The 53,292-nt window shown below is 72.3% G+C and carries 59 protein-coding genes (1 of these 59 only partly in view); 29 read left to right on the top strand and 30 right to left on the bottom strand.

Annotated elements, in window-relative coordinates:
- A protein-coding gene (locus ABZ714_RS01400) for an extracellular solute-binding protein (protein ID WP_358823235.1) crosses the window boundary here: on the bottom strand, positions 1 to 770 show its 5' portion. It extends 484 nt beyond the left edge of the window; 770 of the gene's 1,254 nt are visible here — the first part of the coding sequence; its start codon is at positions 768 to 770; the stop codon falls past the left edge of the window.
- Positions 771 to 1,201: 431 nt separating this feature from the next.
- On the opposite strand from ABZ714_RS01400, the gene ABZ714_RS01395 reads away from it, so the two are divergent.
- On the top strand, positions 1,202 to 2,134 hold the full coding sequence (locus ABZ714_RS01395; protein ID WP_358823054.1) for a sugar isomerase: 933 nt from the start codon (positions 1,202 to 1,204) through the stop codon (positions 2,132 to 2,134).
- Positions 2,135 to 2,586: 452 nt separating this feature from the next.
- On the opposite strand, the gene ABZ714_RS01390 is transcribed toward ABZ714_RS01395, so the two are convergent.
- Complete coding sequence (locus ABZ714_RS01390) at positions 2,587 to 2,853, bottom strand: hypothetical protein (RefSeq protein WP_358823053.1); 267 nt, start codon at positions 2,851 to 2,853, stop codon at positions 2,587 to 2,589.
- Entirely contained in the window at positions 2,850 to 3,071 is a 222-nt protein-coding gene (locus ABZ714_RS01385; RefSeq protein ID WP_358823052.1) for a hypothetical protein, read from the bottom strand. The genes ABZ714_RS01390 and ABZ714_RS01385 overlap by 4 nt, the downstream gene beginning before the upstream one ends.
- Positions 3,072 to 3,250: 179 nt before the next feature.
- Between ABZ714_RS01385 and ABZ714_RS01380 the strand changes: the two genes are divergently transcribed.
- The 4 genes from ABZ714_RS01380 to ABZ714_RS01365 all read left to right on the top strand — a co-directional run bounded on the left by ABZ714_RS01380 (position 3,251) and on the right by ABZ714_RS01365 (position 5,693).
- Positions 3,251 to 4,099, top strand: coding sequence for a helix-turn-helix transcriptional regulator (locus tag ABZ714_RS01380; RefSeq protein WP_358823051.1), 849 nt, complete (start codon positions 3,251 to 3,253; stop codon positions 4,097 to 4,099).
- A complete protein-coding gene (locus ABZ714_RS01375; protein WP_358823050.1) occupies positions 4,075 to 4,368 on the top strand; it encodes a DUF397 domain-containing protein in 294 nt (97 codons plus the stop codon). Before ABZ714_RS01380 ends, ABZ714_RS01375 begins: the two co-directional genes overlap by 25 nt.
- Positions 4,369 to 4,647: 279 nt before the next feature.
- Positions 4,648 to 5,496: a helix-turn-helix transcriptional regulator gene (locus tag ABZ714_RS01370; RefSeq protein WP_358823049.1), complete on the top strand. Its 849-nt coding sequence runs from the start codon at positions 4,648 to 4,650 to the stop codon at positions 5,494 to 5,496.
- The gene (locus ABZ714_RS01365) at positions 5,472 to 5,693 is read left to right on the top strand and encodes a DUF397 domain-containing protein (RefSeq protein WP_358823048.1); all 222 of its coding nucleotides are present in this window, start codon (positions 5,472 to 5,474) and stop codon (positions 5,691 to 5,693) included. The genes ABZ714_RS01370 and ABZ714_RS01365 overlap by 25 nt, the downstream gene beginning before the upstream one ends.
- Before the next feature lie 19 nt (positions 5,694 to 5,712).
- Here ABZ714_RS01365 and ABZ714_RS01360 read toward each other — a convergent pair whose 3' ends face one another.
- The 6 genes from ABZ714_RS01360 to ABZ714_RS01335 form a co-directional block, all read right to left on the bottom strand.
- Positions 5,713 to 6,501, bottom strand: a complete 789-nt coding sequence (locus ABZ714_RS01360) for an ABC transporter permease (RefSeq protein ID WP_358823047.1) — start codon at positions 6,499 to 6,501, stop codon at positions 5,713 to 5,715.
- Positions 6,498 to 7,478, bottom strand: a complete 981-nt coding sequence (locus ABZ714_RS01355; RefSeq protein ID WP_358823046.1) for an ATP-binding cassette domain-containing protein — start codon at positions 7,476 to 7,478, stop codon at positions 6,498 to 6,500. The genes ABZ714_RS01360 and ABZ714_RS01355 overlap by 4 nt, the downstream gene beginning before the upstream one ends.
- A 114-nt stretch (positions 7,479 to 7,592) precedes the next feature.
- Entirely contained in the window at positions 7,593 to 7,931 is a 339-nt protein-coding gene (locus ABZ714_RS01350; protein ID WP_358823045.1) for a DUF1048 domain-containing protein, read from the bottom strand.
- 1 nt (position 7,932) lies between these two features.
- Positions 7,933 to 8,289 carry a DUF1048 domain-containing protein gene (locus ABZ714_RS01345; protein WP_358823044.1) on the bottom strand — a complete coding sequence of 119 codons (357 nt, stop codon included), beginning with the start codon at positions 8,287 to 8,289 and terminating at the stop codon, positions 7,933 to 7,935.
- The gene (locus tag ABZ714_RS01340) at positions 8,286 to 8,612 is read right to left on the bottom strand and encodes a PadR family transcriptional regulator (RefSeq protein ID WP_358823043.1); all 327 of its coding nucleotides are present in this window, start codon (positions 8,610 to 8,612) and stop codon (positions 8,286 to 8,288) included. Before ABZ714_RS01340 ends, ABZ714_RS01345 begins: the two co-directional genes overlap by 4 nt.
- A gap of 131 nt (positions 8,613 to 8,743) precedes the next feature.
- Positions 8,744 to 9,703: a helix-turn-helix domain-containing protein gene (locus tag ABZ714_RS01335; RefSeq protein ID WP_358823042.1), complete on the bottom strand. Its 960-nt coding sequence runs from the start codon at positions 9,701 to 9,703 to the stop codon at positions 8,744 to 8,746.
- 71 nt (positions 9,704 to 9,774) lie between these two features.
- Between ABZ714_RS01335 and ABZ714_RS01330 the strand changes: the two genes are divergently transcribed.
- Complete coding sequence (locus ABZ714_RS01330) at positions 9,775 to 10,131, top strand: cupin domain-containing protein (protein WP_358823041.1); 357 nt, start codon at positions 9,775 to 9,777, stop codon at positions 10,129 to 10,131.
- A gap of 121 nt (positions 10,132 to 10,252) precedes the next feature.
- Here ABZ714_RS01330 and ABZ714_RS01325 read toward each other — a convergent pair whose 3' ends face one another.
- A complete protein-coding gene (locus ABZ714_RS01325) occupies positions 10,253 to 10,882 on the bottom strand; it encodes a DUF2867 domain-containing protein (RefSeq protein WP_358823234.1) in 630 nt (209 codons plus the stop codon).
- A 109-nt stretch (positions 10,883 to 10,991) separates the two neighbouring features.
- On the opposite strand from ABZ714_RS01325, the gene ABZ714_RS01320 reads away from it, so the two are divergent.
- Positions 10,992 to 11,555, top strand: coding sequence for a TetR/AcrR family transcriptional regulator (locus tag ABZ714_RS01320; RefSeq protein ID WP_358823040.1), 564 nt, complete (start codon positions 10,992 to 10,994; stop codon positions 11,553 to 11,555).
- Positions 11,556 to 11,865: 310 nt separating this feature from the next.
- Here the strand turns inward: ABZ714_RS01320 and murQ are convergent, their stop codons facing one another.
- Positions 11,866 to 12,801: an N-acetylmuramic acid 6-phosphate etherase gene (murQ, locus tag ABZ714_RS01315; protein WP_358823039.1), complete on the bottom strand. Its 936-nt coding sequence runs from the start codon at positions 12,799 to 12,801 to the stop codon at positions 11,866 to 11,868.
- An 11-nt stretch (positions 12,802 to 12,812) separates the two neighbouring features.
- Positions 12,813 to 13,754, bottom strand: coding sequence for a MurR/RpiR family transcriptional regulator (locus tag ABZ714_RS01310; RefSeq protein WP_358823038.1), 942 nt, complete (start codon positions 13,752 to 13,754; stop codon positions 12,813 to 12,815).
- A 156-nt stretch (positions 13,755 to 13,910) separates the two neighbouring features.
- On the opposite strand from ABZ714_RS01310, the gene ABZ714_RS01305 reads away from it, so the two are divergent.
- Together ABZ714_RS01305 and ABZ714_RS01300 are read left to right on the top strand one after the other, a co-directional pair.
- Positions 13,911 to 14,336, top strand: coding sequence for a hypothetical protein (locus tag ABZ714_RS01305; RefSeq protein WP_358823037.1), 426 nt, complete (start codon positions 13,911 to 13,913; stop codon positions 14,334 to 14,336).
- Positions 14,336 to 14,602, top strand: a complete 267-nt coding sequence (locus ABZ714_RS01300) for a DUF4031 domain-containing protein (RefSeq protein WP_358823036.1) — start codon at positions 14,336 to 14,338, stop codon at positions 14,600 to 14,602. Before ABZ714_RS01305 ends, ABZ714_RS01300 begins: the two co-directional genes overlap by 1 nt.
- A 32-nt stretch (positions 14,603 to 14,634) precedes the next feature.
- Here ABZ714_RS01300 and ABZ714_RS01295 read toward each other — a convergent pair whose 3' ends face one another.
- The 3 genes from ABZ714_RS01295 to ABZ714_RS01285 all read right to left on the bottom strand — a co-directional run bounded on the left by ABZ714_RS01295 (position 14,635) and on the right by ABZ714_RS01285 (position 17,495).
- Positions 14,635 to 15,237, bottom strand: a complete 603-nt coding sequence (locus ABZ714_RS01295; protein WP_358823035.1) for a Uma2 family endonuclease — start codon at positions 15,235 to 15,237, stop codon at positions 14,635 to 14,637.
- Between the two features lie 186 nt (positions 15,238 to 15,423).
- On the bottom strand, positions 15,424 to 16,632 hold the full coding sequence (locus ABZ714_RS01290) for a Cmx/CmrA family chloramphenicol efflux MFS transporter (protein WP_358823233.1): 1,209 nt from the start codon (positions 16,630 to 16,632) through the stop codon (positions 15,424 to 15,426).
- Between the two features lie 170 nt (positions 16,633 to 16,802).
- Entirely contained in the window at positions 16,803 to 17,495 is a 693-nt protein-coding gene (locus ABZ714_RS01285; protein ID WP_358823034.1) for a hypothetical protein, read from the bottom strand.
- Positions 17,496 to 17,562: 67 nt separating this feature from the next.
- Here ABZ714_RS01285 and ABZ714_RS01280 point away from each other — a divergent pair, with 67 nt between their 5' ends.
- The 3 genes from ABZ714_RS01280 to ABZ714_RS01270 all read left to right on the top strand — a co-directional run bounded on the left by ABZ714_RS01280 (position 17,563) and on the right by ABZ714_RS01270 (position 20,144).
- Positions 17,563 to 18,279, top strand: a complete 717-nt coding sequence (locus tag ABZ714_RS01280) for a maleylpyruvate isomerase family mycothiol-dependent enzyme (protein ID WP_358823033.1) — start codon at positions 17,563 to 17,565, stop codon at positions 18,277 to 18,279.
- 272 nt (positions 18,280 to 18,551) lie between these two features.
- Positions 18,552 to 19,691 carry a type III polyketide synthase gene (locus ABZ714_RS01275; protein WP_358823032.1) on the top strand — a complete coding sequence of 380 codons (1,140 nt, stop codon included), beginning with the start codon at positions 18,552 to 18,554 and terminating at the stop codon, positions 19,689 to 19,691.
- 135 nt (positions 19,692 to 19,826) lie between these two features.
- Positions 19,827 to 20,144 carry a DUF6479 family protein gene (locus ABZ714_RS01270; protein WP_358823031.1) on the top strand — a complete coding sequence of 106 codons (318 nt, stop codon included), beginning with the start codon at positions 19,827 to 19,829 and terminating at the stop codon, positions 20,142 to 20,144.
- 506 nt (positions 20,145 to 20,650) lie between these two features.
- Here ABZ714_RS01270 and ABZ714_RS01265 read toward each other — a convergent pair.
- Complete coding sequence (locus ABZ714_RS01265) at positions 20,651 to 22,924, bottom strand: heavy metal translocating P-type ATPase (RefSeq protein ID WP_358823030.1); 2,274 nt, start codon at positions 22,922 to 22,924, stop codon at positions 20,651 to 20,653.
- A 383-nt stretch (positions 22,925 to 23,307) separates the two neighbouring features.
- Between ABZ714_RS01265 and ABZ714_RS01260 the strand changes: the two genes are divergently transcribed.
- Complete coding sequence (locus tag ABZ714_RS01260; RefSeq protein ID WP_358823029.1) at positions 23,308 to 24,012, top strand: copper homeostasis protein CutC; 705 nt, start codon at positions 23,308 to 23,310, stop codon at positions 24,010 to 24,012.
- Between the two features lie 119 nt (positions 24,013 to 24,131).
- On the opposite strand, the gene ABZ714_RS01255 is transcribed toward ABZ714_RS01260, so the two are convergent.
- Both ABZ714_RS01255 and ABZ714_RS01250 read right to left on the bottom strand, forming a co-directional pair.
- A complete protein-coding gene (locus tag ABZ714_RS01255; RefSeq protein WP_358823028.1) occupies positions 24,132 to 24,977 on the bottom strand; it encodes a calcium-binding protein in 846 nt (281 codons plus the stop codon).
- A 273-nt stretch (positions 24,978 to 25,250) separates the two neighbouring features.
- On the bottom strand, positions 25,251 to 27,251 hold the full coding sequence (locus tag ABZ714_RS01250; RefSeq protein WP_358823232.1) for a UvrD-helicase domain-containing protein: 2,001 nt from the start codon (positions 27,249 to 27,251) through the stop codon (positions 25,251 to 25,253).
- A gap of 680 nt (positions 27,252 to 27,931) precedes the next feature.
- On the opposite strand from ABZ714_RS01250, the gene ABZ714_RS01245 reads away from it, so the two are divergent.
- Together ABZ714_RS01245 and ABZ714_RS01240 are read left to right on the top strand one after the other, a co-directional pair.
- Entirely contained in the window at positions 27,932 to 28,126 is a 195-nt protein-coding gene (locus ABZ714_RS01245; RefSeq protein WP_358823027.1) for a hypothetical protein, read from the top strand.
- 106 nt (positions 28,127 to 28,232) lie between these two features.
- A complete protein-coding gene (locus tag ABZ714_RS01240; RefSeq protein WP_358823026.1) occupies positions 28,233 to 28,652 on the top strand; it encodes a hypothetical protein in 420 nt (139 codons plus the stop codon).
- Between the two features lie 47 nt (positions 28,653 to 28,699).
- Here the strand turns inward: ABZ714_RS01240 and ABZ714_RS01235 are convergent, their stop codons facing one another.
- Both ABZ714_RS01235 and ABZ714_RS01230 read right to left on the bottom strand, forming a co-directional pair.
- Positions 28,700 to 30,364, bottom strand: a complete 1,665-nt coding sequence (locus ABZ714_RS01235; RefSeq protein ID WP_358823025.1) for a DNA repair helicase XPB — start codon at positions 30,362 to 30,364, stop codon at positions 28,700 to 28,702.
- 167 nt (positions 30,365 to 30,531) lie between these two features.
- Positions 30,532 to 33,300, bottom strand: a complete 2,769-nt coding sequence (locus tag ABZ714_RS01230) for a helicase C-terminal domain-containing protein (protein ID WP_358823024.1) — start codon at positions 33,298 to 33,300, stop codon at positions 30,532 to 30,534.
- A gap of 113 nt (positions 33,301 to 33,413) precedes the next feature.
- On the opposite strand from ABZ714_RS01230, the gene ABZ714_RS01225 reads away from it, so the two are divergent.
- Both ABZ714_RS01225 and ABZ714_RS01220 read left to right on the top strand, forming a co-directional pair.
- The gene (locus tag ABZ714_RS01225) at positions 33,414 to 34,526 is read left to right on the top strand and encodes a hypothetical protein (protein WP_358823023.1); all 1,113 of its coding nucleotides are present in this window, start codon (positions 33,414 to 33,416) and stop codon (positions 34,524 to 34,526) included.
- Positions 34,527 to 34,620: 94 nt separating this feature from the next.
- Positions 34,621 to 35,250 (top strand): LysE family translocator, encoded by a 630-nt coding sequence (locus ABZ714_RS01220; RefSeq protein WP_358823022.1) that lies wholly within the window; start codon positions 34,621 to 34,623, stop codon positions 35,248 to 35,250.
- Between the two features lie 21 nt (positions 35,251 to 35,271).
- Here ABZ714_RS01220 and ABZ714_RS01215 read toward each other — a convergent pair whose 3' ends face one another.
- Positions 35,272 to 35,952: a pyridoxal 5'-phosphate synthase gene (locus ABZ714_RS01215; protein WP_358823021.1), complete on the bottom strand. Its 681-nt coding sequence runs from the start codon at positions 35,950 to 35,952 to the stop codon at positions 35,272 to 35,274.
- A gap of 346 nt (positions 35,953 to 36,298) precedes the next feature.
- On the opposite strand from ABZ714_RS01215, the gene ABZ714_RS01210 reads away from it, so the two are divergent.
- From ABZ714_RS01210 to ABZ714_RS01200, 3 genes are read left to right on the top strand one after another with little or no spacing between them, the layout of a single operon-like run.
- The gene (locus ABZ714_RS01210) at positions 36,299 to 36,991 is read left to right on the top strand and encodes an ATP-binding cassette domain-containing protein (protein ID WP_358823020.1); all 693 of its coding nucleotides are present in this window, start codon (positions 36,299 to 36,301) and stop codon (positions 36,989 to 36,991) included.
- Positions 36,988 to 38,256, top strand: coding sequence for a hypothetical protein (locus ABZ714_RS01205; RefSeq protein WP_358823019.1), 1,269 nt, complete (start codon positions 36,988 to 36,990; stop codon positions 38,254 to 38,256). The genes ABZ714_RS01210 and ABZ714_RS01205 overlap by 4 nt, the downstream gene beginning before the upstream one ends.
- A complete protein-coding gene (locus ABZ714_RS01200) occupies positions 38,253 to 38,825 on the top strand; it encodes a hypothetical protein (RefSeq protein ID WP_358823018.1) in 573 nt (190 codons plus the stop codon). The genes ABZ714_RS01205 and ABZ714_RS01200 overlap by 4 nt, the downstream gene beginning before the upstream one ends.
- On the opposite strand, the gene ABZ714_RS01195 is transcribed toward ABZ714_RS01200, so the two are convergent.
- Positions 38,809 to 40,161 carry a tetratricopeptide repeat protein gene (locus ABZ714_RS01195; RefSeq protein WP_358823017.1) on the bottom strand — a complete coding sequence of 451 codons (1,353 nt, stop codon included), beginning with the start codon at positions 40,159 to 40,161 and terminating at the stop codon, positions 38,809 to 38,811. The two genes, ABZ714_RS01200 and ABZ714_RS01195, sit on opposite strands and share 17 nt — an antisense overlap.
- Positions 40,162 to 40,195: 34 nt before the next feature.
- Positions 40,196 to 40,459 carry a hypothetical protein gene (locus ABZ714_RS01190; RefSeq protein WP_358823016.1) on the bottom strand — a complete coding sequence of 88 codons (264 nt, stop codon included), beginning with the start codon at positions 40,457 to 40,459 and terminating at the stop codon, positions 40,196 to 40,198.
- Positions 40,460 to 40,595: 136 nt separating this feature from the next.
- Here ABZ714_RS01190 and ABZ714_RS01185 point away from each other — a divergent pair, with 136 nt between their 5' ends.
- From ABZ714_RS01185 to ABZ714_RS01170, 4 genes are all read left to right on the top strand, one after another.
- Positions 40,596 to 41,018 (top strand): hypothetical protein, encoded by a 423-nt coding sequence (locus ABZ714_RS01185; RefSeq protein ID WP_358823015.1) that lies wholly within the window; start codon positions 40,596 to 40,598, stop codon positions 41,016 to 41,018.
- Between the two features lie 81 nt (positions 41,019 to 41,099).
- Complete coding sequence (locus ABZ714_RS01180) at positions 41,100 to 41,354, top strand: hypothetical protein (RefSeq protein WP_358823014.1); 255 nt, start codon at positions 41,100 to 41,102, stop codon at positions 41,352 to 41,354.
- Positions 41,351 to 41,563 carry a hypothetical protein gene (locus tag ABZ714_RS01175; protein WP_358823013.1) on the top strand — a complete coding sequence of 71 codons (213 nt, stop codon included), beginning with the start codon at positions 41,351 to 41,353 and terminating at the stop codon, positions 41,561 to 41,563. The genes ABZ714_RS01180 and ABZ714_RS01175 overlap by 4 nt, the downstream gene beginning before the upstream one ends.
- Positions 41,564 to 41,613: 50 nt before the next feature.
- On the top strand, positions 41,614 to 42,510 hold the full coding sequence (locus tag ABZ714_RS01170; protein WP_358823012.1) for a hypothetical protein: 897 nt from the start codon (positions 41,614 to 41,616) through the stop codon (positions 42,508 to 42,510).
- Between the two features lie 16 nt (positions 42,511 to 42,526).
- Here the strand turns inward: ABZ714_RS01170 and ABZ714_RS01165 are convergent, their stop codons facing one another.
- Positions 42,527 to 43,069, bottom strand: a complete 543-nt coding sequence (locus ABZ714_RS01165) for a hypothetical protein (protein ID WP_358823011.1) — start codon at positions 43,067 to 43,069, stop codon at positions 42,527 to 42,529.
- On the opposite strand from ABZ714_RS01165, the gene ABZ714_RS01160 reads away from it, so the two are divergent.
- Positions 43,032 to 43,898, top strand: coding sequence for an MFS transporter (locus tag ABZ714_RS01160; protein ID WP_358823010.1), 867 nt, complete (start codon positions 43,032 to 43,034; stop codon positions 43,896 to 43,898). The genes ABZ714_RS01165 and ABZ714_RS01160 overlap by 38 nt on opposite strands.
- A gap of 104 nt (positions 43,899 to 44,002) precedes the next feature.
- On the opposite strand, the gene ABZ714_RS01155 is transcribed toward ABZ714_RS01160, so the two are convergent.
- Entirely contained in the window at positions 44,003 to 44,368 is a 366-nt protein-coding gene (locus ABZ714_RS01155) for a helix-turn-helix domain-containing protein (RefSeq protein ID WP_358823009.1), read from the bottom strand.
- A 79-nt stretch (positions 44,369 to 44,447) separates the two neighbouring features.
- Between ABZ714_RS01155 and ABZ714_RS01150 the strand changes: the two genes are divergently transcribed.
- Together ABZ714_RS01150 and ABZ714_RS01145 are read left to right on the top strand one after the other, a co-directional pair.
- The gene (locus ABZ714_RS01150; RefSeq protein WP_358823008.1) at positions 44,448 to 45,347 is read left to right on the top strand and encodes an NAD(P)-binding domain-containing protein; all 900 of its coding nucleotides are present in this window, start codon (positions 44,448 to 44,450) and stop codon (positions 45,345 to 45,347) included.
- A 111-nt stretch (positions 45,348 to 45,458) separates the two neighbouring features.
- The gene (locus tag ABZ714_RS01145) at positions 45,459 to 46,139 is read left to right on the top strand and encodes an HAD family hydrolase (RefSeq protein WP_358823007.1); all 681 of its coding nucleotides are present in this window, start codon (positions 45,459 to 45,461) and stop codon (positions 46,137 to 46,139) included.
- Positions 46,140 to 46,287: 148 nt separating this feature from the next.
- Here ABZ714_RS01145 and ABZ714_RS01140 read toward each other — a convergent pair whose 3' ends face one another.
- On the bottom strand, positions 46,288 to 46,527 hold the full coding sequence (locus ABZ714_RS01140) for a hypothetical protein (protein WP_358823006.1): 240 nt from the start codon (positions 46,525 to 46,527) through the stop codon (positions 46,288 to 46,290).
- 269 nt (positions 46,528 to 46,796) lie between these two features.
- On the opposite strand from ABZ714_RS01140, the gene ABZ714_RS01135 reads away from it, so the two are divergent.
- A complete protein-coding gene (locus ABZ714_RS01135) occupies positions 46,797 to 47,180 on the top strand; it encodes a cold-shock protein (protein WP_358823005.1) in 384 nt (127 codons plus the stop codon).
- Between the two features lie 181 nt (positions 47,181 to 47,361).
- Here the strand turns inward: ABZ714_RS01135 and ABZ714_RS01130 are convergent, their stop codons facing one another.
- The 4 genes from ABZ714_RS01130 to ABZ714_RS01115 all read right to left on the bottom strand — a co-directional run bounded on the left by ABZ714_RS01130 (position 47,362) and on the right by ABZ714_RS01115 (position 51,261).
- Positions 47,362 to 48,222, bottom strand: a complete 861-nt coding sequence (locus tag ABZ714_RS01130; RefSeq protein WP_358823004.1) for a 1,4-dihydroxy-6-naphthoate synthase — start codon at positions 48,220 to 48,222, stop codon at positions 47,362 to 47,364.
- A gap of 8 nt (positions 48,223 to 48,230) precedes the next feature.
- A complete protein-coding gene (locus ABZ714_RS01125) occupies positions 48,231 to 48,932 on the bottom strand; it encodes a futalosine hydrolase (RefSeq protein WP_358823003.1) in 702 nt (233 codons plus the stop codon).
- 36 nt (positions 48,933 to 48,968) lie between these two features.
- On the bottom strand, positions 48,969 to 49,439 hold the full coding sequence (locus ABZ714_RS01120) for a DUF2771 domain-containing protein (RefSeq protein ID WP_358823002.1): 471 nt from the start codon (positions 49,437 to 49,439) through the stop codon (positions 48,969 to 48,971).
- 925 nt (positions 49,440 to 50,364) lie between these two features.
- Entirely contained in the window at positions 50,365 to 51,261 is an 897-nt protein-coding gene (locus ABZ714_RS01115) for a DUF3027 domain-containing protein (RefSeq protein WP_358823001.1), read from the bottom strand.
- Between the two features lie 307 nt (positions 51,262 to 51,568).
- Here ABZ714_RS01115 and ABZ714_RS01110 point away from each other — a divergent pair, with 307 nt between their 5' ends.
- Positions 51,569 to 52,948: an MFS transporter gene (locus ABZ714_RS01110; RefSeq protein WP_358823000.1), complete on the top strand. Its 1,380-nt coding sequence runs from the start codon at positions 51,569 to 51,571 to the stop codon at positions 52,946 to 52,948.
- Positions 52,949 to 53,292: the final 344 nt, after the last annotated feature.

Genomic DNA, 53,292 nt, shown 5'->3' with positions numbered 1-53,292 from the left:
GCGAAGGCCGCGAAGGCTTCCTTCCGGTTGAGCTGGCCGGGGGTGACGGGCCCGGTCAGCTCCTTGTCGACCAGGTTCTCCTTCACCCACGTCACGGTGGAGATGTTCCGCTCGGAGTTGATGGTGTAGCCGGATCCGGCCACGGTGTACGAGTCACCGGCGCTGATCATCCAGTTCAGCGTCTCGGCCTGGGCCTCCTCGGGCCCCAGCGGCAGCGCGTACGGATAGACCGCCTTGGTGCCGTCCTTGAGCTGTTCGGCCGCGTCCCGCAGCTCGTTCCAGGTCTTCGGCGGCTCCTCGATCCCGGCCTCGTCGAAGAGCTTCTTGTTGTAGAAGAGCAGCCGGGTGGAGGCGACGAACGGCATCCCGTACTGGGTGCGCCGGTGCTCACCTGCGACGGCGAGCGGCCGCAGGAAGTTGGTCATCGTGCCGAGGGAGAGCAACTGGTCGACGTCGTAGAGCTTGTCGTCGGCCGCGTAGTCCGCGTAAGCGCCGATCTGGGCGATATCGGGTGCCCGGCCCGCGTCGACCATCTCCTGGACCGTACGGTCGACATTGGTCCACGGCTCGATCCGTACGTCGACCTTGATGCCCTTGTGCTTCTTCTCGAACTCCGCGACCAGACCGTCCCAGTACGCCCGGCTGCTCTGGCCGCCGTCGACGTCGTAGTCGGCCGCGACGAGACTGAGGGTGACCTCGTCCTCCCCGTCGGAACCGCAGCCGGTGAGCGTCGCGGCGGTGAGCCCGAACGCGGCGGCGGCGGCCCCGATACGCCCGTATCCGGGAGCGGCGGAACGGGGCGATCTGCGTCGGAAGAGGTGGTGTCGCACGGAGGGTGTCCCAATCTGCGTTTGCGGTTGGTCGCCGGAGCCCGCCGGATGCCGGTGCGGCGGGACTTCCGTACGCGCGGCTCGCGCGCCTGTCCCGGCGTTCCCCTGTGTCCCCGCGGGGACAGCACGAGCCCTGCGGCTACGCCCGGAATTCGAGCGATTGTTCACCAACTCCGCACAGAGGTCTATGCCACGGGGTCTCCTTTCGGCAACGGCTCGATCACTGCTTCCTCCTGCCGGTCCAGACCAATTTCGGCCGGTGGGACGTGGTACGGAGGCCCCGTTGCCGACCGGGGTGACCTGCTGCTAGGCAGGGGTGCGCGGATCTGGCCGGATCAGCCGACAGCACTCAAGCTCAAGGAGCCCGACGCATGTCCCGTACGCCCACGCCGTCCGCCACCCCCTCCCGGACCGCCGCCGAGACCGCGACCCAGCCCGCGTCCTGGCGCCGGGCCGCCGAGGCCGCCGCCGGCTTCGGCGGCTTCCCGGCGCCGGGGGAGCGGGTCGCCGTCACCGGCTGCGGCACGTCGTGGTTCATGGCGATCGCCTACGCCGCCCTGCGCGAGGCGGCCGGCCTCGGCGAGACCGACGCCTTCGCCTCCTCCGAGTTCCCGGCGGGCCGTTCGTACGACCGGATCGTGGCGATCACCCGCTCCGGTACGACGACGGAGGTCCTGGACCTCCTGGGCGAGGTGAAGGGCCGGACCCCGACGCTGGCGCTCACCGCCGACCCGGACACCCCGGTGATGGCGGCGGCCGACACCGTCGCCGTACTGGACTGGGCGGACGAGGAGTCCGTGGTGCAGACCCGGTTCGCCACCACGGCCCTGGCGTTCCTCCGGGCCGGGCTCGGCGGACTCCCCGCCGCCCTCGGCGTCAAGTCCGTCGCCGAAGCGGCGGTGGACGCCGAACTCGCCCTCACCGAACCCCTGCCGGAGGCGGTCGTCGCCGCCGAGCAGTGGACCTTCCTCGGCCGGGGCTGGACCTACGGCCTGGCCCAGGAGGCGGCGCTGAAGATGCGCGAGGCGGCGGGCGCCTGGACGGAGGCGTACCCCGCGATGGAGTACCGCCACGGCCCCATCGCCATCACCGCCCCCGGCCGGGTGACCTGGGCCTTCGGACCGCTCCCCGACGGTCTGGCGGCCGATGTCGCCGAAGTCGGCGGCACGCTGGTCGCCAACGCGCCCTGCGATCCGCTGGCCGACCTGATCCGCGTCCAGCGCCTCGCGGTCATCCTCGCGGAGTCCAAGGGGTACGACCCGGACCGCCCCCGGAACCTGTCGCGGAGCGTGATCCTGGGCTGACCGGCACGGCCCGATCCGGGTCGGGAGGCCCGGGGCGGCGGCCCCTCACCGGGGCTCCGGAAACTCGTCGGGGACCGGTCCCGGCGCCAGTATCGGGGCGCAGACGGGACAGGCGTACACCGTGGTGCCCTGCGCCACGCCCCGCCCGTCGCCGCACGGCCCCACGTACCGTACGGCGACGGGCGCGTACGTCGGCCGGCCGCACTGGCAGCAGATCGCGGTCCGCGCGGGCGGCGGCGGCTGGGTCAGCCCCTCCCCGGTCACCGCGCGGATCCCGGTCGGTTACCGGCCACCGGCCGGGGTCCGGCCGTAATCCGGAAAACGTACGGACGCGCGAGCGCGTCCCCGCTAAGGTCCCTCACGTTCGTCAGCTCCTTGTTCGAGAGTCGGCTGATGGGCCGTGCCCCCGGACGTTGCAGCGTCGCGGGGGTCCACCCGGGTCGTTCGTGCGTTCAGACGCCCGCGTACGCGGCGTCACGGGCGAGGGCCTGGTGGCGGACGCGTAAGGCGATCTCGGCGAGGCAGCCCCCGCAGGCGTACAGCTCGCCGATCGCGCCGGGGGTGTGTACGGACCCCACCCACAGCACCGGCACTTCCCGCCGCCCGCAGTAGAGCCAGCAGCCGCCGGTCAGCCAGCCGTTCCCGTCGCCGGACACGGCGGTCCCGGGCCACGAGTCCCGCCAGGGGAAGCGGGCGGCGGAGGCGCGTGGCGCCGTCACCGGCCCCCGCCCTGATGGACGCCCCGGTCCACGGCGGCGGCCAGCGCCAGCGCCACATCGGGCCGCACCCGCCCCAGCTCGATCAGCGGAATCGGATCGACGGCGGCGTACGCACAGGGGTCCACCCCCAGCGACGGCAGCCGTACCCCGGCCCGTGCCAGCGCCTCCCCGAGTGCGTCGCACGCCTCTTCGGCCTGCCTGATCGTCTCCGTCGCCATCGGTGGTCGCTCCAATCCTGATATTTCCCCCGTTTGCCTGTAAGTCATACGGGAGTTGGGCTACTGTGCGTGCTCCGAACGTCACCGAGCTTGGGCGCGGACCTTGCGGGCGACAACGGGAACGGCTGCTACTTCCACACCGTCCGGGAGTAACTTCCACAACGTTCGAAGGGGGCGCCGTGCCACCCAGGAAAGCGACGACGGGCCGCAGCCAGTCACCACGCCTGCGGTTCGCCGAGGAGCTGAAGTCGCTACGCGCCGAGTCCGGCGAGAGTCTGCGCAGACTGGCCGACCGGATGGGCTGGGACTGGTCGCTGTTCGGGAAGATGGAGAACGGCGAGACGATCGGCGGCCCGGAGGTCGCGATCGCGCTGGACCAGCACTACGGGATGCGGGGCGGACTGCTGGCGCTGTGGGAACTGGCGTTGGGGGACACGTCGCAGTTCAAGGAGCAGTACCGGCGGTATATGAAGCTTGAGGCGGAGGCGTCGGGCCTCAATCACTTCTCCGTGAGCACGATTCACGGCTTGCTCCAGACCGACGGCTACGCCACCGCCGTACTGTCGGCGGGCGGGGCGAGTGGTGTTGCACTGACTCAGCAGGTCGAGGCGCGGGCAAGCCGACGGGCGCTGCTGGTGGGGGCGGATATACCGCGCTTCCGCGCGATCCTGTCGGAGGCGGTACTGCGTAAGCCGCTGGCGCATCCCCCGGATTGGCGCGTGCAGTTGAAGCACCTGCTCGCGATGATGGAACACCCGAGGATCACACTTCAGGTGCTGCTCCAGAGCGCAGGCATACACGGTCTCGTCAGTACGGATGTCATGTTCCTGCGTCTTCCGGGAGGCCGGTCCGTGGCCTACACGGAGAACGCCCACCGGGGCGAACTCATCGAGGAAAGCGCATCCGTTGAGCGACTCCAGGTCGCATACGATGCCGTACGCGACCTGGCGCTGTCCCCTGCCGAGTCGCGGACATTCATCCTGCGGATGTTGGAGGAAGTGCCATGCGACGACCCGCGTATGACCTGAGTGCCGTCACCTGGCGTAAGAGCAGTCACAGCAACTCGGACGGCGGCGCCTGCCTGGAGGTCTCCGACGATCTCCTCACCTCCGCCGACTGGTTCAAGAGCAGTTACAGCAACCCTGACGGCGGCGCTTGCGTCGAGATCGCGGCCAATGTCCCCGCCGTGGTCCCCGTCCGTGACAGCAAGGTGCTCGACGGTCCGGTCCTGATCTTCCCGGCCGCCGACTGGTCCTCGTTCGTCACCGCCGTGAAGAGGGGCACGCTCCCCGCCTGACCGAACACGTCTCCGTCGTACCCGCGAGCCGATGGCAGCCCCTGCCGTCGGCTCGCGGTCGTCTGTTCGGCGGTCATATGTGCTCGGCGCACATTTGTCGCGCTCCGCAACGCCGAGATCACCATTTTCCCCCATTTGGTGGTTCGGCAAACGGGTGTCGCGTGACGTTGTGTGCGCCTGGCGGCATGAGAATGGGAGGCTAACGGGGGGCGGACGCCATGGACCCCCCTCGGCGCCAGGCCGATCCGGCGCACCCCCACTCTCCCCGAAGGGAGCGTCATGCCGTCGAGGAAAGCGACCTCGGGACGCAGTCAGTCCCCCCGCCAACGATTCGCGGAGGAACTCCGCATCCTCCGCGCCGAGAGAGGCGAAACGCTGCGCCAGCTGGGCGACGCGCTGGGCTGGGACTGGGCCCTGTTCGGAAGGCTGGAGAAAGGGGAGAGCCTGGGCGGCGCGGACGTCGCGGAAGCGCTCGACCAGCACTACGGGACGAAGGGCGGGCTGACGGCCCTCTGGGAACTGGCGCTCGCCGACCCGGGCCAGTTCAAACCGCAGTACCGCAGGTACATGTTGCTGGAGGCACTCGCCGTGAACATGTGGCACTTCGCCGTGGGCCTGTTGCCGGGGGTGCTCCAGACGAAGGAGTACGCCACCGAGGTGCTGACCGCCGGCGGTCTCACCGGCCAGGACCTCGATCAGCAGGTGGAGGCCCGGGTCAGCCGGGCGGAGCTGCTGACACTGGACGGGGAGACGCACTTTCGGACGATTATCTCCGAGGCGGTCCTGACGACCCCGCTGGCGGACCAGGGCGCGTGGCGGCGGCAGTTGGAGCATCTGCTGGCGATGAGCGAGCTGCCGAACGTCAGTGTCCAGGTACTACGGCAGGCGTCGGGCATCCACGGCCTCACCAACACGGACACGATGTTCCTGCGCTCCCCGGAGGACACCACCGTGGCATGGGTGGAGACCGGCTACGCGGGCTACCTGGTGGAGGACAGGCCCGCCGTCAACCGCCTCTGGTTCGCCTACGATTCGGTACGCGACCTCGCCCTGTCGCCCGGCGAGTCGCGGACGTTCATCCTGCGGAAGCTGGAGGAGATGTCATGCGACACCACGTCCTCGACGTGAACGCGCTCACCTGGCGCAAGAGCAGCCACAGCAACCCGGACGGCGGCCAGTGCCTGGAGGTCTCCGACGACCTCCTGACCACAGCGGTGGTCCCGGTCCGCGACAGCAAGTCGCCCCAGGGCCCCGTTCTGATGCTCCCCGCCACCGGCTGGTCCGCCTTCGTCACGGCGGTCAGGACGCGCGACCTCACCGGATAGAACCTCCGGCCTCCGGCGGCTACTTCGGGTCGCGGTGGAAGAGGGATGTCGACCAGAGGTAGCCGAGGACCGTCAGGGCCGCGCACCAGGCGAGGGCGAGCCAGCCGTGGTGGCCGATCTCCGTGCCCAGGAGCAGGCCGCGCAGGGTTTCGATGGCCGGGGTGAAGGGCTGGTACTCGGCGACCGGACGGAGCCAGCCCGGCATGGTCTCGGCGGGGATGAACGCGCTGGAGATCAGCGGCAGCAGGATCAGCGGCATCGCGGAGTTGCCGGCCGCCTCGGGGTTCGGGCTGGACAGGCCCATGCCGACCGCGATCCAGGTGAGGGCCAGGGAGAAGAGGGCGATCAGGCCGAAGGCGGCCAGCCACTCCAGGGCGTTGGCTTCGGTGGAGCGGAAGCCGATGGCTACGCCGACGGCTCCGACGACGAGCACGCTCAGGACCGATTGCAGCACGCTGCCGACGACATGTCCGATGAGGACCGAGCCGCGGTGGATCGCCATGGTGCGGAACCGGGCGATGATGCCCTCGGTCATATCCATCGCCATGTAGACCGCGGCGCCGATGGTCGTACTGCCGACGGTCATCAGCAGGATGCCCGGCACGATGTAGGCGATGTAGTCGGAGCGGTCCGCGCCCCCGCCGAGTCCCGCGCTCATGGCGTCGCCGAAGACATAGACGAAGAGCAGCAGCATCATCACCGGCGTCAGCAGCAGGTTGAGCGTGGCGGACGGATAGCGCCGGGCGTGCAGCAGATTGCGGCGCAGCATGGTGGTGGAGTCGCGCAGGGTGAGGGAGAGGGTGTTCATCGGGCGGTCTCCTCGGTCCGGGCGGGGGTGGCGTCGCCGGTCAGGGCGAAGAAGACGTCGTCCAGGTCGGGGGTGTGCACGGTCAGCTCGTCCGCCTCGATTCCGGCGGAGTCCAGCCAGTCGAGGACGGCCCGCAGCTCGCGCTGGCTGCCGTCGCTGGGGAGCCGGAGGGTGAGGGCCTCGTCGTCGCGGGTGGTCTCCCGCAGGGCGGCGGCGGCGTTCCGATAGGCCGCCGGGTCGGTGAAGCGGAGCCGGACGTGGCCGCCGGGGACCGTCCGCTTCAACTCCTCGGGGCTGCCCTCGGCGGCGATCCGGCCGTGGTGGAGTACGGCGACCCGGTCGGCGAGTTCATCGGCCTCTTCGAGGTACTGGGTGGTGAGGAGGACGGTGACGCCTTCGGCGACCAGCGCGCGGACGATGGACCAGACGTTGTGGCGCGATCGCGGGTCGAGCCCGGTGGTGGGCTCGTCGAGGAAGATGATCCGCGGGCCGCCCATCAGCGTCATGGCGATGTCCAGGCGCCGTTTCATGCCGCCGGAGTAGCTCTGGACCTGTTTGTCCGCGGCGTCGGTGAGGTCGAAGCGGTCCAGCAGTTCGGCGGCGAGGCGCCTGCCCTCGCGGCCGGGCAGATGGTTGAGGTCCGCCATCAGCCGCATGTTCTCGGCGCCGGTGATCAGCCCGTCGACGGCGGAGAACTGGCCGGTGACACCGATCGCGGCCCGGACCCGGTCGGGGGCGCCCGCGATGTCGTGTCCGGCGACCCGCGCCTGTCCGCCGTCGGCGGTGACGAGGGTGGAGAGGATCTTCACGGCAGTGGTCTTGCCCGCGCCGTTGGGGCCGAGCAGGGCGAAGACGGACCCTTCCGGGATGTGCAGGTCGATGCCGTCGAGGACGGTCTGTTCGCCGTACGCCTTGCGCAGGCCGGTGGCGGAGACGGCGGCGGGTCGTACGCCGTCCGACTGTCGTGATGTGGGCATGACAGATAGCCCCATGGTGCTCTCCTCTTTCGAAGAATCCGGTGATGGGGATGGAGGGGGATGGCGGGGGGTGGGGGCGCCGGGGCTTCGAGTCCGCCCCGGCGCGCGGTGCCGCTACTTCCCGGTCGCGTTCCCGGCCGTGCCGGGCTCCGCGCCGACGGATCGCTGGTAGGCGTCCGCGTAGGTGGGCGAGTCCTTGATCAGCCCGTCGCAGAACGCGGCGACGTCCGGGCCGGTGACCTCCAGGACGCCCTTGCCCGCGGCGGCGCCCTCCTCGAAGAAGTCCACGATCCCGGTGAGCAGGGGCCCATCGGCCAGCTCGACCGGCCCGACCTTGAAGAGGTAGCGCCGCATCTCCTCGTAGACGATCCGATAGTCCGGCGGGAGCGCCTTGACCCGGGCCGTGTGCGCCCGCCACTGCTTCTTGCCCTCGATGATGTCCCGGATGCTCATCTCAGCCCTCCAGCCGCTTCAGTTTCCGTGCGACATTCCTGTTCAACTGCTCGCGCCAGCGGTCCCGGTAGGTCCGGGCGCCCTCGCCGCCGACCAGGGCCGCGCAGAAGCCCCCGATGTCGTCGCCGAGCACCTCGTCGACGCTCAGGCCGTCCGCCGCAGTCTCTTCGAGGAGCCCGAGGGCGGAGTCGTGGATCGGCATCAGATTGCGGCCGGTGAAGTCCCCGTGCGGGAAGAGGTGGCCCTTGATCTCCTCCCAGGCCGCCCGGTGCGCCTCGGGCAGGACCGCCGCCCGGGCTTCGAACGCCTTCCACTCCCTGGTGAGGTCACTGCCGGTGACGGTCTCCCAGAAGTTCATTTCCCGCCCTCCTTGAGCCTGTCGATACGAGATGAGACGTACTGCCATTTCGCCCAGAACTTGGCGAGTTCCTCGCGTCCGGCGTCGTTGAGCGTGAAGAACTTGCGCGGCGGTCCGGCCTCGGACCGGCGCTTCGTCACCTGGACGAGTCCGTTCCGCTCCAGCCGCAGCAGGATGGTGTAGACCGTGCCCTCCACGACGTCGGGGAAGCCGAGTCCATGGAGTCGGCGGGTGATGGCGTAGCCGTACGTCTCCTCCTTGTCGATGATCTGGAGCACGCATCCTTCGAGCGTGCCCTTCAGCATCTCCGTCAGGTCGTCCATGCCGGACCCACCTCGGTTTCTCTCGGTACTACGTGGTGCCGAGTACCACTATACGGTGTCACCGAGTAGTGGGGATTGTGGCCTGCGTCACAGTGGGATCGGGTGCCCTTGTCGCGGGCTGGCACGGGCTTTTATCGCGGGGTCGCCGCGCGGAACGCCCGCCGGTACGCCCCCGGGGTCGTGCCGAGCGCGGAGACGAAGCGGCGGCGGAGGTTGGTCGCCGAGGAGAGCCCGGCCCGGCGGGCCACCGTCTCCAGCGGGAGGTCCGTGGCCTCCAGGAGCTCCCGGGCCGCGGCGATCCGCTGGGCGAGCAGCCAGCGGCCGGGGCTCGTACCGAGCTGTTCGGTGAAGCGGCGGGCCAGGGTGCGGACCGAGACGCCCGCGTGGTCCGCCAGGTCCGCGAGGTCCACCGGGTCCGGGTCCCCGATCCGGGTCACCGCCCACTCCAGGAGCGGGGCCAGCGTGCCGTCGAAGTCGGCCGGGCGGGGCGGGGCCGCGTACTGGAGCTGGCCGCCCTCGCGGTGCGGGGGCATCACCATGCTGCGGGCGATCCGGGCCGCGTGGCGGGCGCCGTGGTCGTGGCGGACCAGATGGAGGCAGAGGTCGATCCCGGCGCCCGAGCCCGCACTGGTGGCGACGTCGCCGTGGTCGACGTAGAGGACGTCCGGATCGAGCCGTACGGCGGGGAAGCGCGCGGCGAACTCCTCCGCCTGCCCCCAGTGCGTCGTGGCGCGGCGGCCGTCGAGCAGACCGGCGTACGCGAGGACGAACGCGCCGGAGCAGATGCTGACTATCCGGGCGCCCCGGGTATGGGCCCGTCGCAGGGCCCGTACGACCTGCGGGGACGGCGGCTGTCCGATCGGCAGCCAGCCGGGGATCACCACGGTGTCCGCCCGGTCCAGCGCGTCCAGGCCGTCCGGGACGAGCATGTCGTAACCGGCGAGGGTCGCGACCGGGCCCGGGCGCTCCGCGCAGACCGTGAACTCGTAGCGGGCCGGGATGCCGGGGTGTGCGACTCCGAACACCTCGGCGGCGCAGGAGAGTTCGAAGGTCGACTGCGGCGGATGGGCGAGGGCCGCGACACGATGCATGGCAGGAAAGTACCGCAGCATGTCATTCGAGACACTCGGCCGGACGGCGGACGGCGGCGAGGCTGGACCGTATGACCACAGAACAGCAGGAACAGCAGGAGCACGCGTACGCCGGGCCGGGCTATGTCTGGTCGGCGCTGGCCGACGCGCCCGTCAACGAACTCTTCCCCGGGATCCGTCAGCGCCCCCTGTGGCGCGGCGACGGCGGGGCGAGCGCACAGGTACTGGAGATGGATCCCGGCTCCCGGTGGGAGGGGATCGACGTCCACGCCCCGGGCCCCGAGGAGGTCTATGTGATCTCCGGGGTCTTCAACGACGGTGAACGGGACTATCCGGCGGGGAGCTTCATCCATGCCCCGGCGGGGTCCTCGCACATCCCGCAGACCGAGACGGGGTGCGAGATCTTCGTGTTCTATCCGGCGGGCTGACGGGCTGGCGGGCTGACGGGTCGAACGGCCGGCAGCGGCCCGGCGCGGGGAAGCGGCCCCTGGAGCACCCCCGTGACTCCAGGGACCGCGGCTCGTGGTTCTCGGCCGGCCGGTCGGCCGCTCAGCCGGTCGCGCGCAGGGCCGCCGTCTCCTGCCAGCGGCGGCCCGCCGCCTCGAACATCGCGGGATAGACGCCGAACCGGCGAAGGGGCTTGATGCCCGCCAGATAGGCCCGGCCGAACCGGCCGTTGGGCTTCACCAGGACCGCCATCTGGGCGTGGTAGCCGCCGGAGCCGTCGGGGACCCAGCCCAGGTGGAGCGCCGCGTGGACCGTCCGGTTGGCGATCTCGGCGAGCCATTCGTCCCGGGTCGTGTAGACCGAGCGGAACGGGATCGGCCGGGAGTCCGGGCCCCGGGGCCCGTCGCGCAGATCGTCCGGCAGGCGCTCGCGGAGCGACGGGACGCGGGCCCCGATCCCCGTACCGGGCCCGTCCCAGCCCAGCAGCGCGCCCAGCTTCCAGCGGAGCCCGAGCAGGGTGGCCGCCACCGGGTGCGCGAACGGCGAGGACGACCGCTCCGGTACCGCCCCTCCCGCGTGAGGGGCGGTACCGGAGAACTGGCGTACGAGATGGATCAGATCGTCCGGGCCGCCGGGCGTCGGCAGCCGCCAGACGTCCGCGAGGGCGAAGTCCCCGGCGATGGCGTGGACCCGCCACGGGCGGGCGGTGTGCGCGCTCGCGGGCAGCCGCATGTTCTCCCCCAAGATCTATACGGTGGCGTATGTGACGAGGCTAGACGGATCTATACGGTGCCGTCTATACGTTGCCGTATATATCTCGGGCGGATGAGGAGTCGGAAACGTGGGCGTGACCAGAACACCCCGGAGCACCTGGATCGAGGAGGGTCTGCGGGCCCTTGCCGCGGGCGGACCCGAAGCGGTCCGGATCGAAACCCTGGCCCATGCCCTCGGTGTCAGCAAGGGCGGCTTCTACGGGCACTTCGCCAACCGCGACGCCCTGCTCACCGAGATGCTCGACGTCTGGGAACGGGACGGCACCGAGGTCGTGATCGCCCGGGTCGAGAACCGGGGCGGGGACGCCAGGACGAAACTGGCCCGCCTCTTCGGGATCGTCGCCGTCAGGAGTGAGGAGACCCCGGCCACCAGCATCGCCGCCGATCTGGCGATCCGCGACTGGGCCCGCCGCGACGAAGGCGTCGCCCGCAGGCTGCGCCGGGTCGACAACAAGCGGATGGAGTATCTGCGCTCCCTCTACCGGGAGTTCTGCCCGGACGAGGCGGATGTCGAGGCCCGGAGCACGATCGCGTACGCCCTCCGGATCGCCTACCACTCCATGGCGGTCGACCACGGCGCGTACACCCGGGACGAGGTGATGGAGCTGATCAAGGTCCGACTCCACGCGTGACGCCTCCCGCGGGGTCGCCTCCCGCTGCGGGGTGCGCCGCGCCTGGGGTTTTTAGCGCCTCGGCCCTCCGGGGTGCCGTCCCGAAAGACCCGGGCCGCGCCCGGCGCCCTGATGTCGTCGGCGGTCTGCGGACCGTGGCCGGCTTGTCGCGCAGTTCCCCGCGCCCCTGGTTGCCCTCCTGGTCCCGTCTCGGAAGGAGACGGGACCGTCTTCCCGGGGTGGGTACCCCTTTTCAGGGGCGGTGCCGGGGAGAGAGCACTTAGGGGCGCTGGGGGTCCCCCCATTGCCGAAGGCATAGGGGGCGTAAAAGCTACTCCGCGCCCTTCAGCGCCTCCCGCAGATGGCCGTTCGACTCCTCCAGCAGACGCGCGGCCGACTTCGCGTCCGTACCGGCGAGGATCATCAGGATCGCGGGCTTCACCTCGCCGCCCGTCGCCTCCAGGGCCGATTCGATCTCGTCGGCGGCGGCGCCCGTCGCGAAGGAGACGATCCGGCGGGAGCGGGCCCGGAGTTTGTCGTTGGAGGCGCGCAGGTCGACCATGAGGTTTCCGTACGTCTTGCCCAGCCGGATCATCGTGATCGTGGAGATCATGTTGAGGACCAGCTTCTGGGCCGTACCGGCCTTCAGCCGGGTGGAGCCGCTGAGGAGTTCGGGGCCGACGACCACCTCCAGGCCGTGCTCGGCCGCCGCCGCGAGCGGGCTGTTCGCGTTGTTGGAGAGGCCGACGGTCAGCGCCCCGACGCCCCGGGCGTACCCGACCGCGCCGACCGCGTAGGGCGTACGGCCCGAGGCGGAGACCCCGACCACCGTGTCGTCCGGGCCCACGCCCAGCCGGGCCAGATCCTGCGCCGCCAGGTCCGGCCGGTCCTCCGCGCCCTCGACGGCCGTCACGAACGCCGCCGTACCGCCCGCGATCAGACCCACGACCCGCTCCGGGGCCGTATTGAAGGTCGGCGGGCACTCACTGGCGTCCAGCAGGCCCATCCGGCCCGCCGTGCCCGCGCCCGCGTAGATCAGCCGGCCGCCGCGGGCCATCCGCTCCGCCGCCGCGTCGATCGCCGCGGCGATGGCGGGGAGCTGGTCCGCGACCGCGCCCGGGACCGTCCGGTCCTCGGTGTTCATCAGCCGGGCGATGTCGAGCGTCGGCAGCCGGTCGATCTCGGCGAGGTCGGGCCGGAACGCCTCGGTGGTGAGGGCGGCCAGCTGGGCACCGAGTTCGCGGTACGCGGGGGAGGTGGGCGTCATGGGCGGCTTCCTCATCGATGGGTGGTGGTCCGGGGGGAGTGCCGGTGCGCGAGGGCCTCGTAGGAGGCGGCGAGGGCGGGCGCCGCGGTCTCGTAGGTCCGCTGTGCCACGCCTATGAAGAGACAGTCCACGACCAGCAGCTGGCCCGTACGGGACGACATGGCGGCGGGCCGCAGCTCGCTCTCCCGCGCGGTCGACGTGGTCAGGACGTGGTCGGCGTACTGGGCGACCGGGCTGTCGGGGCGGCCGGTGATCGCGACGGTCGTCGCACCGCGTTCGAAGGCGGTACGGAGCGGTTCGATGACGTCGCCCGTGGAGCCCGAGTGGGTGATGGCGATCGCCACATCGCCCGAGCGGAGCTGGACGGCGTTGGTGACCGCGAGATGCGGATCGGCGTGGGCATGGGCGATCAGCCCGATCCTGAGGAGCTTCTGCGCCAGGTCCATCCCGACCAGCGACGAGGCGCCGACGCCGTAGATATCGATCCTGCGGGCGGTCGCGGCGGCCACGACCGCGGCGGTGAGCTGGGTGATGTCGAGTCCGGCGGCGGTGTCGGCGAGGGTCTGCCGCTCGTCGTGGGCGAGCTTGGCGACGACGTCCCCGATCGGGTCGTCCACCGCGATGTCCGCGGTGACGCTGGGGGCGCGGCCGGACTGCTGGTGGGCGGCGAGCCCGGCGAGGGCCAGCCGCAGATCGCGGTAGCCGGGATAGCCGAGCAGCCGGGCGGTACGGACCACGGTGGCCTCACTCGTTCCGGTCCTGGTCGCGAGACCGGTGACCGTGAGGGCGGCGCAGCCGGCGGGATCGTCGGCCACGGCCTCGGCGACCCGCTGCATCGAGCGCGTCATGGACGGGCTGAGCGTACGGACCTTGGCGGCGAGGGCGGCGGGGGCGGGCGGTGTGTCGCTGGCGGCTGCCCCCTTGTTGAAAATTTCCTTCACTGGGTTACCCATGGTATGAAAGCTATTTTCACATCATGGGGCCGGTCAAGACCCCTGTCGGTATCCGCTTGGTAATAGGGCGGGCAACGAAGTGCCAGCTCGCGGGGGGTGAGGGCCGGTACGGACGGGGCGCGCGGGCCGTTCGGGCGGTGCGGGACAATGGGCATCATGGACGCCGCCGACGACGCTGCCGCCGCCGACCCGCTGGAGCGGGCGCTGCACACCGCCCGCGCCCTGATCCTCGGCGATCTCGCGGCCCGGGACGTCGCGGACCCCGATGTGGTCTCGCTGGTGGAGGACGCGGTCACCCACCGCCGCTGGTGGGTCGGGCAGTGGCCCGAAGGCGCCGACTACGTCACCGGACTCGTGGCCCAGGACGTCCAGGACGCCCTCCTGGAACGGCACGGCCGCTGGCCGCTCTGCCCGGTCTGCGACACGGGCGACCCGCACGCCCTCGGCGTCGAACCCGAACTCGGCGCCGACCCCCACTGGGTCTGCGAGGCGGCCGGGGTGGTCGTGGCCCGGGTCGGCTCGCTGGGCGGCGGTACGGGTGCCCCGGGCGGCATCGGCCCGGCGGGCGCGGACACCGCCTGATGGCCGTCTACATCGATCCGCCGACCTGGCCCGGCCACGGCACGACCTGGTCGCACCTGGTCAGCGATGTCTCCTACGACGAACTCCACACCTTCGCGGCGGCCATCGGCTGCCCGCGCCGCGCCTTCGAACGCGACCACTACGACGTCCCGGCCCACCGCTATGCCGCCGCCGTGGGGGCGGGCGCGATCGAGGTCCCCAGCCGCGAGATCGTCCGCCTGCTGCTGGCGGCGGGCCTGCGGCACCGCAAGACCGGACCGGCGTAGGGCGGACCGGCCAGGGGCGGGCTCAGTGGACCTCAGGCCGGGAAGGCCGAGGTGTCGATCTTCAGATCGAAGGGCTCGGGAAGGTGGAGCTGATCGCCGAACGGCACGCGCCGGGCGAGCTGGTAGGCCCCGTTCTTGGGCTCGGTGAAGACCGTCGAGGTCGGTCCGTGCCGGTCGAAGCGGTCGACGAGAAGATAGGTCGGGATTCCGGCCTGTGCGTAGGCGTCGCGCTTCTTGCCGCGATCGTCGGCCGCGTTGAAGGGTGATGTGACCTCGATGACCAGCAGTGCCTCACCGGCGTCCACGGGCATGTTCTTTTCCGCGGGTACGGCCGCCACCACCTCGTCCGGGATGACGACCAGATCCGGGATGTAGAGCTTTTCCGAGGTCACGATCTGGATGCCCAGGGTCTGGAAGATCTCCCAGTCGTCCGGAAGTACGGTGAGCAGCGCCCGTTGCAGCTTGGCCGTGATCCGGTTGTGCTGGGCGTGCGGCGGTGGAACCACGTGGATCTGTCCTTCGGCGATTTCCGCGTGCCAACCCTCGGGCACGTCCAGTTCCCGCCATGTCTCCAGGAGGGAGTCCCACGGTCGGTCATGCGACATCTGGACCCTTTCGGCCATCGCAGCTGTCATCGCGAATCCCTTCCCCATGGCCTGACGGGGCGAGCGTAGGCAGGTGGCGTCGCGGTCGTCGTCCTCTTGGGACAGCATTCCACGATCGGGTGAAGGAATGCGGAACATGGACGCCCGGGGCGTCCCGGGGCGTCCCCGGTCGGCCCCGGCCGGGCCCGTTCCGGACTTCGAGTTCCGGGTTCCGGCTCAGACCCGTTCCGTCACCGGCTCCGGCCGGACCGTGACGCCGGGGGAGCCCGCCACCACGCGGGACCGGCCGTGCAGCCGCCGCGCGATCATGACCAGGCCCAGGGCCACGATCAGCATCGCCGCGCCCGCCCAGGCCGGGGACTCGTAGCCGAGATCGGCGTCGATGACCGTACCGCCGAACCAGGGGCCCACCGTATTGCCCAGATTGAACGCCGCCGTGGTGGTCGCCGCCGCCAGGGTCGGGGCCGCGTTGGCCACGTTGAAGATCCGGGCGTTCAGCGCCGGGGCCGTGTAGAACGCCGAGACGCCCAGCAGGAACGCCAGGACGATCACCACCGCCGGTACGGTCGCGAAGAGGGCCAGCGCCGACAGCAGGACCATGGACGCCGCGATACCGCTGATCATCACGCCGAACAGATGCGCGTCGGCGAACCGGCCGCCCAGCGCCGTACCGACCAGCGCGCCGATCCCGAAGAGCGCGAGGACCGTCGACACCCAGCCCTCGCCGATGCCCGCGACATCGGTGAGCAGCGGGGCGAGATAGGAGAACGCGGCGAAGATCCCGCCGCCCGCGAGCGCCGTGATGACCACCGCGAGCCAGACCTGGCGGTCGCCGTAGATCGCCAGCTCCCGCTTCAGCCGGGGCTTCTCGGCCGGGACCGGGATATGCGGGATCCGGGTCACCACACCCACCAGCGCCACCGCCGACGCCACCGCGACCGCCCAGAACGCGGACCGCCAGCCGAGCTGGTCGCCGAGGAAGGCACCCAGGGGGACGCCCAGCACATTGGCGATCGACAGCCCGCCGATCATCACGGCCATCGCCCGGGCCCGCTGGTTCACCGGGACCATCGCCACCGCGACCGCCGCGCCCAGCGCCCAGAATCCGGCGCAGGCGAGCGCGCTGATCACCCGGGAGACGAAGAGGACCTCGTACGTCGGTGCCAGCGCGCCCGCGACCTGGCCCAGGCCGAAGACCGTGATCAGGGCGATCAGGGTGGCCTTGCGGGGCAGCTTGAGGGTGGCGACGGCGAGCAGCGGGGCGCCGACGACCATCCCGATCGCGAAGGCGGATATCAGCAGTCCGGCCTGCGGGATGGAGACGTCCATGTCGTCGGCGATCGGCGGCAGCAGCCCGGAGAGCATGAACTCGCTGGTGCCGAGCGCGAAGACGGAGAGGCCGAGGATGTAGACGGCGAACGACATCCGGGGCCGGTCGGTCGACGGGGGTGCGGTGGTCGTGGGGGCCGGGGACGGCGCGGGAGCGGATTCGGGCATGACAACTGGAACGGTCCGTGCCGCCATGGGCATTCCCGGCACTCGGTGATGTCATCTATCCGCAACAGAGGAGACGGGCGGGCCGCCCGGCGGCCGGATCAGCCGCCGTCCGCCAGCCGGGCCAGCTCCGCCGTCATGTTCGCGCGGGCCGCGGACTCCCATTCCCGGGCGCCGTACGGGGTGTGGAACAGCCGGGGCAGCTCCAGCAGTTGGCGCAGTACCTCCGACCGGCCCCGGCGGAACGCGGCGTCGGGGACGAAGGCGTACTCCTCCCGTACGGCGGCGGCGTACGCCCGGTACTCCGTCTCGGGCGCCGCCAGAATGCCCAGGTCGGCGTCGCAGAGCACCGCGCCGTTGGTGTCGCCGGGGCCGGGGGCGTGGGAGACCGTGAGGCGGACCAGCCGGGCGACCTCGGCCGTCGCCGTACGGTCCAGACCGGCGTCCGGGAGGGCGCGCTCCGCCAGCCGGGCCGACCGTTCCTCGTTCTCGGACCGGTCCGGGCGGTACACGGCGTCGTGGAACCAGGCCGCGAGCCGGACCAGATCGGGGTCGGCGGCGTACTCGGCGACCAGGTCGATCCGGTCGAGGACGGCGACCAGATGATCCGTACCGTGGTAGCGGCGCTGCGGCTCCGCCCAGCGGGCCAGCAGATCCTCGGCGTACGGCAGCGGATCGGGGACCGGGTCCGTGACGGCGGTCGTGGTCGTGGCCGTGGCGTTCCGTGCTCCGGTCAGCGCCCGCGTCCAGCGCGCGGCGAGCACGGTCGGGTCGTACGGAGAGTCGGCGGTCATGTACTGACTGTAGAACCGGGCGGTACGGGCCCTGGCCCCGGGTCCCCCGGTGCGCTTGGCTGGCCCGATGGAACCCACCACGGAACCCACCCGCCGCGCCGACCCCGCCACCCCCGCGGGCCTCGCCGGTCCCGGCCCGGTCCGCGATCCCGAGCTGCCCGGGCTCCTCCTCGCGACCGAACGGGACGCCCTGATCCCCCTGCTGCGGGCCCGCCCCGACGACGATTTCGAGCTGCGGACCTGCTGCCCGGGGTGGACCGTGCGGCATGTCGTCGCGCACTGCGCGGCCGCGCTCTCCCGGGTGGTCGAGAGCCGGTACGAGAAGGACGTCTTCTCGCCCGAGTCCAACGACCGCGATATCGCCGCCCTCGCCGACCGGTCGAACCGGGACCTCGTCGACGAGCTGGAGCGGCTGCTCACCGCCGCCGGACCGGTGATCGCCGCCGCCGGACACGGCAGGCTCGACGGCGTCGGGTTCGGCGAATGGGTGCACGCCGGCGATCTGCGGGAGGCGCTCGGCGAACCGGGGGCGTACGAGGGCGACGCCCAGGGCCCCGCCCTCGCGCTGCTCGCCGCGCTCAGCCGGGCCGGCCGGGCGCAGCCGCTGCTGGCCCGGCTCGACGGGCATGGATCGCCGCTGGTCCTGGGCGCGGACAGTCCGGAGCCCGCCGTCTACACGGGCTCGGCCGCGACCCTGATCCGGCTGGTCACCGGACGTCCGCTGACCGGAACGCGCTACCGACTGGCCGGGGCGAGGGAAGCGGACCTGGCCTTCTTCGTCTGACGCCGCCACCGGGCCGGGCGGCCGGCCCCACGAGAACGGCCGGAACGGCGCGGACCGGCCGCGTCGAAACGGACTGATCGCACCGAAACGGACCGGCCGTACGGGTGCGGACCGGAGCGGACCGGCCGTTCTCGCGAAGTCCGGTGTCCGAAAGACGATCTTGCCGGGCGATATCCGGAGACGCATGCTTCCTAACGCGTGGCCCCCACACCCAACCCCTTCACCGGATCTGGGCGGTCTGCGCACTTCCCCCACGGACAGAGGAAGCATCGGTGACGATCACACCTGCCCCCGTACTCCCCCTACCCCCCACGCCACCCTTACCGCCCGCCGCTGTCGCCGTCCACCGGCCCTCGGTCGTTCTCCCCGAGCACCAGATCACCCAGGAGGAGATCATCAGCGCGCTCGGGGACCACTTCGCCCGAATACCCCATGTCGAACGGGGTCTGGATCTGATGCGGAGTACGACCGTACGGACCCGCAGCCTGGTGGCCGGCCTCCCGGCCATGCTGGCCCCCCGCTCCTTCGGCCACCGCAACGCCCACTACCGGACCGAGGCCGTCCGGCTCGGGTCGGCGGCGGCCGAACAGGCCCTGGCGCACGCCGGAGTCGGCCCCGCCGAGATCGACGCGTTCGTCTTCGTCTCCTGCACCGGATACGCGCTGCCGGGACCGGACGCGTACATCGCCCAGGAGATCGGCCTCCGCCCGACCGTCCGGCGTACCCCGATCCAGCAGTTGGGCTGTGCCGCCGGGGCCTCGGCGCTGGCCGAGGCGTACCACTATCTGCTGGGCAGGCCCGACGCCGCGGTCCTGGTCGTCGCGGCCGAACTCAGCTCCCTCTCCTTCCAGCCCGAACAGCACTCGCTCAGCGACTTCATCTCCAACGGCGTCTTCGGCGACGGCGCCGCCGCCGCCGTACTGCGCCGGGCCGACCCCGGCACCACGGGGTTCCGGATCCACGGCGTACGGCAGCATCTGCTCCCCGACTCCCAGTCGGTGATCACCGGCAGCACGACCGAGGACGGCTTCCACTTCCGGACCGATCCCCGGGTCCGCGCGACCGTGCCCAAGGTGATTCCGGAGATCGACGCCTTCCTGGCCGAACTGGGCTGGCACCCCGGCGACCTCGATTTCTGCGTCTCCCACACCGGCGGGCCGGTCATCATGGACGGCGTCGAAGAGGGCCTCGGGCTCCGCCCCGGCACCCTGCGGCACAGCCGGGAGAGCATGGCCCGGGTCGGGAACACCTCCAGCGTCTCCGTTTTCGACGTGCTTCGGCGGCACCACGAGGACGGCTCCCCCGAGCACGGCTCCCAAGGGCTGATCGTCGCCTTCGGGCCCGGATTCACCACGGAGATCCTCGCGGGCACCTGGCACGACGGCGCCGCTGCCGCTGCCGACGGCGACTGACCGTTTCGACGCCCGGGACGGGCACCGGCCGGTACAGGCGCGTACCGGCGGCAGCCCGCCCGTATGCCGGAATCGTCCGCCGGAGTGACACTGGAAGCGGGAAACACCCCGGTGCCACGTCATACGGAGGCGGACATGGCCGGAATGATCATTTTCGGGTTGCTGATCGCGGGCATGCTCTGCGCCGCGATGTGGTGGGACGGCCGACGGCGGGCGAATCTGGTGACCCCCCGCCCGGACGAGCAACCACAGCGGCCCGAGCGCCGCGAACACGTCGAAGAGCTGCGCGAGGCCGACGGCCCCGACGCCTTCCCCCAGGACGGCGGGCGGCTGCTCCCGTACAACATGCGTCCCGTCAGCAGCCACAGCACCGGCAAGGGCCGCGAGTCCCGGCCGAAGCACGGACCGAACGCGCACAGCGGGTCGTTCGGCAGCGGCGGCCTGGGCGGCTGATGCCGCCGGTTCGCGGGGGTGCCGCGTCGCGCCCGGCGGCCTGATCTTGTTCGCGGTCCGCGGACCGTGGGTGGCTGCTCGCGCCCCTGATTGCCATTCGGCAATGGGCCCCCAGCGCCTTGGCCCTCCTGGGCACCGCCCGGACTGCCCGGGTCGCGCCCGGTGACCTGACGTCGTTCGCGGTCCGCGGACCGTGGGTGGCTGGTCGCGCGGTTCCGCCCCCTATGCCTTCGGCGATGGGGGGACCCCCAGCGCCCCTGATTGCCTTCGGCAATAGGTGACCCCAGCGTTCCAGGTTGTCTCGGCAATGGGGCCCAGCCGGCACCCCTGAAGCCCTCCCCGCAAAGCCCCTTGGGAAGGCCCGGACCCCGGGTGGAGACAGAGTGCCCGCCGCCCGTCGGCGGGTGGCCGTATGCGGCATCCGTACGGGTCTCCGCCCGGCGAAACGGGAGGGGCCCCGGGCAGTAATGCGCCCGGGGCCCCTCCCGTGGAAATCCCGTCCCCTGCTACGACACGGCCTTGAAGCGTCGCAGCAGCAGGCTGTTGCCGACCACGAAGACCGAGGAGAAGGCCATCGCCGCTCCCGCGATCATCGGGCTGAGCATTCCCATCGCGGCCAGCGGCAGCGCCGCCACGTTGTAGACGAAGGCCCAGAACAGGTTGGACTGGATCGTGCCCAGCGTGCGGCGGGCCAGCCGGATCGCGTCGGCGGCCACCCGCAGATCGCCCCGGACCAGGGTCAGATCGCTGGCCTCGATCGCCGCGTCCGTACCCGTACCCATCGCCAGACCGAGGTCCGCCTGGGCGAGGGCCGCCGCGTCGTTGACGCCGTCGCCGACCATGGCCACGCTCCGGCCCTCGGCCTGGAGCCGCTTGACCACGTCGACCTTGTCCTCCGGCATGACCTCGGCGATCACCTCGTCGATGCCGACCTCGGCGGCCACGGCCCGCGCCACGGCCTCGTTGTCGCCGGTGAGCAGGATCGGCTTCAGACCCAGCTTCCGCAGCCGGACGATCGCCTCGGCGCTGGTCTCCTTGATCGCGTCGGCGACCTCCAGCACGGCCCGCGCCTCGCCGTCCCAGGCGACCGCGATCGCGGTCCGGCCCTGGGCCTCGGCTTCGGCCTTGGCCTTCCTCAGCCCCTCGGGGAGGTGGATCTCCCACTCGGCCAGCAGCTTCTCGCGGCCCACGAGCACGGCGTGCCCGTCGACGACGCCCTGGACACCGAGTCCGGGGATATTGGCGAAGTCCTCCAGCGCCGGGAGCTTGCCGACCTTCTCCACCGCCCCGGCCGCGACGGCCTGGGCGATCGGGTGCTCGGAGGCGTTCTCCAGGGCGCCCGCCAGCCGCAGTACCTCGTCCTCGTCGGTCGAGTCGGCGGTACGCACCCCGAGCAGCGCCATCTTGCCGGTGGTGACGGTGCCGGTCTTGTCGAGGACGACGGTGTCGACCTGGCGGGTGGACTCCAGGACCTCCGGGCCCTTGATCAGGATGCCGAGCTGGGCGCCCCGGCCCGTACCGACCATGAGGGCGGTCGGCGTGGCCAGACCCAGGGCGCAGGGGCAGGCGATGATCAGTACGGCGACCGCGGCGGTGAACGCCGCCGCCCAGCCCTCGCCCGTCGCGAGCCAGGTGAAGAGGGTGGCGATGGCCAGCAGGATGACGACCGGCACGAAGACGCCGGAGATCTTGTCGGCCAGCCGCTGGGCGGCGGCCTTGCCGGTCTGCGCGTCCTCGACCAGCTTCGCCATCCGGGCGAGCTGGGTGTCGGAGCCGATCCGGGTCGCCTCGACGACCAGCCGGCCGCCCGCGTTCAGGGTGGCGCCGGTGACCCCGTCGCCGGGGCCGACCTCGACCGGCACGGACTCGCCGGTCAGCATGGACGCGTCCACGGCGGACGAGCCCTCGATCACCAGACCGTCGGTGGCGACCTTCTCACCGGGGCGGACCAGGAAGCGGTCGCCGACCTTCAGCTCCGCCGTCGGTACCCGGACCTCCTCGCCGTCCCGCAGGACGGTGACCTCCTTGGCCCCCAGCTCCATCAGGGCGCGCAGGGCGGCCCCGGCCTTCCGCTTCGACCGGGCCTCGAAGTAGCGCCCGGCGAGGATGAAGGCGGTGACGCCCGCGGCGGCCTCCAGGTAGATGTTGGAGGAGCCGTCGCTGCGCTGGATGGTCAGCTCGAAGGGGTGGGTGACGCCGGGGATTCCGGCGTGGCCCCAGAAGAGCGCGTACAGGGACCAGGCGAAGGCGGCGATGGTGCCGACCGAGATCAGGGTGTCCATGGTCGCGGCGCCGTGCCGGGCGTTCTTCCACGCGGCCCGGTGGAAGGGCCAGCCCGCGTAGACCACGACCGGGGCGGCGAGCGTCAGCGACAGCCACTGCCAGTACTCGAACTGGAGCGGCGGGATCATCGCCATCGCGATCACCGGCACGGCGAGGACCACGGCGGTGATCAGCCGCTCGCGCAGCGTCCGCAGCTCCGGGTCGTCCTCCTCCCCGGCCTCGTCGGAGCCGGAGCCGCCGTCGGCGGAGACCGCCGTCTGCTGCTTCGGCCTGGGCGGGGCGGCGGTGTAGCCCGTCGCCTCGACCGTGCCGATCAGGTCCTTGACGCTGACCTCGTCGCTGAAGGTGACTCGGGCCTTCTCGGTGGCGTAGTTGACCGTGGCCTCGACGCCCTCCATGCGGTTGAGCTTCTTCTCGATCCGTGCGGCACAGGAGGCGCAGGTCATGCCGCCGATCGCGAGTTCCACCTCTTGGTGGTGGGTGGCCGTGTGCGCCATGCTTCCTCCCGGTCCGGCACCTTAATACCCCTACAGGGTATCCCGTCTGGATCTATATATACCCCCCCTGGGTATGCGAACGCAAGCCGTGACCGGGCTTTCCGGGCCGGATCCGGAAGATTTACCTCCGAGTCGCCGGGCGATAACACCGGGTGATGGAGGGGTGGTGGTGCCGGATGGTGCCGGGGTGGCGGTGTCGCGGCCGGGCGCCCGGCGCCGGACGGCGGGCTTCGGCCGGACAGGAGGGCGGGAACCGGTCAGTGCCGCCTATCTCTCATCCGCCCGCTGATGCGCCCCGCAAACCCGCGGACTAGGCTGAGCTATTGGACTAGACCTGTCATGGGTCCAGCCGTCACCGGCACCACCTGGAGGAATGGGGTCACATGAGCAACCGTGCGCTTCTGGAGGTGATCGCCCTGGACGCCGCCGACGCCGTCGCGGCCCAGTCCGGTGGAGCGGACCGGCTGGAGCTGGTCACGGACATGGCGGCGGACGGGCTGACTCCGCCCCGGGAGACCTTCGCGCGGATCCGTGCCGCCGTGGACATCCCGCTGCGGGTGATGCTGCGACTCGCCGACGGATTCTCGGCCGGTACGCCCGACGACGTGGAGGCGCTGGCGGCGGCGGCGGCCGGACTGCGCGAGGAAGGCGCCGACGAGTTCGTCCTCGGCTTCCTCGACGCCGAGGGCCATCCGGACCTGGTGACCGTGGAGCGGCTGCTGGCCGTGATCTCCGGCTGCTCCTGGACCTTCCACCGGGCGATCGACCGGGCCGCCGACCGGGACGCCCTGCGCAAGCAGCTCGCCGATCTGCCGGGTCTCGACACCTACCTCACCGCCGGTTCCGCCGCCGGAGTCGACGCCGGACTCGACACCCTGATCGCCGAGGCCGGCCGCCGGACCGAGCCCGGCTACGAGCAGCGGCTGCTGGTCGGCGGCGGCCTCCGCCTCGACCATGTCCCGGCCCTGCGCGCCGCCGGGATCGACGGCTTCCACATCGGCGGCGCCGCGCGCCCCGACGGCTGGACGGGGCCGGTCGGCGCCGACGCCGTACGGGAGTGGCGGACGGCGGTCGACGCGGAGCTCTGAGCGGATACGTCACCCGCCCTCGGGTGACGCGCGCGACATGCCGAAGGCCGCTTCCCGGCGTAACACCACCGGGAAGCGGCCTTCGGCATTCACTCTTCACTCACCGGGTACGGCTCCGGTCAGCGGACGTCGACGAAGTCCGAGGTGGAGGTCGTCGGAGCGACGGTCCCCGTACCGGCGTACCGCAGCCGCCAGTACCCGTCCACCGACGCCTTGGCCGTGGTCTTCACCTTGCCGTTCTTGTCGGTCTTCAGCGTCTTCACCGGCGTCCAGGTCTTCGTGTCCTTCTTCAGGAACTCCAGCTGCACGGTGTGGTCGACGTACCCCGTGTAGGTCCGGCGGTCCCAGTTCACGATCGTCAGCAGCCCGTCGACGGTGACGTTCTGCCCCTTCTTCACCGGCTCGGGGCCCGCGTTGGCCGTGAGCTTGGTGTGGCGCAGGAGGGTGAGCTTCCCGGCCTTGTCGTTGATGTACTCACCGCCCTGCTTGTCGAAGACCGCGAGCGCCAGATTCCAGCCGCCGCCCGACTTGTTGTTCAGATCGATGGCGGGCATCACCAGGAAATCGGCGGAACAGTTCGCGGCGGTCCCGGTGCAGGTCTTGAAACCGTCGACCGGAACCCACGGGTTGTTCTCGCCGTAGACGGAGCCACCCCACAGCTCGGCGTCCAGCCCGTCGATCCCGCCCGGCGCCTTCACGCTGAAGGTGGCCCGGACGGGCTTGTCGGCGAGCCCCACGACGAGCGGCTTGCCGCCGTTCACCACGACCTTGGCCACGGCCGGACTCGCCGCCGCCGGACCGGACTCGGCGGACGCCCCGGGCTTCGCCGCCCCGGACTCCGAGAAGACATCGGAACGCTCCCCGCGTTCCCCGCGGGGCGATTCCCCGGCGACGGCGTACGGGGCGAGCACCCCGGCCAGTGCCAGGGTGCCGGTGACGGCGGCGATGGATGCACGTATGCGCATATGTTCCCCAGTTTTCGGTTCTGCGGGGTACGGCTACGGGGCGGCGCGCCACACGTCCGCGCCGCCCCGCCGCACCCAGGGTCGGTGATCCGGGAGTTACGACTCCGGGACCGCGTGCATGGTCGCATCCCCGGGGCGGCTCCGGGAACGGGGTCGTGGGCCGGGTTTCCGGGGATCCCCGGATTCCCGTCCCCCACCTCCCGGACGCCGGGCCACCCCGGATCGTTCACCCTTCGCGAAGCCCGGCCGCTCCCGCCGCCGCCCCCGTCCGCCTCAGACCGCCCCGGCCGGGTCCGTCAACTGCTCCGGCAGGGGGCGGCGGTGGACCACCGTCAGGCCGGAGACCGCGCGGGTCAGGACCACGTACAGCCGTCGCAGTCCGGTCCGTTCGTCCGGTTCGCCGTCGACCACGGACGCCGGGTCGTCGAGGACCACGTAGTCGTACTCCAGACCCTTCGCCAGCGACGCGGGCACCAGGGTCAGCCGGGCGTCGGCGCTGGTCTCCTCGCCCGGGGCGAGGTGGGGGAGGCCGGCCGCCGCGAGGGCGGCGGTCAGGGCCGGGATCCGGGTGTCCGCCGCGATCAGGCCGATCGAGCCCTCGCGGGTCAGGGCCGTACGGCAGGCCGACACCACGGCCGCGTCCCACCGGCCGTCGTCGTCGCCTCCGCCGTCCGGTACCGGGTGGATCTCCAGCGATCCGGGGGCCGTACGGACCGACGAGACCTCCTTCAGGCCGGGGGACATGAACGGCAGCAGCCGGGAGGCGTACGCGATCACCTCGCGCGGTACCCGGAAACCGGCCGTCAGCTCCTCCACCACCGCGTCCGGCTTGCCCAGATGGGTCAGCGCCTCCGCCCAGCTCGCCGTCGCCCACGGAGTGGTCCCCTGGGCGAGATCGCCGAGTACGGTCGCCGAGCCCGTCGTACAGCGCCGCCCCACCGCCCGGTACTGCATCGGCGACAGGTCCTGCGCCTCGTCCAGGACGACATGGCCGAGCGACGGGGTACGGCGGACGAGGTCCGTCGCCTCGTCCACCAGGACCGCGTCCGCCGCCGACCACTGGGCGGACCGCACGCTCCGGGCCGGTTTCGCCCAGAGCACCGCCCGCTGCTCGCCGGGGTCGAGCAGGCCGTCGGCGTGCGCGGCGAGGAAGTCCGGTTCGGAGAGCAGCCGCAGTACCAGCTTCGCGGGGTCGACCTTCGGCCAGATCGCCTTCACGGCCGCCTTCACCGCGTGATGGCGGGCCACCGCGTCCTGGATCCGGTCGTCGGGCGCCTCGCCGGACTCCTCCATCCTGACCAGTACCGCGTGCGCGATCCGCTGCGGCAGGGCCTCGGCCGCCGCCGCGTAGCGGATCTCGCGGCCCAGCAACTCCGCCACCATCTCGGTCAGTTCGTAGGCCGGGATCCGCCAGCGCCGCGAACCGCGTTCGACCACCACGGGTTCGGTGGGCGGGGTGACGTACGACCGCAGGGCGCGGCGCAGCACCTCCGCCATCCGGGCGTCGCCCTTGACCACGGCGGCGGCCGGCGAGTCGGTGCCCTTGACCTCGACATGGGCGACGAGGTCGGTCACGGTCGCCTGGGCGACGTCGAGTTCGCCGAGGGCGGGCAGTACCTGCTCGATGTAGTGGAGGAAGGACCGGTTGGGGCCGATGACCAGGGTGCCGGTCCTGGCCAGCCGCTCCCGGTGGGCGTAGAGGAGATAGGCCACGCGGTGCAGTCCGACGGCGGTCTTCCCGGTGCCGGGGCCGCCCTGGACGCAGACCGTGCCGCCCAGCGACGAACGGACGATCTCGTCCTGCTCGGGCTGGATGGTGGCGACGATGTCCCGCATCGGGCCGACGCGGGGGCGCTCGATCTCGGCCTGGAGCAGTCGGCTCGCGAGGTGGTCGGGGCCCGGGTCCGGGGCGGTGTCGGTGAGGCGTTCGTCCTCGTACGCGGTCAGCTCGCCGCCCGTGTAGCCGAACCGGCGGCGCAGTCCGACGTCCATCGGGTCGGTCCTGGACGCCCGGTAGAAGGGCTGGGAGACGGGCGCCCGCCAGTCCAGCACCATCGGCTCGCCGGTGCCGTCGTGGACATGGCGGCGGCCGATGTAGAAGTGGTGGCCGCCGTGCTCGCCGCCCAGGTAGTCGAGCCGCCCGAAGAAGAGGGGGGTATGGGCGAGATCGGCCAGTTCCTTGATCCGCAGTTCGGTCCTGGCCTCCAGCGCCTGTTTGTTGACCCAGTTCGCGGCGACGTCCCGGATGTCGAGCGCCTCCACCTCCGCCCGCATCGTCCGCAGGGCCGAGCGGGAGGCCGCGAGATGGGCGCGCTCCCGGCCGAGGGCCTCGCCGGGCGCCGGGTCGGGGCCGGGGCCACTGGTCTCGGGGGCCGGTTCGTACGGGGTGGATTCGTACGGGGACGGGGGGACGGGCGCGGGCACGGTGAGCCTCCGGGCGGATGCGGCGGCGCGCGACAGGACGCCACCGCGTACGGACAGGGTCGGGTGAACGGCACGGGCACACGGCGACCGGCCACAGGCGCCACGGCGCGGGTCGGAGGCGGGTGTGCCGGGAGCCGACCGGTTTCCGTCCGGGCGGCGGCGCTCCTGGCGGAGGCGGGCAGACGGGGCAGTCTAGTCACGGCCGGGCCGGGCCGCGAACCCTTTCCCGGCCCGGGCGGGCGGGGGCGTCGGGTGTCTTCCGGGCGGGTCCCGGGCGGGTATCCGGGGCCTGGTTCGGGCCCGCTTCGGGGCCGGGAGGGCCGCCGCCCCGGAACGGTTCCTCTCAGGGTCGGAGACCGTCCTTGAGGAGGAGGGCCGTCGACTGAGGGATGACACGGCGCCCTCCGGCGTACTCCGGAAGTGCCGCCCCGGGCGGGGAACCCTTATGCCTTGGGTCGGACAAACCCGGGGTCGGGGTTCCGACGTGCGGCCGATGTGCCGACAGGGGTCCCGAGAGCACCATGGGACACATGACGACGACGACTCTCACCCCCTCGGTCCAGGTCCCCGGCCCCCGCCACGGCGCGACGGCCACCGACGCGGCGCACACCGGCAGCCGCGCGGGCGGCGCGCTGCGGGCGGTCAAGGTCTTCGCCTCGGCGATCTTCAGCGTCGCGGTCCTCGGCGACTACGACGCGGAGGCCGCGGGCGTCCGCCGCCACTGACCGCCGGCCCCGCCCCGGCTGAGTATCCGTACCCACGAACCACCGGCCACCGGTTGAGCGCCCCGGCGGAGGCGCGCGAACCCGCCCGGCGCCTTCAATGGACGCCATGCCGACCGAGCACGAGCCACCGCGCACCGCAGCCGCCGCGACCGCCGCGACCACGACCGCTGTGACCAGCACGACCGGCCCCGTCCCGGGCCGCGTACGCAAGACTTCTCACGACTCCGCCACGGCCTCCTCCAACGCGGGCGCCCTCCGGGTCCTCGCCGGTGTCGGCCTGGTACTCCTCATCGGCGCCGCAGTACTCGCCGCCCTGCTGGCCCTCCTCGACGCTTTCGACGGCGACGGCCGGGCCGGACCGCTGGTCGCCGCCGGGCTGTCGTCCCTGGTCCCGGCCGGGCTGCTCGGGATGATCGCGGCGGCCGTCCCGCGCGACGACATGCCGAACACCGTCCGGGGACGGCTGGTCCTACTCCAGTACGCCTGCACGATCCTGGCCCCGGCACTGGTGGCCGCCGACGCCTGAGCCCCGGGACGCGTTCGTACGCCCCGGGGCTCGTCCGACGCGCGGCCTCAGCCCTCCGGGGACTCCGCCGGTCCGCCGCTGAGCAGTTCGTCCGCGTCCATGATCCGGTACGCGTACCCCTGCTCGGCCAGGAACCGCTGCCGGTGCGCGGCGAAGTCCTGGTCGATGGTGTCGCGGGCGACGACCGAGTAGAACCGGGCCTCGTGCCCGTCCGCCTTCGGCCGCAGTACCCGGCCGAGCCGCTGGGCCTCCTCCTGCCGGGACCCGAAGGTGCCCGAGACCTGGATCGCGACCGTCGCCTCCGGCAGATCGATGGAGAAGTTGGCGACCTTCGACACCACCAGGACCGAGATCTCGCCCTGCCGGAAGGCGTCGAAGAGCTTCTCCCGCTGCGCGTTGGACGTCTCGCCCTTGATCACCGGCGCGTCCAGATGCTCGCCCAGCTCGTCGAGCTGGTCGATGTACTGCCCGATGACCAGCGTCTGCTCTCCCCGGTGCTTGGCGACCAGCGCCTCCGTCACCTTCCGCTTGGTCGCGGTGGTGGCACAGAACCGGTACTTCTCCTCGGTCTCGGCGGTGGCGTACGCCAGCCGCTCCGAGTCCGTCAGATTGACCCGGACCTCCACACAGTCCGCCGGGGCGATATAGCCCTGGGCCTCGATCTCCTTCCACGGCGCGTCGAACCGCTTCGGCCCGATCAGGGAGAAGACATCCGACTCCCGGCCGTCCTCCCGGACCAGGGTCGCGGTCAGCCCGAGCCGCCGCCGGGCCTGGAGATCGGCGGTGAACTTGAAGACGGGCGCGGGCAGCAGATGCACCTCGTCGTAGACGATCAGCCCCCAGTCCCGGGAGTCGAACAGCTCCAGATGGGGATAGATCCCCTTCCGCTTCGTGGTCAGCACCTGGTACGTGGCGATGGTGACCGGGCGGATCTCCTTGCGCGTACCGCTGTACTCGCCGATCTCGTCCTCGGTCAGCGACGTCCGCTTCACCAGCTCGTGCTTCCACTGCCGGGCGGAGACCGTATTGGTCACCAGGATCAGCGTCGTCGCCTTGGCCTGCGCCATCGCCCCGGCCCCGACCAGCGTCTTCCCGGCCCCGCAGGGCAGTACGACCACACCCGACCCGCCGTGCCAGAACCCCTCGACGGCCTGCCGCTGATACGGCCGCAGGGCCCAGCCCGACTCGTCCAGATCGATCCGGTGCGCCTCGCCGTCCACATATCCGGCCCGGTCCTCGGCGGGCCAGCCCAGTTTCAGCAGCGTCTGCTTGATCTGCCCCCGCTCCGACGGGTGCACCACCACGGAGTCCGCGTCGATCCGCGCCCCCACCAGCGGCTGGACCTTCTTCGACCGCAGAATCTCCTCCAGCACCGGCCGGTCGGTACTGGTCAGCACCAGCCCGTGCGCCGGATGCTTGGAGAGAGTCAGCCGCCCGTACCTGGCCATGGTCTCCGCCACGTCCACCAACAGCGCGTGCGGCACCGGATACCGGCTGTACGCCACGAGCGCGTCCACGACCTGCTCGGCATCGTGCCCGGCGGCCCTGGCGTTCCACAGCCCGAGCGGGGTGATCCGGTACGTATGGATGTGCTCGGGCGCCCGCTCCAGCTCGGCGAAGGGCGCGATGGCCCGGCGACAGGCGTCGGCCTGCTCGTGGTCGACTTCCAAGAGGAGCGTCTTGTCGCTCTGGACGATGAGTGGGCCGTTCACGATCCGCCCTTTCCGGACTTCCGGTCCTTCGGTCGGGCACCTCCGGCGGCGGAGCCGCAGAGGAAGCCAAACCTCCAGTGTGCCGTACCGGGGGAAGGGGCGGGGGCCCGTCGGCGAACGCGGGCGGTGGCCGGATCCGGTCCGCGGCGCGGGCGCGGCCCGGGGGATCAGTCGTCGGCGAGTTCCGCGACGCCCGTGATCCGGTGGAGCGGGTAGGTGCGGACCTCGTCGGCGGTGTGGTCGTAGCCGGTGACGAAGCCGCCCTCCACCCGGACCGGGGCGATGACGCGCTGGCTGGCGGTGCCCTCCGGGTTGACGTAGCCGATCCAGACGGCGGAGCCGGTCATCGCGGCGGCCTGGACGGTGGCCAGGGTCTCGGCGGCGGAGGTGCGCGGGAGGCCCGGGCCCGGTCCGGTGGCGGGGGCGGGACGCTCGGTGGCGGGGGTCGTCGGTTTGCGGCTGATGGTGGCCGCGAGGTCGCCCGCGCGGATCGCCCGTACCGCCGCGCCGAGCAGGGTCGCGTCCGGGACCGGCGGGCCCTCCGGCTGGGGTGCCGGGGGTGTTCGGGGCGGGGTGCGGCGGGCGTGGGCGCGGGCGATCAGGACGTCGCCCTCGGCGGATTCGGCGGCCGGGGCGTACCCCATCGAACGCAATCCGCCGAGCAGCGTCGACGGGTCGACGGCCGACGCCAGGACGGTGGGCGCGATCCGGCGCAGGCCCAGTCCGGCGGAGCGCTTGTCGGCGGTGATCTCGTCGAGGAGCGCGTCGTCGTCGCAGCGGACGTAGGAGGACGCGCCGCCGACCCGGAGATGGCCGTGGCGGCGGGCCACGTCGTCGATCAGATAGCCCAGCGGCTGCGGGACCGGGGTCCGGGAGTGGGTGTTGAGGAAGGCGTGCAGTTCGGACGCGGTGCGTCCGGCGTCGAGGGCCCGGCGTACGGAGCCGGGGGTGAAGCGGTAGACGGTCGCCCCGCCCTTGGACTCGACATCGGCGAGGACGGCCAGTGTCTCGGCGAGCGGGCGCTGGAGGGGGCCGGGGGCGACGGCGGTGAGATCGGCCTGGAGGAGTACGTGGTCGAGCGGCACGGGCAGCAGCGGCGCGAGCGTTCCGGCGGCGGCGCGGAGGCGGTCCTCCGGGACGGGGGCGGTGGGGGTGGCGGTGGGGGCGGGCTCGGAGCCGGAGTCGTCCGTGATCCCGAGCAGGGCGCGGGCGTGGCTCGACAGGGCGCCGCGGCCCGTCACACCGAGGTACTCCGCCTCGGCGAGGGTCCAGACCGCGATCCGGCTCCGCAGGTCCGTCGCGCCGCCGAGCCCGCCGCCGGGACCGGGCCCGACGGCCCCCGTGGTCGTACCGCCGTACGAGGCACCGTCCCCGCCCCGCAGGGGATGCTCCCAGCGCAGCCGGGCCAGCAGGCTCTCCGGGGTGGGCGCCGTCGCGGGCGGCAGCGCGCCGATGAGCGCCAGCACCCGGCGGCGTACCTCCGGTGCCGCGGCCCGGTCGAGACCGGGCCCGAGGACGGCGAGCGTACGGCCCTTCCCGTCGAGGGAGCCGACGAGCCCCGCCGTCCGGGTGGCCGTGAGCCAGGCGCCCGCCAGCCGGGCCCACCGGTCGGCGGCGGGCAGCTCCAGCCAGCCGTCGTACGCGGGCGTCGGCGCGTACGCCTCGTCGGCCTCGCCGTCCGACGCGACCAGACCCGCCGCGTACGCCAGCTCCAGCCAGAACGCGGCCACCGGCTCCGTCGCGTCCAGCGCGACCGCCGTCCGCTTCAGATCCCGGACCGAGAGGCCGCCCGCGCGCAGCACCTGCGGGCCGCCCTCGTGCCACTCCTGGAGCAGGTCCTCGACCGTCGAGAGCGCCGTCAGCGCCTGACCGGCCGCCGCGCCGTCCACAACCTGTGGACGGGCCGCCAGTACGGAGGCGGCGGGGACCAGCTCCGGCGGCCGGGGCTCCACGGTCCGGTGCGCCCGGCCCGCCCGCAGATGCAGCGCCGCCTCGCGCGGCAGGACGACCGTACGCGGGGACGCGGGCAGCAGCAGCCCCCGGTCCCGCAGCCAGCGCACCGGCGGCGTCGGGTCGGCGGTGACCTCCCCGTACGGCGGCCCCCACACCAGCCGGTCGAGTACCGCGGACGACTCCGGCGGTGCCGTGTCGAGCAGGGCGGACATCCGGGTACGGTCCGTGAAGAGCGCCGTCAGCGCCGTGACCGCCGACACCGGGTCGTGGGTCGTCGGCAGCCCGGCCGTGGTGACGATCTCCTGGAGCCGTCCCGGTGACATCCCGGACGTGGCCTCGGCGACCGTCGGGCCGAGTCCGGTGGGGGAGGGGCGGGCGGGCGACGGGGCGAGCAGTTCGCGGGCCGTACGGACCAGCCGCAGCCGGTCGTCACCGCCCCACACCAGGGCCCGGGTGCGCAGCGCCGCGACAGCGCCGGGCAGGGCGGCGGCGATCCGCTCCCGTTCCGCGGCCTCGTCGCCGATATAGCCGTCGGCGCCGTAGTTGCCGTTGCCGTTGCCGGTGTCGCCGTCGCCGCCGGTGTCGCCGGTGAGTAGTCCGAGGAGGGTGTCGTACGGCGCCGGGTCCGGCGCCACCGCCAGCGCCTCCGCCGTCTGGAGGGCGAACCGGTCGAGCCGTTCCAGCGCGCGGACCACGGACGCCCGGGTGCCCGCGCGGGTGGCGAGCTGTGTCAGATCGCCCGGGACGGGGTTCAGGAGATCGGGGCGGGCCCGCAGCAGGGCGGCCAGTTCGGTGTCCGCACCGGCGCGCAGCGCCTCGGCGAGCGTGCGGGGGCCGCCGCGCGCCTGTTCGTCCCGGGGTGCACCAGCGGCTTCCACGGCGGTGTCGGCGGTGGTGGTGGCGGCCTCACCGGCCGTGCCGGTCGGTTCGTCGTACGGATCGGCCTGGTGCGTGCCGTGCGGTTCCTCGGGCTTCGTCCCCATCCGCCCCACGGTAGTCGCTGTGGTCCCCGGGCCGCGCTACCGTCGTGCTGGGATCGTGACCGGTGTTGTCACCGGGCCGGTCCGGTCCGGGGAGCACGCGAGGGGAACCGTCCGTGGGGATCGAGAGCGAACAGCTCGTCTACGACTATCTGAGCCGGGTCGGCGACATCGCCCAGCAGCGCCAACTCTCCTCCGGGGCAAGGATGGAGCTGGTGGCGTCGCTCCGCGGCGAGATCGAACGGCAGCGCGCGCAGACGGCCGCCGAGACGCCCGCTTCGGTACGGCGGATCCTCGGCCGGCTCGGTACGCCCGCCGAAGTCGTGGACCAGGCGGCCGATACCCCGCCGCGCGCCGCGCCACCGGGTGCGACCGCCTTTCCCCGGGCGGCCGCGGAACCGGAGCGCCCGGCACCCGGTTCCATGCCCGGCTCCGGCTCCGCGTCCGAGTCCGTGTTCGGGAAGGCCCTCCTCCCGGCCCAGCGGGTACGGAAGTTGATCCCCCGCCCCCGCAAGGACCGCGCCGCCCCCGCCGTACCGCCGCCGCCGTCCCCGCCGGGCCTCCCGCCCCATCTCGCGGGCCTCGACGAACTCGGCCCCTCCACCGGCTCCGGCCCCGATCTCACCGGCGACGGCGAATGGTGGAGCGTCGAACCGCGCCCCTACGGCGCGGGCGAACGGGTCGGCGGCTTCACCGGCGGTGTCGAGATCCCCGAAATACTGCGCCCGCCGCGCGAGGACGACGAGTCGGAGGAGGACGCCGAAGCCGACGGCGACGGCGACGACGGGGACGGGGACGGCGAGGAAGCGGAGCCCCCGCGGCCCGGTCTGCTGCCCCGGCTGCTCTCCCGCCGCGCCAAGGACCCCGAGAAGGCGGCGGCCGTCGCCGTCGCGGCCGGGCTGGGCAGTCCGATACTGCTGGTCGCCGCGTTGCTGCTGCTCGGCGGTGCGATCTTCGGCTCCTGGATCGCGCTCGCCGCCGGCTGGCTGATCGCCTACGGCTCCCGCAGGCTCGGCCCCGTACAGACGAAGATCGCGGTCCTCGGCATCCCGGGCACGGCGGTCGCGGCGGGGATCCTCTGGCTCTGGGGCCGCGCCACGGGCCGTTGGGGCGATCCCCTGCCCGACGAGGCGATGCGCGACGCCTTCGTGGAGTCGGGCCCCTGGGTGCTTCGGGGGGCGGCGGTCGCCTCGGCGCTGTATCTGGTGTGGCGGGCGCGCCGGGTATGACGCGGGCCGGGGCGCTCGTGCGGCCTCGTCCGGAGGTCCGTCACCGGCCCGGGCGCGTAGCCCGCGTACGGCCCCGGTCCCTACGCTCGGCTCAATGGAATGGCATCAACTGCTCGGGTTCGTCGTCGCGATCGTCCCGGTGACCCTCACCCCCGGCACCAGTTTCACCCTCGTCACCCAGCAGGTCATCGCCGGAACGCGGGCCGACGGCGTCCGGGTCGCCTTCGGTACCGCGTGCGGCCTTCTGGTCCATGCGGCCTTCGCCGCCGTCGGGCTCTCCGCCCTGGTGATGTCGTCGGCCCGCGCGCTGACCGTGGTGAAGATCGTCGGCGGGCTCTATCTCGTCTGGCTCGGCGTCAGCACCTGGCGCTCGGCCCGCCGGTCCGCCGTCCCGCCGGAGGACCGGCCCCGGCCGAAGCTGCCGTGGAACCGCCTCGGCAGTTTCGGGCAGGGCCTGTTCGCCAATCTCCTCAACCCCCGGGCGGCCTGGGTGTATCTGACCCTGGTCCCGCAGTTCCTCACCGCGGGCCGCCCGCTGCCGCCCCAGATCGCGGCGCTGTCGGTGGCCCATGTGATCGTGGTCCTGGGCTGGCTGCTGTTCTGGGCGTCGGTCGTCGCCACCGCGCGCGGCAGGCTCGACACCCCGCGGATCCGGGTCCGGATCGCCCGCGTCGCCGGTACGGTCCTGGTGGCGCTGGGAGTCCGTACGGCGACGACCGCCTGAGCCCCTCGGGGCCGACCGTGTTCAGGGCCGGAGCCGGTGCCGCTCCCAGGGCGCGCCGGGGCCGGTGCGCTCGTACCGCAGCCGGGTGTGCAGCCGGTCCTTGTCCGCCTGCCAGAACTCCACGGCCGTCGCCCGCACGGTGTAGAGCGTCCACCCGGGGCTGACCAGCTCCGGCTCAGCCGCCAGCCGGGCCAGCGCCGAGGCGAACTCACGGTCCCGCTCGGCGGTGTCGGCCAGCCGGTCGCTCTGCCGTCCCATCAGCACCTCGGCCCGCGCGGACGCCGACCGGGCCAGCAGATCGGCGGCGCTCTCCCCGGCGGACGCGGCCTCCACCGGGCCCCGCACCCGCACCTGCCGCCCCAGCAGCGGCCAGTAGAAGGTGAGCGCGGCCCCGGGCAGCCCGGCGAGCTGCCGCCCCTTGGGGCTCCCGGCGGACCCGGCGAACTGCCACCCCCGGGCGTCCACGTTCTTCACGATCAGCACCCGCGCGTCGGGAACCCCGTCGTCCCCCACGGTGGAGAGCGTCATCGCATGGGGCTCGGGCACCCCGGCGTCGACGGCCTCCCGCAGCCACCCGAGGAACAACTCCACGGGATCCTCCGGCGCGTCCTCCGGCACGAACGCACCCAGCGGCCCCGCGAACACCTCAAGCCCCCGCAGCCACTCCCGTACGCCGCTGTCCGCTCCGCTTTCCGTACTCATCACCAGGACCTCCGGACCGTCGTCATCGCCGTACCGCTCGGATGCCGTACGAATCCATTGTCGGTGCGGTCTGAAACAACAGGGCGGCCAAAGGGAATATCACCGGCCACCGGATGGCCGGGCGACCCCCCTTCCACGGTGCTGATGTCATGGAATGGAATCGTCCGCGTCCGGATTCGGCGAGAAGAACGTTCGATACACCGCAGCCGCCGCTACATTCCCCGTCGGCCGCCCCGGAGCGACGCTTCCGCCGTGACGGCCGGAAACCTTCCCCGTCGAAGAGGATTCCCCCATGCCCCTGCGGTATCGGTCCTGCACCTTCCGATACTCCCGAAGGGACCGGCCGGTGCTCGACCGCCTCGATCTGGAGTTCTCGGCCGGGCACACCGTACTGCTCGGACCCAACGGCGCCGGAAAGAGCACCCTGCTCTCCCTCGGCGCCGGGGCCTTCGGACCGCAGCACGGCGAGATCCGGTACGGCGAATTCGACCTCGGAGTCCGCCGACAGGCCCGGGAGTTCCGGCGCAGGGCGTCCTGGCTGCCGCAACGGCCCGGGTTCCTGCCCGGGATGACCTGCCGGGAGCATGTCGCGTACATCGGCTGGCTGAAGGGGCTGCGGGAGCGCGACGCCTGGCGGGCCGCGCCCGGGGCACTCGAACGGGCCGGCCTCGCCGAACGCGCCGACCACCGGATCGACCGGCTCTCCGGCGGACAGCGCCAGCGCGTCGCCATCGCCCAGGCACTCGTCCACGACGCCGAACTGCTGCTCCTGGACGAACCCACCGCCGGGCTCGACCCGCAGCAGCGCCGCCGCTTCCTCGATCTGCTGATCTCCCTGCGCGGCACGGTCCACGTCATCGTCTCCACCCATGACATCGGCGACCTGGACGAGGCGTTCGACGAGGTCGTCGTCCTCGAATCCGGCCGCCCCCGATTCCGCGGCACGGTCCCGGACTTCGCCGCCCGGGCCGCCGCGGACACCGCCCCGGCCCGCAGGCTGGAGAGCGCCTACGCCTCGTTACTGGAGGCCGCCGAATGATCACCCGAGCGCAGCTCCGCTCCTCGGCCGCGCCCTGGGTGATCGCCCCGGCGCTGATCTACACCGTCCTGTACGTGAACGATTCCGTGTACGTGAAGTCGTCGTATTACGCGGTGCAGTCCGGCGAGGCCGCCGCGTACGGCATCGCGGCGATCGCCCCCGCCGTGGCCGCGACCGCCGCCTGGGAGGCGGGCCGCCAACGCCTGCTCGGAACGGTCCGCGACAGCGCCGCCCGAGGCCCGGTCCGCCGGTTCCTCCGGGCCGCCGCCCCCGTACTGGCCCTCCAGCTCGCCCTCTCCGTGGCGGCCCTCTTCCTGGCCCGCGTCACGGTCGGGGTCTGGCCCGGCGAAGCCACGGGCCTCCTCGCCCTGGCCCATCTGTTCCTGCTGCCCGCGGGCTGGCTGGTGATCGGCTGGGCCCTCGGAAACCTCATGCCGCGCGGCCTCGCCGCGCCCCTCGCCGCAGTCGGCTGCTGGGTCTGGCTGGCCGTTCCCCAGGCGACGGGGAATCCGTACATACGCCACCTCGGCGGCAGCGTCGATACCCGTTCGAGCGTCACCGATGTCCAGGAGCCCGCCGCCTACACCGTGCCCTGGCTCGTCGTCGCGGGGTTCGCGATCGCCGCCGTCGCGCTGGCCGGGGCCCGCCGACGCCCCTGGCTGGCCCCCGTCGCGCTCGCCGTGGCCGCCGCCGGCTTCCTCACCGGCCGCGCCTTGGTCCTGGACTGGGGATACCAGGTGCCGACGAAGCCCCGCGACATCACCCTCCACTGCGTCGGCGCCGAGCCCCGGGTCTGCGTCCCGCCGGAGTACGCGTACCGCGCGGTGTCCCTCCGCATAGAGCTGCTCACCCCCCTCGACGAGCTGACGGCCGCCGGTGTCCCCGCGCCCCGGGAAATCCGCCTCGACTCCTCCGAACGCCCCCTCGAACCGGGCGTCTGGCCCCTGTACTGGGCCCCGCCCCCGGACGCCCCCAAGGGCATGTACGACACCGACCGGCACATCGGAGACCTGGCCGATTCCGCCGCCGTCGGTACGGCCGTCCCGCGCGCCGGAGCCGAGAACTGCCGGATCCCCGGAGCACAGGCCAGAGCCTGGGCCGCACTGGTGATCGGCCTGCCCGAAACCGAGGCCCAGGGCAGCCTGCCCTACTCGGACTGGGTCGAGGTCAACCGGATCCGGAAGCTCCCCGCACCCGACCAGTCCGACTGGTTCGAGAAGTCCGCCACGACCGGCCTCCGCTGCCCGGAGGACCCCACCCGGTGAACCGTTACGCGACCACCGTCCGCCGCTGGTGGGCGGTGCCCCCGGCGCTGCTCGTCTTCGTCCTGGTCTGCCGGACGGCGGGCGACATCGAAGTACCCGTCCCCAGCATCAACGGCGCCGCCGACGGGGCCCGGCTCGACCTCTTCGCCCCACTGATCGTGGTCGCCGCGGCCATGTACTGCCTGGACCGCCGACTGCCCGACGCGGAGGCCACCGCCGTCGTCCCCGTCCGCCTCCTGGACGGGGCGGCGCTCCTCCTCACCACGACCCTGACCCAGCTGACCGCCCCACTGGTCGGCCAGGCCGTGACCCGTAACGTCGCCCTGCTGCTGGCCGTCGCCGTCCTGGCCCGCAAGCTCGCCCACGAGGCCACGGCGACTCTCGCCGCCCTGGCCACGCTCCTCCTCACCCTGCTCGCGGGCCGCCCCCAGGCATGGTGGGCCCTGCCCCTCTACCCGCCCGGCAGCCTCACCGCCTGGCTCGCGACGGCGACCCTCTTCGGGTCGGCCCTGTGGTCCACGACGGCCCGCAGACCCCGCGACTGCGTCCCGGTCACCCGGCCCGACTGACCAGCCGGGCGGGGAGGGTGGCGCGGGCCCGGTCGTAGAGGTCGCGGGCGTACGTGTTCTTGGTGTGCGGCCGGATGAGTCCGATCATGGTGTGCATCCGTTCATCGACGCGGCCGGACTGGACGAGGTGGTATTCGCCGAGGGCGGCTTTCCACGTGCGGCAGGCGGCTTCGAGATGGCCGAGCTGGAATTGGCGTTCACCGAGCAATCCGGTACGCATGACTCTGGTCCGCCGATAGATATCGGGCCTCAACTGATTTGCCAGGGCCAAGGAGTCCACGGCACCGTTTCGGTCGCCGAACTCGTAGCGCATTTGCGAGATGTGGTAGTTCAGTGCTGCGGGATCGTAGCGCCCGGCGGAACCACTTCCGCTCTCGGCCCGGTCCATCGCTGCTTCCGCTGCCTGAATACGGCGCAGGGCCAGGGCCTTGTCCCCGGTCATAGCGGCCGCGTGGGCCTGTTGCCCGATCACGAACGCCTGCCAGCGAGGCCCTGCGCCGGACGTACCGCCAGCGGCGGCGTCCGCCAACTCCAGAGCCCTGGCGCCGTGCCCGAGATCGCCCACCTGCACACTCAGTCCGCGCAGGATCGTGCAGTACATGAGGTGATTGTCGGTTCCTCCGGCTAACTCCAGGGCTTTGAGGTAGTAGCGCTGTGCCAGCCCGTGCAGTCCCTCGTCCACCGCCATATAGCCCGCGAGGTAGCAGAGGTCGGACGCCGCGCCCATCATGGCCTTGCGGATCTCGGGCCGGGCGTCGGCGCGTAGGGCTTCGGCGACGGTGTTGACCAGGATGGTGGCGGCCAGCGGCCGGGCGTGCCGTCCTCCGAACCGGTCGTCGAGGTCGGAGACCTGGTGCGTCATGGAGCGGACCATCTCGACGTCCGACATGCCGATCCGCGCCATGCGCCCGGTCTTCAGCGCCTCTGCCCTCCCGACGACGTCCGGCCAACCCGGAATGGCCAGGGCGACCGAGAAGAGCCCGACCCCGAGGACCCCTCGACGCGACGAGTCCATGTCATGTCTGCCCAACTCGATCAGCCCCTCCACCAAGTCGACCTCGGTATCCGGTTGCCCGTTCCGAGGCGGCGGGAAGCCTGCTTCGGCGTATGTCACATGCCGTTCGAGCCTCCGGGACAGAGCCTCCACGACGCATCGCCGCGCCTTCTCCCGGGGAACGGTGCCGCCGAGCCAGTGCGTGACGGCGGACTCGTCATAACGGAGCCGAGTGTTCAGCTCCGTACCGATCTGGTTCGTGGCACGCGCCAATTGGGCGTAGGTCCAGCCGGATTCACGAAGCAGGCGCTCCAGCCCCGCGTTCGATTCCCGTTCGGCCATGGCTTCAACCTTTGCTCGCGCGTTTTCAAGGTTTTCAAGTCCCGCCCGCGTTGCCGCGCTTCCGCACAGAGTAGCCGCGCAGTTGCTTAGAGAAAGGAGAGATCGTGGGTCGTCTCTCCCTGACCTCGGGAAAGAGTCGAATCATGAACGAAATGCCGATCACCGGAACCGGGTTGGACGGGGTGCGTGAGGTGTTGGACGCGCTGGGGTGTTGGCGGGTGCGGGAGTGGTCGGTGGTGGTGCGGTTGGCAGGGCGGGTGGGGCCGTTGGTGCGGGAGGCGGTGATGTCTTCGGTCATCAGGGATGCCCTGCCCGGTTACACGCGGGCATCTCTGGGGTGGTGTGTGGCGGATGCGCGGGCGTTGGGACGAGCGTGGCCGCATGCGGACCGAGCCGAGGAATACGGGCCAGGGATCGCCGCCCTGGTGATGGATGTGGCGCACTTTGCCGCGCTCTGCGATCCGGCGGGGGCCGGCCGGTGGCCGGAGGCGGATCCGGACCGTACCGAGAACGCCGAGGCGGCCGTCGAAATACTGGGCCAGTGGACGCGGCTCCCCGCCCCCTGGCGGGCAGCGGTCCTGCGGGAGGCCCACCACGGCGCCAGGACCCGAACCCCCGACCGGCCGGGCCTCGCCGAAGCCCTGGCGATCGCGGCTGTGTACGCGGAGAAGGGCGAACCTCCGCCGATGCCCGGCTACGCGGAGCTGCGCACGGTCGACGCGCCGGAACTCGCGTCGCGGATCCGGCGGCTGCCCCGGGACTGGCGGGCCGAAGTCTTCCGCCGGATCGCCGCCGGGGCGGACCCCATGACCGTGGAGGCCGACGCCCGCCGGGCGATCCGTATCACCGTCACCTGAACACCGGAGCGCCCCGACAAGACCGCGCCAACGGTCCCCGCCGGGTCTTGCCGATCAGCTTGAGACAGGAGCTGAACGACCATGAGCGACCTTATCCTCCGCACGCTTGCCCGGGTCCTGCGAATCCCGGCCCTGAAGCCGGCCAGCCGCACCGCACCCCCACCCCCGTCGCCGCCACCGCCCGATCCGTGGCGTGCCGCGTGGACCAGCCCCACCAAGGAACAGGCCCAGGCCGTCCTCCGCGCCCGAGAGGAGGCGGCCCGAGGCCGGCGCAGGCTCTACGTCCTGCCGCCGGGCACCGTCCTCCACCTTCCGCCCGGACTCCTGCGCCGATGACCCGCGACAGCCTCACCCAGAACCCCCCGCCCTCGACGGACCGGACCTGCGCCCTCTGCGGGCGCACCACACCCGCCGCCGTCGAAATCGGCTACCACGACGGGCGGGACTCCTACGCCTGCCCCGAGCACGCCACCACCGCCGTCCCCGGACCACTCCCGTACGAACTCGAACGCGCCGACTCCCATCCGCACATGAGGAACCAGTGACCGTTCCACTCGCCCCGACCCCCTTACGGGGACGCCCGGCCGTCCGCTCGATGCCGGAAGCGCACCCCCGGCTCACCCCGGCGGATCTCTCCTTGATGCTGCTGGTGACGAGTGGACCCGCCGACCGGCCCATGCCCACGGTGACCATCGGGCAGATCCCGTCCGTGGTCAGGGACTGCGTTTCCCTCGGCATCCCTTCGGTGAAGGTGTTCGCCGAAGCCTCCGTACCCGACGACACGGGCACACATGCCTGCGCCCCCGACTCGCTCATGGCCAGGGCGATCCGGACCATCAAGAGCACGGAGCCCGGCGTCGCCGTCATGACGGAGTCGTGCCTGTGCTCGTACACGACGGCCGGGCTCTGCTATCTCATCGATCGGTACGGACGTCCTGATGAGATCGCGACGGCCCACGCGGCAGGAGCACAAGCCGTCGCTCACGCCGAAGCCGGGGCCGATGTCGTCGGACCCGCGTCCATGGTTCTCGGCGCCGTCGGCCACGCCCGGCGGACCCTGAACGAGACCGGCCATACGAACGTCGGTGTCATGCCGCATGTGATCTTCTGGTCACGTCTGTACGACGCGTTCAGGCGAATCCTGGGCGCGACCCCGCAGGGCCGGGAGGACCGGGAGTTCCAGGTACATCCCGCCAAGCCCGAACAGTTCGTCGACACAGCTCTGGGGATGGTGCGCGACGGGGCGGACATGCCGCTCCTCGGACCGGCGCTGTTCAGTGTGGACGTACTGACCGTGCTCCGGAACCACACCCGGGTGCCGATCTTTCCCTTCTCCGTCTCCGGGGAGTATCGACCGCTCGCACCGATGTCTCCGGATGGTGGCGGGCGTGACTACGGACTTCTGCTCGAACTCGCCGTGACCACAAAACGGGCCGGAGCGACAGCACTACTGACCTACGCGGCACGAGACCTGGCGCGCCGCCTGCCCTGAGCCCGTACCCAGGTCCCTAGGTCTGCCGAGCGGTTTCGAGAATCCGGATCGCGCCTTGGCCCATCAGCTCCATCGCCAGAGCCGTGCCCAACTTCTCCGGCTCCGCGAGAGTGCCGATCAGGGTCCCCGAGACACGGTCGCGACCGTCCACCGAGGTGACCTGGCCCGACAGGATCAGGTCACCTTCCGGGCGTACGGCGGCGTACGCGCCCACGGGGACACTGCATCCCCCGTGCAACTCGGCGAGCAACGCCCGCTCCGCTCGCACCGCCGCGTCGGTTTCGGGATCTCCGTTCGTGCGGAGGATCTCGCGCAGACGCTCCGATCCCCAGTCCGCACGGACCTGGATCCCGAGCGCGCCCTGACCGGGGCTGGGCGGGAAGAGGTCCAGCGGCAGCAGCTCGTCGATCGCGTCGTCGAGCCCGAGCCGACGCAGCCCGGCCGCCGCCGGTACGACCGCGTCGAGCCCTTCCGTACGAATCTTCCGCAGTCGGGGCGGGACATTGCCCCGGATCGGAACGATGTCGAGATCGGGCCGGACCGCCAGCAACTGCGCCACCCGCCGGGGAGCGCCTGTCTATCTCTTCGTCCGCCGCCAACGGCGCCTCGCCGAACCCCTGCTGGACTTCTCCCTCTTCGCCGAGCGCCGCTTCTCCACCGCCACCCTCTGCGTCATCGGCTGCTTCGGCGGCTATGTCGCCCTGCTCTTCTTCCTCACCCAGTGGCTCCAGCAGTCCGGCGGCTACGGCCCCCTGCGCGCCGGTCTCGCCCTGATGCCGCTGGCCGCCGCCAACGCCGTCGGCGCCGTCACCGCGCCCCGGGTCGCGGCCCGCTGGGGCAACCGCCGGGCCCTCACCGGGGCGCTGCTGCTCTTCGCCCTCGCCTATGCCGTCGTCGCCGCCACCGGCGATGCGGCCCACTACGCCGGGACGCTGCTCCCGGCCCTGCTCGCCGCCGGATACGGCGCCGGGATCGTGATGACCCTCGGCTCCGACACCATCATGGGCGCGGCCCGCCCCGAACGCTCCGGGGAGGCCGCGGCCATCCAGGAGACCTCGTTCGAACTCGGCGCCGGGCTGGGCGTCGCCGTCTTCGGCACCGTCGTGGCCTTCGTCTACCGCGACGCCGTACCGGCCGTCCCCGGCCTCGACCCCGAGCGGCGGGCCGCCGTCGGCGAGTCGTTCACCGCCGCCGAGAGCGCCGTGGCGGGCCTGCCGCCCGCGACCGCCGACGCCGTACGGGACGCCGCCCGGTACGCGTACGACCAGGGCTTCACCACCGTCGCGGCGATCGCGGCGATCGGACTGGCCGCCACCGCGACCCTGGCCGCCGTTCTGCTCCGCCCTCGTAAGGCGACCGGCACCCGCGGCGCCGAACCCGGCGAGTAGCCACCTTTTTGTGGGTACTTGGCAGCGCCCGGCCGCCGGGAGATTCTGATGACGCGGCGCCGCGAGGACACCGGAACCAGCAGAACGGGGAGAGGCGAGATGCGTTAGGAGACCGCCCGGTCGTCGGCGGAACGCTGTTCGGCCAGTTTGTCCAGGCGACGATGACCCCAGTCCGCGACCGGGGCCAGCGCCTCGGAGAGTTCCACTCCGAAATCGGAGAGGGAGTAGACGGTCTTGAGCGGCAGTACGTCGTGCACCTCGCGGTCGACCAGCCCGTCGGACTCCATTTCGCGCAGCGCCTGAGTCATCACCTTCTCGGAGATCCCCGGCAGGATCCGGCGCAGCTCACCCGGCCGGTGCGGACCGGATTCAAGCGCCCAGAGCAGGGCCGTCTTCCACTTGCCGTCGATCACCGCGATCGCGGCGGTCACCCCGCACACATCCGGATCCTGCGCCCGCGTACGCGGCATCGCCACCAACCCCTTCACCGATCCAGTCAGTCATTCAGTCATTCAGTCGTTCATTTCTATTCTGTACGGGAGCTGAAGCATGTCCGCGGAGACTCACACCACCAACCCTTCCGCCGTCACGGTGATCGGACTGGGTCCCATGGGCCGGGCCCTGGCCGCCGCCTTCCTGGCCGCCGGGGTGACCACCACGGTCTGGAACCGCACCCCCGGCCGGGACCGGGAGCTGGTCGCGGCGGGCGCGGTCAGTGCGGCGTCCCCCGAGGAGGCCGTCGCGGCGAGCGACCTGATCGTCGTCTGCGTGGTCGACTACGACGCCGCCGACTTCGTCCTGCGCCGCCCCGAGGTCACCGCCGCGCTCAAGGGGCGTACCGTCGTCAATCTCTCGGCCGACGTGCCCGCCCGGGCCCGGGAGGCCGGCGAGTGGGCCGCCGGGCACGGGGTGCGCTATCTCGACGGCGCGATCATGGTGCCGACCACCGTCGTCGGCACCCCGCACGGCGTCTTCCTCTACAGCGGCCCGAAGGACCTGTACGAGGAGCACAAGCCGGTCCTGGACACACTGTCCGGCGAGCAGACCCACCTCGGCGAGGACATCGGCCGGGCGGCCGCGTTCGACATCGCCCTGCTGGACATCTGGTGGACCTCGGTGACCGGCTATATGCACGCCCTGGCCATCGCGCGGGCCGAGGGGATCAGCGGCCGGGAGCTGGAGCCGTTCGCCCAGGGCATCGGGAAGATCCTGCCGCCCGCCTTCACCGAGGGCGCGGCCGCCTTCGACGACGGCGAGCACGTCGCCACGATCAATCCGATGACCTCGGCCGCCTCGACCATGGCCCACATCATCCACGCCTCCGAGGCCCACGGCATCGACGCGAGCCTGATGCGCGCCGCCGAGGGCATGACCCGGCGCGCCATCGGTCTCGGCTACGGCGGCGACGACCCGTCCCGGCTGGCGGAGCTGCTGGGGCGCGGCCGCTGACGATCCGCGGGGCCGGTGCGCTCCGCGCCGTGGCGCCGCCGTCGTACGGGCCGTCCCGGCAGGACCGGGCGGCCCGTACCGCGTGCGGCGTGACCGGGCAGAATGGGGACCATGGACGCCCAGGACCCCGCCTCCGGCCCGGCGGCGAACGGCTCGTACGCCTTCACCGTCGGATTCGACCTCGACATGACCCTGATCGACTCACGGCCCGGGATCCACGCGACCTACGTCCGGCTCTCCCGGGAGACCGGGGTCCCGATCGACGCCGACCTCGCCGTGACCCGGCTCGGACCGCCGCTGGAGCAGGAGCTGGCGCACTGGTTCCCCGACGACCGGATTCAGGCCATGGGGGACCGGTACCGGGAGATCTATCCCGAGTACGCCATCGAGCCCACCCGCGCCCTCCCCGGCGCCCACGACGCGGTACGCGCCGTCCAGGAGCACGGCGGCCGGGCCGTCGTCGTCACCGCCAAGCACGAACCCAACGCCAAACTCCACCTCGCGCACCTGGGCATCGCCCCGGACGCGGTGATCGGCTGGCTCTGGGCCGAGGGCAAGGCGGAGGCCCTGCGCGAGTACGGCGCCACCGCGTACGTCGGCGACCACACCGGGGACGTACGCGGCGCCAGGACCGCCGGGGCGCTGGCCGTCACCGTCCCCACCGGCCCCTGCTCCGCCGCCGAGCTGCTCGAAGCGGGAGCCGATGTGGTGCTCGACGATCTGACCGCCTTCCCCGGCTGGCTCCGGGAGCACGCGCCGGAGCTGCGGGCCCGTACCGCCGGTACCGTCTGATCGGGCCGGACCGTCCGATCATGCCGGACTGGCCCATCGGCCCGTACCACCTGATCCGCCCGATGCGGTCGTACCGCCCGTATCGGTCGTACCGCCCGTGCCGTCCGGTCGGGCCGAACCGTCCGATCCGGCCGAAGAGGCGGCCCGGTCAGTCCGTGGCCGCTTTCGCCGTCCGCCGCTGGGCCGCGATCGACCGCAGCACCCCCGCGCCCGCGATCGCGAAACCGACCCCCATCAGCATGCAGACGGCATAGGCCACGGGCGGGAAGGGATCCGTTCCCAGGAACATCGGGACGAAGGTGATCAGGGTGGCCACCGCGCCGATGACGAAGACGATCGCGCCGGCCCGGACGAGCCCGTCCCCCGGCGCGGAAGGAGTAGCAGTCATCCGGCCAGGGTAGTTCCCGGCGGGGACGAACCGTTCGGCGACGTCTTGTCACCAGCCCCTGGACCATTAGCCTGGGGTGTGGTGCGGGTCGGGCGACCCGCCGTACTGCTATCCGGACCGTTTTTCACCGAGTTCGCTGTTTTTACCGAGTTTCCTCAGGGCTCTGCGTTTTCTACAGTTCCCTACAGTTTCCCGAACAGCTTCCCGAGTCTTCGTGGCGCGCCCGCGCCCGACGAAACGCCCCGACGAGTACAAGGACGAGGACAGACGTGCCTACCGGCAAAGTCAAATGGTTCAACAGCGAGAAGGGCTTCGGCTTTCTCTCCCGCGACGACGGCGGCGACGTCTTCGTGCACTCGTCAGTGCTGCCCGACGGAGTCGATTCGCTGAAGCCCGGCCAGCGGGTGGAATTCGGTGTCGTCGCAGGTCAGCGGGGAGACCAGGCGCTCTCCGTCGTTGTACTCGACCCCACGCCCTCGGTCGCCGCCGCCCAGCGGCGCAAGCCGGACGAGCTGGCGTCGATCGTCCAGGACCTGACCACCCTCCTCGAAAACGTCACCCAGCAGCTGGAGCGCGGCCGGTACCCCGACAAGGCGTCCGGCTCGAAGATCGCGGGCATGCTGCGGGCGGTGGCGGACCAGCTCGACGTCTGACGACCGGGGCGACGACCGGCGCGACCGGCGTCCCGCCGACGCTGTGACGGTACGGCCGTCACCCGGGCCGCTCCCCTGATCGGGTGAGCCCGGCGCATCGAGGCCGAGGGGCGGTACAAGCCCCTCGGCCGTTTCTGTGCCGCGCGCCCCCACGCGCCCCCCGCTCCCGCTCTCCGGGGGGCTACGGGAAGTCCAGCGCCCCCGGTGCCAGCGCCGGTACCAGACCCTCCGCCGCCGCCCGGGTCAGCAGCCCGCGTACCGCCGCATATCCGTTCGGGCCCAGATCAGCCGTGAATTCGTTGACGTACAGCCCGATATGCCGGTCCGCGACCGACGGATCCATCTCCTGGGCATGCTCCCGGACATACGGCCGCGACGCCTCCGGATCGTCCCACGCCATCCGGACCGACGTCCGCGCCGACTCCGCCAGCAGCCGCAGCCGCTCCGCGCCCAGCGACCGCTTCGCGATGATCGCGCCCAGCGGGATCGGCAGCCCGGTCGTCTCCTCCCAGTGCCCACCCATATCGGCCAGCCGCGTCAGCCCGTACTCCTGGTACGTGAACCGCGCCTCGTGGATCACCAGACCCGCGTCCACCACACCGTCCCGCACGGCGGGCATGATCTCGTGGAACGGCAGCACCACGACCTCCCCGACCCCGCCGGGCACCCGGTCCGCCGCCCAGAGCCGGAACAGGAGGTACGCCGTCGACCGCTCCGACGGCACCGCGACGGTACGCCCCGCGAGGCCGGCGGCCGTACGGATCCCGCCGCCGGAGGTGTCCGCGGGGCGGGCCAGCACCAGGGGGCCGCAGCCGCGCCCCAGCGCCCCGCCGCACGGCAGCAGCGCGTACTCGTCCAGGACCCAGGGCAGCACCGCGTACGACACCTTCAGGACCGTGCCCTCGCCGCGCTCGGCCATCCCGTTGGTGATATCGATATCCGCGAACGTCACATCCAGCGGTGGCGCGCCCGGCACCCTGCCATGGGCCCACGCGTCGAAGACGAAGGTGTCATTGGGGCAGGGGGAGTACGCGATGTCCATGAGTTCTCCTACGCCGGTGACGGGGAATCCGGGGGCGGGCCGTCGAAAAGGGGCCGCAGCCGCCGGAAAGCCTCCTCCAGCGCCGCCAGCGCGTCCTTGATCCGCCAGGCGTCCCGGTCCCGGGGACCGACCGCGTTGGAGACCGCCCGGACCTCCAGCACCGGCAGCCCGAACACGGCCGCCGCCTCCGCGACGCCGAACCCCTCCATCGCCTCCGCACCCGCCCGCGGATGACGCCCGCTCAGCTCGGCCGCGCGCGCCGCCGAACCCGTCACCGACGACACCGTCAGCACCGGGGCCAGCAGCCCACCCGTCAGCCGGGCCGCCTCCAGAGCGGCCCCACGCGGCGGCTCGTACCGATCCCGGCCGAAGCCCAGCTCACCGAGCGGCAGCCAGCCGCCGTCCGGCGTACCGGCCCCCAGATCCGCCGCGACGATCGCATCGGCGACCACGAGGGAACCCACGGGGGCGTGCGGGGCGAAACCGCCGCCGATGCCCGCGGAGACGACGAGGTCGTACGGGGGCGTCCCGGCGGTTCCGGCGGCCCGGCTCAGCGCCACCGCCGTACGGGCCGCGACCGCCGCCGGGCCCACACCACCGGCCAGCACCTCGACACCGGGCCCGGCGGACGCGGTGGACCCGGTGGGCGCGACGGCCGCCGTGATGGCCGCTGCCTCCGGGGCGACCGCGGTCACGACCAGTACGCGCATCTCACCGCCTCCGGTCGCCGACCGCGAGAACTGCGATCAGCTCGACTTCTTCAGCTTGAACTGCCAGACGCCGACCGGCTGCTTGTCCTTCAGCTCAACGATCTGCAACCGCAGCTCGTCCTGGCCACCCGGCGGGAAGAACGCGCGGCTGTTGATCGACTGGTACGTCTTCGTGGACTCCTCGGCCTCGTTCGAGAGCGAGCCCTCCACCCCGAGCACCCAGCCGTTCTCGGCGATCGCCGTATCCACACCGATCCGGAGCGGCTGATCCGGATCCAGCTTCAGCGTCTTACCGGTCTTCTTCATGCACTCGTCGTACACGTCCTTGGCGAGCGGCTTGCCGTCGTTGTAGCAGGCGGCCTCCGTGTTCACCGACTCCGTGCCGATGGTCAGAGTCGCGACCGGAGTCGGCTTTTCACAAGCGGTGAGGGCGAGGAGCCCGGCGCCGACGACGGCGACGGAGGCGGCGGCCCGGCGGCGGGTCCCGGACAAGAACGCAACGGTCATGCCCGAAGGCTATCTGCCCACACCCCGCCCTCCACGCGCGGGCCCCTCCCGGAGGGTCGCGGGGTCGCCGCCCGCTGTGGGGTTCCTGGTCCCCGGGCCCCCGGAGTGGGGGTTGCCTGTGCCAGGCGGGTCGCTTGGCCTCGCGCCCCCGGGCGCCTGGTGCCGGGGTTGCCCGCCTCGCGCGGGGCTGTTCGCGCCTCAGGCGCCGGCGGGGGCGCCTCCCGCTGGCGCCGCGTCAGGGCGCCTGGTGCCGGGGTTGCCTGTGGCCAGGCGGGGTCTTCGCGCCTCAGGCGCCGGCGGGGCTGAGGGAGATGTGACCGTTGCTCCAGCGGTATGCGGGCGGTCTTGTTCTGTGGCGGGAGGGTCGGTGGCCTCCGGGCTCACCTCCTCACGGACGGCGGAAGTGGGGCACCTGTTTACTGTAGGAGACCCGTTTCTTATCCGCCGTCCTCCCCCAAAGCTGCCTTTGGGGGGACCCCCAGGGGGCGACCCCGCACCCCCCGACCACCCCGACCGCACATGCCGCTCGGGGCTGGAGCCCGTCCCGGGGGAGGGGATGCTGCCACCTGGTGTGGTTGGTCCACCCGCTGGCCGGTGGAGGGTTGCCCGCGCAGTTCCCCGCGCCCCTGACGGGGCCCGTCCTCTTTTACGAGGGCGGTGCCGGGGAGGTGGTCAGGGGCGCGGGGAACTGCGCGAACGGCCCACGACGGCCCGCGGTCGGAACACCTCCAGTGGAGGCACTACCTATCCGGCCCGGAGGCGCTCCCCTCCCCGGGAGCGTTCAGGAGGGCAACCCCACGACGGCCCGCGGTCGGAACACCTCCGGAGAAGGCACTACCCCCCGGCCCGGAGGGCGCGCCTCGCCGAGGGCAGTCGGGAGCACCCGGAGGGCCTCCGGCGCGGCGCACCCCGCAGCGGGAGGCGACTACGCGTGGCCGAGGTCTTCGGACGGGTCCCCGTGCAAGGGGAAATCGTCCGTCGCCATCGAGTCCAGTACCGGCTCCGCGGCCGGCGGCGGCTTCGGCATGACGGCGGCCTCCGAGTGGCCTCCGCAGCCGTACGAGAGCGATACGACGCGCCCGTCCGCCGGGGAGAACTCGTTGGCGCAGATCCCGAACGCCTGTGACAGGGAGCCCGCCACCGGTACCAGGAATCCGCAGGACACACAGGCCGCCGGGGCCGCCTGGGCCATGGGGGTCTTGGCGCCGAAGGACTCGTCCCAGCGGTCGGCCGCGGTGTGGAGCCCGTAGCGGGAGAGGACCCGGGCCCGCCGCATCCCCAGCTCTTCCGCGAGGGAGGCGATGGTGCCGCGGCTGTTGGGGACGGTGTCGGCGGGCCGCCGGTCGGTCAGCTCGGCGTCCTCGTCCTCGACCCGTTCGGCGAGGTCGGGGGAGGTGCCGGTGACGACGGAGTTCGGCGGCGGCGCGTCCTCGCCGCTGTAGCCGGGCTCCAGCCGGAGATCGTCGGCCTCGGTCGGCAGCAGATCACCCGGGCCGAGGTCACCCGGTCGGAGCCGCTCGCTCCACGGCACCCATTCGGGTGCCAGCAGCGCGTCGGGGCCGGGCAGCAGCACGCTCTCGTCGAGGGTGACGACCTTCGCGCGGGACGCCCGCGCCACGGTCACCGCCCAGCGCCAGCCCCGGTACCCGGGCTCCTTGCATTCGAAGAAGTGCGTGACGACGCGGTCGCCCTCGGAGACGAGGGAGACGTGCTCGCCCACCACCCCGGGCGCCGCGGCCTCCTCGGCCGCGGCTCTGGCCAGATCCACCGCCTCGGCGCACAGGCGGTCGGGGGTACGGCTTCTCGTCGTCGCTGCACTCACAGGTCTCGTTCTCTCCTACGCCGTCTCACGGGGTGCGCCGGCCGTGGCGTGGGGCGGACACGGGCGGCGGGCGGAGCGGACCAGCGGGCCGCATCGACGTCCGCGCCCGGACCGGATCCGTCACGGGCGCACCTCACGCCATCCATTCTGCGGGATGCCGAAGAGGCGCGCGGCCGAGAACATTCGCCGGTGGCGCGCTACGCACGCTACCTCTTCCTCAGCGCCGAGCCCACCTGCGCGCCCCAACCGGGAGCTAACAACCCCGCATCACCCGTCGCGGACGGCCCCCTTCGGGCACTATGGCGTGGTGGCCGCAGCCAGTTCGTCGGACGACGCATCCGGGGTTCCCGGCGCGTCCGTCGCGCTTCGGGCGCTCGGCGCGCTCGGCCGGGCGTGCCGTGCCACCGGCCGGGTGCTGCGGGCGCCGTTCACGGGCACCGCGCGCTCCATCCGCCGGGCGACCCACGCCAACGGCGCGGGTGAATCCGGCCTCGGCCGGCTGATCGAACTCCATGCCGTCAACGGCGCGGGCGATGTGATGATCACAGTCGCGCTGGCGTCGACGGTGTTCTTCTCCGTGCCCACGGACGAGGCACGCGGCCGGGTCACCCTCTACCTGGCGATCACCCTCGCCCCCTTCGCCCTGCTCGCACCCGTGATCGGCCCCCTGCTGGACCGGATCCCGCACGGCCGCCGCGCGGCGATGGCCACCGCGATGCTCACCCGGGCCGCCCTCGCCATCGCCATGTCCACGGCCGTCGTCACGGGCGCGCTGGAGCTGTATCCGGCGGCGCTCGGCGTGCTGGTGGCGTCCAAGGCGTACGGAGTGGTCCGCAGCGCCGTCGTACCGCGACTGCTCCCCACCGGGTTCTCCCTGGTCAAAGCCAATTCCCGGGTGACGCTCGCCGGGCTCCTGGCCACCGGTCTGGCCGCCCCCGTCGCCGCCGGGCTGCACCGGATCGGGCCCGCGTGGACCCTCTACGGGGCGTGCGCGCTCTTCCTCCTCGGTACGTACTGGGCCCTCCGGCTGCCGCACAAAGTGGACTCCGCGAAGGGCGAGACCAACGTACGGGTCCTCACCCACGGCGGCCGCCGCCCCAGCCTCCGGACCGTCGGACCCGCCGTGATCCACGGCCTCCAGGCCAACGCGTCCCTGCGCTGCCTCTCCGGCTTCCTCATCTTCTTCCTGGCCTTCCTGCTCCGGGAACACCCACTCGCGGGCCAGAGCCCGGCGGTCTCCCTGGCGATCGTCGGCGTCGCCGCGGGCGCGGGCAACGCCATCGGCACCGCCGTCGGCGCCTGGCTCAAAGCCCGGGCCCCGGAAGTGATCATCGCCACGGTCCTCGGCCTGGTGATCACCGCCGCGACCCTGGCGGCGATCTTCTTCGGCGCGGGCATGGTCGCCGTCCTCGGCGCGACGGCGGGCTTCTGCCAGGCCCTCGCCAAACTCTCCCTGGACGCCCTGATCCAGCGGGACGTCCCGGAAGCCGTCCGCACCTCGGCATTCGCCCGCTCCGAGACACTGCTCCAGATGGCCTGGGTCGTGGGCGGCGCGATCGGCATGCTGCTGCCGCTGCACGGGGTGCTGGGGATGGCGGTGGCAGCCGGCCTGGTGACAACGGGCGCGCTCGCCTCGGTCCGCGGCCTCCTCACTTCTTCCACCCACCCCCACCCCCGAGTCGCCTGACGCGCCGCGCTTCTCTTGCGGCCCGCCGCCTGGTAGCCCCTCGGGGGAGGGGAGCACTCTCCGGGCGGGATAGGTAGTGCCTCCTCCGGAGGTGTTCCGACCGCGGGCCGTCGTGGGCCGTTCGCGCAGTTCCGCCCCCTGTGGCTTCGGCAATGGGGGGACCCCCAGCGCCTTGGCCCTCCGGGTGAGCTCCACGATCCGGGCCGCGCCCGGCGGCTAATGCTTGTTCGCGGTCTGCGGACCGTGGCCGGCTGGTCGCGCAGTTCCCCGCGCCCCTGGGTTGCTCTCCTCGCCGCCCTTGGAAAGGGACCGCCCTCCAGGGACGAAGCCCTTGGGAGAGCGGG

This window comes from Streptomyces sp. NPDC006798 (assembly GCF_040635975.1).
Taxonomy (GTDB): Bacteria; Actinomycetota; Actinomycetes; order Streptomycetales; family Streptomycetaceae; genus Streptomyces.
Note: the sequence above shows the minus strand (reverse complement) of the source record. Positions and strands in the feature narration are given on the sequence as shown.

What these genes read in the sequence shown, in the direction of transcription:
- ABZ714_RS01395 (WP_358823054.1), top strand. Translation starts at nt 1,202, where the DNA reads ATGTCCCGTACGCCCACGCCGTCCGCCACCCCCTCCCGGACCGCCGCC.
- ABZ714_RS01385 (WP_358823052.1), bottom strand. Translation starts at nt 3,071, where the DNA reads ATGGCGACGGAGACGATCAGGCAGGCCGAAGAGGCGTGCGACGCACTC.
- ABZ714_RS01375 (WP_358823050.1), top strand. Translation starts at nt 4,075, where the DNA reads ATGCGACGACCCGCGTATGACCTGAGTGCCGTCACCTGGCGTAAGAGC.
- ABZ714_RS01370 (WP_358823049.1), top strand. Translation starts at nt 4,648, where the DNA reads ATGCCGTCGAGGAAAGCGACCTCGGGACGCAGTCAGTCCCCCCGCCAA.
- ABZ714_RS01365 (WP_358823048.1), top strand. Translation starts at nt 5,472, where the DNA reads ATGCGACACCACGTCCTCGACGTGAACGCGCTCACCTGGCGCAAGAGC.
- ABZ714_RS01360 (WP_358823047.1), bottom strand. Translation starts at nt 6,501, where the DNA reads ATGAACACCCTCTCCCTCACCCTGCGCGACTCCACCACCATGCTGCGC.
- ABZ714_RS01355 (WP_358823046.1), bottom strand. Translation starts at nt 7,478, where the DNA reads ATGCCCACATCACGACAGTCGGACGGCGTACGACCCGCCGCCGTCTCC.
- ABZ714_RS01350 (WP_358823045.1), bottom strand. Translation starts at nt 7,931, where the DNA reads ATGAGCATCCGGGACATCATCGAGGGCAAGAAGCAGTGGCGGGCGCAC.
- ABZ714_RS01345 (WP_358823044.1), bottom strand. Translation starts at nt 8,289, where the DNA reads ATGAACTTCTGGGAGACCGTCACCGGCAGTGACCTCACCAGGGAGTGG.
- ABZ714_RS01340 (WP_358823043.1), bottom strand. Translation starts at nt 8,612, where the DNA reads ATGGACGACCTGACGGAGATGCTGAAGGGCACGCTCGAAGGATGCGTG.
- ABZ714_RS01335 (WP_358823042.1), bottom strand. Translation starts at nt 9,703, where the DNA reads ATGCATCGTGTCGCGGCCCTCGCCCATCCGCCGCAGTCGACCTTCGAA.
- ABZ714_RS01330 (WP_358823041.1), top strand. Translation starts at nt 9,775, where the DNA reads ATGACCACAGAACAGCAGGAACAGCAGGAGCACGCGTACGCCGGGCCG.
- ABZ714_RS01325 (WP_358823234.1), bottom strand. Translation starts at nt 10,882, where the DNA reads ATGCGGCTGCCCGCGAGCGCGCACACCGCCCGCCCGTGGCGGGTCCAC.
- murQ (WP_358823039.1), bottom strand. Translation starts at nt 12,801, where the DNA reads ATGACGCCCACCTCCCCCGCGTACCGCGAACTCGGTGCCCAGCTGGCC.
- ABZ714_RS01310 (WP_358823038.1), bottom strand. Translation starts at nt 13,754, where the DNA reads ATGGGTAACCCAGTGAAGGAAATTTTCAACAAGGGGGCAGCCGCCAGC.
- ABZ714_RS01305 (WP_358823037.1), top strand. Translation starts at nt 13,911, where the DNA reads ATGGACGCCGCCGACGACGCTGCCGCCGCCGACCCGCTGGAGCGGGCG.
- ABZ714_RS01300 (WP_358823036.1), top strand. Translation starts at nt 14,336, where the DNA reads ATGGCCGTCTACATCGATCCGCCGACCTGGCCCGGCCACGGCACGACC.
- ABZ714_RS01295 (WP_358823035.1), bottom strand. Translation starts at nt 15,237, where the DNA reads ATGACAGCTGCGATGGCCGAAAGGGTCCAGATGTCGCATGACCGACCG.
- ABZ714_RS01290 (WP_358823233.1), bottom strand. Translation starts at nt 16,632, where the DNA reads ATGTCGTTCGCCGTCTACATCCTCGGCCTCTCCGTCTTCGCGCTCGGC.
- ABZ714_RS01285 (WP_358823034.1), bottom strand. Translation starts at nt 17,495, where the DNA reads ATGACCGCCGACTCTCCGTACGACCCGACCGTGCTCGCCGCGCGCTGG.
- ABZ714_RS01280 (WP_358823033.1), top strand. Translation starts at nt 17,563, where the DNA reads ATGGAACCCACCACGGAACCCACCCGCCGCGCCGACCCCGCCACCCCC.
- ABZ714_RS01270 (WP_358823031.1), top strand. Translation starts at nt 19,827, where the DNA reads ATGGCCGGAATGATCATTTTCGGGTTGCTGATCGCGGGCATGCTCTGC.
- ABZ714_RS01265 (WP_358823030.1), bottom strand. Translation starts at nt 22,924, where the DNA reads ATGGCGCACACGGCCACCCACCACCAAGAGGTGGAACTCGCGATCGGC.
- ABZ714_RS01260 (WP_358823029.1), top strand. Translation starts at nt 23,308, where the DNA reads ATGAGCAACCGTGCGCTTCTGGAGGTGATCGCCCTGGACGCCGCCGAC.
- ABZ714_RS01255 (WP_358823028.1), bottom strand. Translation starts at nt 24,977, where the DNA reads ATGCGCATACGTGCATCCATCGCCGCCGTCACCGGCACCCTGGCACTG.
- ABZ714_RS01250 (WP_358823232.1), bottom strand. Translation starts at nt 27,251, where the DNA reads ATGCGGGCGGAGGTGGAGGCGCTCGACATCCGGGACGTCGCCGCGAAC.
- ABZ714_RS01245 (WP_358823027.1), top strand. Translation starts at nt 27,932, where the DNA reads ATGACGACGACGACTCTCACCCCCTCGGTCCAGGTCCCCGGCCCCCGC.
- ABZ714_RS01240 (WP_358823026.1), top strand. Translation starts at nt 28,233, where the DNA reads ATGCCGACCGAGCACGAGCCACCGCGCACCGCAGCCGCCGCGACCGCC.
- ABZ714_RS01230 (WP_358823024.1), bottom strand. Translation starts at nt 33,300, where the DNA reads ATGGGGACGAAGCCCGAGGAACCGCACGGCACGCACCAGGCCGATCCG.
- ABZ714_RS01220 (WP_358823022.1), top strand. Translation starts at nt 34,621, where the DNA reads ATGGAATGGCATCAACTGCTCGGGTTCGTCGTCGCGATCGTCCCGGTG.
- ABZ714_RS01215 (WP_358823021.1), bottom strand. Translation starts at nt 35,952, where the DNA reads ATGAGTACGGAAAGCGGAGCGGACAGCGGCGTACGGGAGTGGCTGCGG.
- ABZ714_RS01205 (WP_358823019.1), top strand. Translation starts at nt 36,988, where the DNA reads ATGATCACCCGAGCGCAGCTCCGCTCCTCGGCCGCGCCCTGGGTGATC.
- ABZ714_RS01195 (WP_358823017.1), bottom strand. Translation starts at nt 40,161, where the DNA reads ATGGCCGAACGGGAATCGAACGCGGGGCTGGAGCGCCTGCTTCGTGAA.
- ABZ714_RS01190 (WP_358823016.1), bottom strand. Translation starts at nt 40,459, where the DNA reads ATGACCGAAGACATCACCGCCTCCCGCACCAACGGCCCCACCCGCCCT.
- ABZ714_RS01180 (WP_358823014.1), top strand. Translation starts at nt 41,100, where the DNA reads ATGAGCGACCTTATCCTCCGCACGCTTGCCCGGGTCCTGCGAATCCCG.
- ABZ714_RS01175 (WP_358823013.1), top strand. Translation starts at nt 41,351, where the DNA reads ATGACCCGCGACAGCCTCACCCAGAACCCCCCGCCCTCGACGGACCGG.
- ABZ714_RS01170 (WP_358823012.1), top strand. Translation starts at nt 41,614, where the DNA reads ATGCCGGAAGCGCACCCCCGGCTCACCCCGGCGGATCTCTCCTTGATG.
- ABZ714_RS01160 (WP_358823010.1), top strand. Translation starts at nt 43,032, where the DNA reads ATGTCGAGATCGGGCCGGACCGCCAGCAACTGCGCCACCCGCCGGGGA.
- ABZ714_RS01155 (WP_358823009.1), bottom strand. Translation starts at nt 44,368, where the DNA reads ATGCCGCGTACGCGGGCGCAGGATCCGGATGTGTGCGGGGTGACCGCC.
- ABZ714_RS01150 (WP_358823008.1), top strand. Translation starts at nt 44,448, where the DNA reads ATGTCCGCGGAGACTCACACCACCAACCCTTCCGCCGTCACGGTGATC.
- ABZ714_RS01145 (WP_358823007.1), top strand. Translation starts at nt 45,459, where the DNA reads ATGGACGCCCAGGACCCCGCCTCCGGCCCGGCGGCGAACGGCTCGTAC.
- ABZ714_RS01140 (WP_358823006.1), bottom strand. Translation starts at nt 46,527, where the DNA reads ATGACTGCTACTCCTTCCGCGCCGGGGGACGGGCTCGTCCGGGCCGGC.
- ABZ714_RS01130 (WP_358823004.1), bottom strand. Translation starts at nt 48,222, where the DNA reads ATGGACATCGCGTACTCCCCCTGCCCCAATGACACCTTCGTCTTCGAC.
- ABZ714_RS01125 (WP_358823003.1), bottom strand. Translation starts at nt 48,932, where the DNA reads ATGCGCGTACTGGTCGTGACCGCGGTCGCCCCGGAGGCAGCGGCCATC.
- ABZ714_RS01120 (WP_358823002.1), bottom strand. Translation starts at nt 49,439, where the DNA reads ATGACCGTTGCGTTCTTGTCCGGGACCCGCCGCCGGGCCGCCGCCTCC.